The 57,671-nt window shown below is 66.1% G+C and carries 50 protein-coding genes (2 of these 50 running past the window's edge); 25 read left to right on the forward strand and 25 right to left on the reverse strand.

Going from position 1 to position 57,671, the window contains the following annotated elements; all coding sequences use genetic code 11:
* From UAA55_RS22775 to UAA55_RS22820, 10 genes are all read right to left on the reverse strand, one after another.
* Window positions 1–608, reverse strand: the 5' portion of a protein-coding gene (locus UAA55_RS22775; protein ID WP_322955597.1) for a TonB-dependent receptor. Its footprint begins 1,702 nt before the window's first position; the window shows 608 of its 2,310 coding nt (coding positions 1–608); the start codon lies at window positions 606–608; its stop codon lies off the left edge, out of view.
* Window positions 609–917: 309 nt separating this feature from the next.
* Window positions 918–3,236, reverse strand: coding sequence for a TonB-dependent receptor (locus UAA55_RS22780; RefSeq protein WP_322955598.1), 2,319 nt, complete (start codon window positions 3,234–3,236; stop codon window positions 918–920).
* A 296-nt stretch (window positions 3,237–3,532) separates the two neighbouring features.
* Entirely contained in the window at window positions 3,533–4,636 is a 1,104-nt protein-coding gene (locus UAA55_RS22785) for a hypothetical protein (protein WP_322955599.1), read from the reverse strand.
* Between the two features lie 56 nt (window positions 4,637–4,692).
* Window positions 4,693–5,967, reverse strand: a complete 1,275-nt coding sequence (locus UAA55_RS22790; protein WP_322955601.1) for a DNA cytosine methyltransferase — start codon at window positions 5,965–5,967, stop codon at window positions 4,693–4,695.
* A 447-nt stretch (window positions 5,968–6,414) separates the two neighbouring features.
* Window positions 6,415–6,819: a hypothetical protein gene (locus tag UAA55_RS22795; protein WP_322955602.1), complete on the reverse strand. Its 405-nt coding sequence runs from the start codon at window positions 6,817–6,819 to the stop codon at window positions 6,415–6,417.
* A 36-nt stretch (window positions 6,820–6,855) separates the two neighbouring features.
* Complete coding sequence (locus tag UAA55_RS22800) at window positions 6,856–7,287, reverse strand: hypothetical protein (RefSeq protein ID WP_322955604.1); 432 nt, start codon at window positions 7,285–7,287, stop codon at window positions 6,856–6,858.
* Complete coding sequence (locus UAA55_RS22805; protein WP_322955605.1) at window positions 7,288–7,725, reverse strand: hypothetical protein; 438 nt, start codon at window positions 7,723–7,725, stop codon at window positions 7,288–7,290.
* A 109-nt stretch (window positions 7,726–7,834) separates the two neighbouring features.
* A complete protein-coding gene (locus UAA55_RS22810) occupies window positions 7,835–8,266 on the reverse strand; it encodes a hypothetical protein (RefSeq protein WP_322955607.1) in 432 nt (143 codons plus the stop codon).
* The gene (locus UAA55_RS22815; protein WP_322955608.1) at window positions 8,263–8,826 is read right to left on the reverse strand and encodes a lysozyme family protein; all 564 of its coding nucleotides are present in this window, start codon (window positions 8,824–8,826) and stop codon (window positions 8,263–8,265) included. The genes UAA55_RS22810 and UAA55_RS22815 overlap by 4 nt, the downstream gene beginning before the upstream one ends.
* 291 nt (window positions 8,827–9,117) lie before the next feature.
* Window positions 9,118–10,020 carry a LysR family transcriptional regulator gene (locus UAA55_RS22820; protein WP_322955609.1) on the reverse strand — a complete coding sequence of 301 codons (903 nt, stop codon included), beginning with the start codon at window positions 10,018–10,020 and terminating at the stop codon, window positions 9,118–9,120.
* Between the two features lie 233 nt (window positions 10,021–10,253).
* Here UAA55_RS22820 and UAA55_RS22825 point away from each other — a divergent pair, with 233 nt between their 5' ends.
* On the forward strand, window positions 10,254–11,393 hold the full coding sequence (locus tag UAA55_RS22825; RefSeq protein WP_322955610.1) for an FAD-dependent oxidoreductase: 1,140 nt from the start codon (window positions 10,254–10,256) through the stop codon (window positions 11,391–11,393).
* A gap of 13 nt (window positions 11,394–11,406) precedes the next feature.
* Here the strand turns inward: UAA55_RS22825 and UAA55_RS22830 are convergent, their stop codons facing one another.
* Both UAA55_RS22830 and UAA55_RS22835 read right to left on the reverse strand, forming a co-directional pair.
* Complete coding sequence (locus tag UAA55_RS22830) at window positions 11,407–12,006, reverse strand: hypothetical protein (RefSeq protein ID WP_322955611.1); 600 nt, start codon at window positions 12,004–12,006, stop codon at window positions 11,407–11,409.
* Between the two features lie 85 nt (window positions 12,007–12,091).
* Window positions 12,092–13,291, reverse strand: a complete 1,200-nt coding sequence (locus UAA55_RS22835; RefSeq protein WP_322955612.1) for a citrate synthase family protein — start codon at window positions 13,289–13,291, stop codon at window positions 12,092–12,094.
* A 112-nt stretch (window positions 13,292–13,403) separates the two neighbouring features.
* Here UAA55_RS22835 and UAA55_RS22840 point away from each other — a divergent pair, with 112 nt between their 5' ends.
* From UAA55_RS22840 to UAA55_RS22850, 3 genes are all read left to right on the forward strand, one after another.
* Complete coding sequence (locus tag UAA55_RS22840) at window positions 13,404–14,774, forward strand: CoA transferase (RefSeq protein ID WP_322955613.1); 1,371 nt, start codon at window positions 13,404–13,406, stop codon at window positions 14,772–14,774.
* 113 nt (window positions 14,775–14,887) lie between these two features.
* Window positions 14,888–15,460, forward strand: a complete 573-nt coding sequence (locus UAA55_RS22845) for a hypothetical protein (RefSeq protein ID WP_322955614.1) — start codon at window positions 14,888–14,890, stop codon at window positions 15,458–15,460.
* 17 nt (window positions 15,461–15,477) lie between these two features.
* Window positions 15,478–17,055, forward strand: coding sequence for a PepSY-associated TM helix domain-containing protein (locus UAA55_RS22850; protein WP_322955615.1), 1,578 nt, complete (start codon window positions 15,478–15,480; stop codon window positions 17,053–17,055).
* Here UAA55_RS22850 and UAA55_RS22855 read toward each other — a convergent pair.
* A complete protein-coding gene (locus tag UAA55_RS22855) occupies window positions 17,052–17,519 on the reverse strand; it encodes an acyl-CoA thioesterase (RefSeq protein WP_322955616.1) in 468 nt (155 codons plus the stop codon). The genes UAA55_RS22850 and UAA55_RS22855 overlap by 4 nt on opposite strands.
* Before the next feature lie 161 nt (window positions 17,520–17,680).
* Here UAA55_RS22855 and UAA55_RS22860 point away from each other — a divergent pair, with 161 nt between their 5' ends.
* Together UAA55_RS22860 and UAA55_RS22865 are read left to right on the forward strand one after the other, a co-directional pair.
* Complete coding sequence (locus UAA55_RS22860; protein ID WP_322955618.1) at window positions 17,681–17,962, forward strand: type II toxin-antitoxin system TacA family antitoxin; 282 nt, start codon at window positions 17,681–17,683, stop codon at window positions 17,960–17,962.
* Window positions 17,959–18,450, forward strand: a complete 492-nt coding sequence (locus UAA55_RS22865) for a GNAT family N-acetyltransferase (protein ID WP_322955619.1) — start codon at window positions 17,959–17,961, stop codon at window positions 18,448–18,450. Before UAA55_RS22860 ends, UAA55_RS22865 begins: the two co-directional genes overlap by 4 nt.
* Window positions 18,451–18,476: 26 nt before the next feature.
* Here UAA55_RS22865 and UAA55_RS22870 read toward each other — a convergent pair whose 3' ends face one another.
* From UAA55_RS22870 to UAA55_RS22890, 5 genes are all read right to left on the reverse strand, one after another.
* Window positions 18,477–20,138, reverse strand: a complete 1,662-nt coding sequence (locus tag UAA55_RS22870) for a long-chain-fatty-acid--CoA ligase (RefSeq protein WP_322955621.1) — start codon at window positions 20,136–20,138, stop codon at window positions 18,477–18,479.
* Between the two features lie 148 nt (window positions 20,139–20,286).
* Window positions 20,287–20,859, reverse strand: coding sequence for a hypothetical protein (locus UAA55_RS22875; protein WP_322955623.1), 573 nt, complete (start codon window positions 20,857–20,859; stop codon window positions 20,287–20,289).
* A 349-nt stretch (window positions 20,860–21,208) separates the two neighbouring features.
* Entirely contained in the window at window positions 21,209–21,691 is a 483-nt protein-coding gene (locus tag UAA55_RS22880) for a hypothetical protein (protein WP_322955625.1), read from the reverse strand.
* Between the two features lie 433 nt (window positions 21,692–22,124).
* Window positions 22,125–25,760 (reverse strand): RHS repeat domain-containing protein, encoded by a 3,636-nt coding sequence (locus tag UAA55_RS22885; protein WP_322955627.1) that lies wholly within the window; start codon window positions 25,758–25,760, stop codon window positions 22,125–22,127.
* A 404-nt stretch (window positions 25,761–26,164) separates the two neighbouring features.
* On the reverse strand, window positions 26,165–26,422 hold the full coding sequence (locus UAA55_RS22890) for a hypothetical protein (RefSeq protein ID WP_322955628.1): 258 nt from the start codon (window positions 26,420–26,422) through the stop codon (window positions 26,165–26,167).
* Here UAA55_RS22890 and UAA55_RS22895 point away from each other — a divergent pair.
* Together UAA55_RS22895 and UAA55_RS22900 are read left to right on the forward strand one after the other, a co-directional pair.
* The gene (locus UAA55_RS22895) at window positions 26,414–27,700 is read left to right on the forward strand and encodes an outer membrane beta-barrel protein (protein ID WP_322955630.1); all 1,287 of its coding nucleotides are present in this window, start codon (window positions 26,414–26,416) and stop codon (window positions 27,698–27,700) included. The two genes, UAA55_RS22890 and UAA55_RS22895, sit on opposite strands and share 9 nt — an antisense overlap.
* A gap of 36 nt (window positions 27,701–27,736) precedes the next feature.
* Window positions 27,737–28,180, forward strand: coding sequence for a septal ring lytic transglycosylase RlpA family protein (locus UAA55_RS22900; RefSeq protein WP_322955632.1), 444 nt, complete (start codon window positions 27,737–27,739; stop codon window positions 28,178–28,180).
* A gap of 60 nt (window positions 28,181–28,240) precedes the next feature.
* Here the strand turns inward: UAA55_RS22900 and UAA55_RS22905 are convergent, their stop codons facing one another.
* Both UAA55_RS22905 and UAA55_RS22910 read right to left on the reverse strand, forming a co-directional pair.
* Window positions 28,241–29,890: an ankyrin repeat domain-containing protein gene (locus UAA55_RS22905; RefSeq protein ID WP_322955633.1), complete on the reverse strand. Its 1,650-nt coding sequence runs from the start codon at window positions 29,888–29,890 to the stop codon at window positions 28,241–28,243.
* A gap of 446 nt (window positions 29,891–30,336) precedes the next feature.
* Window positions 30,337–30,855, reverse strand: a complete 519-nt coding sequence (locus UAA55_RS22910; protein ID WP_322955635.1) for an AidA/PixA family protein — start codon at window positions 30,853–30,855, stop codon at window positions 30,337–30,339.
* 261 nt (window positions 30,856–31,116) lie between these two features.
* Here UAA55_RS22910 and UAA55_RS22915 point away from each other — a divergent pair, with 261 nt between their 5' ends.
* From UAA55_RS22915 to UAA55_RS22970, 13 genes are all read left to right on the forward strand, one after another.
* Complete coding sequence (locus UAA55_RS22915) at window positions 31,117–31,293, forward strand: hypothetical protein (RefSeq protein ID WP_322955636.1); 177 nt, start codon at window positions 31,117–31,119, stop codon at window positions 31,291–31,293.
* A gap of 7 nt (window positions 31,294–31,300) precedes the next feature.
* The gene (kdpF, locus tag UAA55_RS31385) at window positions 31,301–31,387 is read left to right on the forward strand and encodes a K(+)-transporting ATPase subunit F (RefSeq protein WP_081486685.1); all 87 of its coding nucleotides are present in this window, start codon (window positions 31,301–31,303) and stop codon (window positions 31,385–31,387) included.
* Window positions 31,388–31,433: 46 nt separating this feature from the next.
* Window positions 31,434–33,161: a potassium-transporting ATPase subunit KdpA gene (gene kdpA / locus UAA55_RS22920; protein WP_322955637.1), complete on the forward strand. Its 1,728-nt coding sequence runs from the start codon at window positions 31,434–31,436 to the stop codon at window positions 33,159–33,161.
* 52 nt (window positions 33,162–33,213) lie between these two features.
* On the forward strand, window positions 33,214–35,367 hold the full coding sequence (kdpB, locus tag UAA55_RS22925; protein WP_322955638.1) for a potassium-transporting ATPase subunit KdpB: 2,154 nt from the start codon (window positions 33,214–33,216) through the stop codon (window positions 35,365–35,367).
* A gap of 16 nt (window positions 35,368–35,383) precedes the next feature.
* A complete protein-coding gene (gene kdpC / locus UAA55_RS22930) occupies window positions 35,384–35,995 on the forward strand; it encodes a potassium-transporting ATPase subunit KdpC (RefSeq protein ID WP_322955640.1) in 612 nt (203 codons plus the stop codon).
* 110 nt (window positions 35,996–36,105) lie between these two features.
* Entirely contained in the window at window positions 36,106–38,808 is a 2,703-nt protein-coding gene (locus UAA55_RS22935) for a sensor histidine kinase KdpD (protein ID WP_322955641.1), read from the forward strand.
* 10 nt (window positions 38,809–38,818) lie between these two features.
* Window positions 38,819–39,520: a response regulator gene (locus tag UAA55_RS22940; protein WP_004273188.1), complete on the forward strand. Its 702-nt coding sequence runs from the start codon at window positions 38,819–38,821 to the stop codon at window positions 39,518–39,520.
* 203 nt (window positions 39,521–39,723) lie between these two features.
* Window positions 39,724–40,239, forward strand: coding sequence for a PTS sugar transporter subunit IIA (locus tag UAA55_RS22945; RefSeq protein ID WP_088872530.1), 516 nt, complete (start codon window positions 39,724–39,726; stop codon window positions 40,237–40,239).
* Between the two features lie 123 nt (window positions 40,240–40,362).
* On the forward strand, window positions 40,363–41,151 hold the full coding sequence (locus UAA55_RS22950; protein WP_186291296.1) for a CBS domain-containing protein: 789 nt from the start codon (window positions 40,363–40,365) through the stop codon (window positions 41,149–41,151).
* A gap of 160 nt (window positions 41,152–41,311) precedes the next feature.
* Window positions 41,312–41,869 (forward strand): EF-hand domain-containing protein, encoded by a 558-nt coding sequence (locus UAA55_RS22955; protein WP_322955644.1) that lies wholly within the window; start codon window positions 41,312–41,314, stop codon window positions 41,867–41,869.
* A gap of 245 nt (window positions 41,870–42,114) precedes the next feature.
* On the forward strand, window positions 42,115–44,544 hold the full coding sequence (locus tag UAA55_RS22960; RefSeq protein WP_322955646.1) for a glycoside hydrolase family 2 TIM barrel-domain containing protein: 2,430 nt from the start codon (window positions 42,115–42,117) through the stop codon (window positions 44,542–44,544).
* A 22-nt stretch (window positions 44,545–44,566) separates the two neighbouring features.
* On the forward strand, window positions 44,567–45,967 hold the full coding sequence (locus UAA55_RS22965; protein ID WP_322955647.1) for an alpha-L-fucosidase: 1,401 nt from the start codon (window positions 44,567–44,569) through the stop codon (window positions 45,965–45,967).
* Window positions 45,968–46,031: 64 nt separating this feature from the next.
* A complete protein-coding gene (locus UAA55_RS22970) occupies window positions 46,032–48,308 on the forward strand; it encodes a glycoside hydrolase family 31 protein (RefSeq protein WP_322955649.1) in 2,277 nt (758 codons plus the stop codon).
* On the opposite strand, the gene UAA55_RS22975 is transcribed toward UAA55_RS22970, so the two are convergent.
* The 3 genes from UAA55_RS22975 to UAA55_RS22985 form a co-directional block, all read right to left on the reverse strand.
* Window positions 48,280–48,750 (reverse strand): DUF2267 domain-containing protein, encoded by a 471-nt coding sequence (locus UAA55_RS22975; protein WP_322955651.1) that lies wholly within the window; start codon window positions 48,748–48,750, stop codon window positions 48,280–48,282. The two genes, UAA55_RS22970 and UAA55_RS22975, sit on opposite strands and share 29 nt — an antisense overlap.
* 90 nt (window positions 48,751–48,840) lie before the next feature.
* Complete coding sequence (gene gstA / locus UAA55_RS22980; RefSeq protein WP_322955653.1) at window positions 48,841–49,455, reverse strand: glutathione transferase GstA; 615 nt, start codon at window positions 49,453–49,455, stop codon at window positions 48,841–48,843.
* 126 nt (window positions 49,456–49,581) lie between these two features.
* Window positions 49,582–50,454 carry an NAD(P)H-binding protein gene (locus UAA55_RS22985; protein ID WP_322955654.1) on the reverse strand — a complete coding sequence of 291 codons (873 nt, stop codon included), beginning with the start codon at window positions 50,452–50,454 and terminating at the stop codon, window positions 49,582–49,584.
* A 135-nt stretch (window positions 50,455–50,589) separates the two neighbouring features.
* On the opposite strand from UAA55_RS22985, the gene UAA55_RS22990 reads away from it, so the two are divergent.
* Complete coding sequence (locus tag UAA55_RS22990) at window positions 50,590–51,492, forward strand: LysR family transcriptional regulator (protein ID WP_322955655.1); 903 nt, start codon at window positions 50,590–50,592, stop codon at window positions 51,490–51,492.
* A gap of 34 nt (window positions 51,493–51,526) precedes the next feature.
* On the opposite strand, the gene UAA55_RS22995 is transcribed toward UAA55_RS22990, so the two are convergent.
* Window positions 51,527–51,919: a COG4315 family predicted lipoprotein gene (locus UAA55_RS22995; protein ID WP_322955657.1), complete on the reverse strand. Its 393-nt coding sequence runs from the start codon at window positions 51,917–51,919 to the stop codon at window positions 51,527–51,529.
* A gap of 253 nt (window positions 51,920–52,172) precedes the next feature.
* On the opposite strand from UAA55_RS22995, the gene UAA55_RS23000 reads away from it, so the two are divergent.
* Entirely contained in the window at window positions 52,173–53,588 is a 1,416-nt protein-coding gene (locus UAA55_RS23000; RefSeq protein WP_322957746.1) for a DHA2 family efflux MFS transporter permease subunit, read from the forward strand.
* 31 nt (window positions 53,589–53,619) lie between these two features.
* On the opposite strand, the gene UAA55_RS23005 is transcribed toward UAA55_RS23000, so the two are convergent.
* A complete protein-coding gene (locus tag UAA55_RS23005; protein ID WP_322955659.1) occupies window positions 53,620–54,510 on the reverse strand; it encodes an SMP-30/gluconolactonase/LRE family protein in 891 nt (296 codons plus the stop codon).
* A 218-nt stretch (window positions 54,511–54,728) separates the two neighbouring features.
* Here UAA55_RS23005 and UAA55_RS23010 point away from each other — a divergent pair, with 218 nt between their 5' ends.
* The gene (locus UAA55_RS23010; protein ID WP_322955661.1) at window positions 54,729–55,955 is read left to right on the forward strand and encodes a TCR/Tet family MFS transporter; all 1,227 of its coding nucleotides are present in this window, start codon (window positions 54,729–54,731) and stop codon (window positions 55,953–55,955) included.
* Between the two features lie 821 nt (window positions 55,956–56,776).
* Window positions 56,777–57,671, forward strand: the 5' portion of a protein-coding gene (locus UAA55_RS23015) for a tail fiber domain-containing protein (RefSeq protein WP_322955663.1). 5 nt of this gene lie beyond the right edge of the window; the window shows 895 of its 900 coding nt (coding positions 1–895); it begins with the start codon at window positions 56,777–56,779; its stop codon lies off the right edge, out of view.

The raw sequence follows: 57,671 nt of genomic DNA on the forward strand, positions 1-57,671 counted from the left end.
TTCAAGGCACCCTCGCCCTTGCGCAGGTTGTAGTTGCCGAACTCCAGCGAGGCGTGGCCCGAGGTCTGGCCCAGCACCGGCACCTCCGGCACGATGTTCAGCACGCCGGCCGAGGCGTTGCGGCCGTACAGCGTGCCCTGCGGCCCGGGCAGCAGCTCCAGCCGCTGCAGGTCATAGAACACCAGGCTGGCGCCGGCGGGGCGGGGGACGTAGACGCCGTCCAGGTTGAAGGCCACCGCCGGCTCGGCATAGCTGCTGACGATGTAGCTGCCGATGCCGCGCACGTAGAGCTGCGGCGTGCCGCCGGCGGCCGGCGCCACCACCAGGGCGGGCAGGGCGCTGGTCAGGTCGGTGGTGTTGGTCAGGCTGTTGGCCGCCAGGCTGTCGCCGGTCACGGCCTGCACGGCGATGGGGGCGAACCGCAGCGTCTCCATCCGCTGTTCCGCCGTGACCACGATGTCTTTCAGCACCGCGTCGTCTTTCGGCACGGCCTCGGGCGACGCGTCCGACGGGGCGGCGCCGTCGGCGGCGCCCGCGATGGCGGTATGGGGGGCGGCGGCCAAGAAAAGGGTGGCCATGGCCGTCGCCGGCCGGAACAGTCGGTTCATCTGTGTCCCCAACGCATGGCGCTGTTGGCCGGTCCCGAGCGGGGCCGGGGCGCCGCTTGGGCGGACGCCATTCGTGCCTATGCAGACAGGCGCAGGAGACAGAAAAGAACCATTTCACGCAACGAAATAATAATACCAATTTATAAGAATTTGTCACTGATACCGCGAGAACACACCCTCGACGGCGCCGTCCCCGCCCCCCTGGCCTTGCCCGGTGGGCGGAAACGGCGCCGCTACTTCAATCAGTATTTGTGAAACACGCTTTTATTAAGGGACCGATCCATCAATACCGGCCCTTAATACCGGCCCTTAATACCGAACCGTCGCGCGCACGCCGTAGGTGCGCGGCGGGCGGATGTTGGCGTAGTTCAGGCCGTTGCCGAAGGCCTGGTTGGGCTGGAAGCTGGTGCTGACCACCGCCTGGTTTTCCACATTGTTGACATAGCCGGTGACGGACCACAGGTCGTCCGCCGAATTGTAGGTCAGGCGCAGGTTGGTCATGTGGTACCCGCCCTGCACCTGCTTGGCCAAATAATCGTAGGCGGTGTAGTAGGAGGCGGAGAGGTACATGTCCGCCGCCGCCGTCAGGCCGGCCCCGTCGGCGAAGCGGAACTCATGCTCATAGCCCAGGTTGGCGGTCCAGCGCGGGGCGTTGGTGCCGGGCTTGCCGCTGCAGTTCACCGAGTAGATGGCGGAGGGCGGGACGGGTGCCGGGCTGGCCCCCGTCGCCACGCTGTAGGGACAGCCGACGGAGGGCGGGGCGCCGAAGTTGGAGAAATAGCTGTAGGTGAAGCTGGTGTAGCGGCTGTCGATATACTGCACGTTGGCGGTCAGCAGGTCCTGCGCCGTGGCCTTCCACCGCCCCTCCACCTCGACCCCCCGGATGCGCGACCGGCCCACGTTCTGCGTCACGAACACGGGGGCGTAAGGGAAGCTGGACACCCCGGTCAGCGAGGGCGCCAGATAGCTGATCTGCTGGTCGCGGTATTCATAGTCGAAGGCCTCGACGTTCAACTGCACCTGGTTGTCCCAGAAGCGGTTCTTCACACCGACGCTGTAGGCCGTCAGGTGCTCGGGGTTGAAGGTGTCGGGCCCGGCGCTGGCGAAGAAGCCACCCGCCTTGAAGCCGGTGCCGATGTTGGCGTACAGCAGCGACTGCGGCGCCAGGTCGTAATCCACGCCCACCTTCCAGGTGGCGGCGTTCCAGATGCGGTCGTCGGCGCGGGTGGCCAGCGTGGGCTTGGCCGGGCTGAACGTGGCGGTGCCGAACTGGGTGTCCTGCGTCTTCTCCTCATGGGTGAAGCGGCCGCCGGCCGTCAGGCGCAGGCTGTCGGTCAGCGCGTAGGTCAGCTGGCCGAAGGCGGCCACCGTCTCATCCGTCAGCTTGCTGTCGATCACCGTTTCCTGGACCCAGTGGTCATAGTCCTGGTTGGCCGCCACATCCTCGGTGAAATAATAGACGCCCGCCAGCCAGGTCAGCGGCCCGCCGTCCTTGGACGCCAGCCGCGCCTCCACCGATTTCTGCTTGGCGTCGCTCTCCACCCGGAAGGCGGAGGGGATGTAGGACAGGTAATCCTCATGCACCTCGCGATAAGCGGGGATGACGGTCAGGGTGGCGAAGCTGAAATCGTGGGTGATCTCGGCGTGCGTGCCCCAGAACTGGTCGTCGATGAAGCCGTCGCCCTTGGCGTTGCTGATCAGCGGATTGTGGGCGGAGGCCGCCGGCAGCCCGGCGTAATAGGCGGCGACCTCGCGCGGGTCGGACGGGCCGATCCAGGGATTGTCGGCGTCGGCGTAGGGGTACTGCACCTGGCCGGAGCCCTTGCCGCCCCGGTGGTAATAGTCGCCGGACAGGCGCACCCGCCAATCTTCCGTCGGCTCCAGCAGCAGCTGCAGGCGCCCGGCCTGGCCCTGGTCGTCGTTGTAGCCGTCGGTCAGGTAGCCCTTGCGGTCGATCACCATGCCGGAGGCGCGCAGCGCCGCCTTGTCGCCCAGCGGCACGTTGACGTAGGCGTCGCCCTTGCGCAGGTCGTAATTGCCGATGTCCAGCGTGGCGGCGGCCGACAGCGCGTCCAGCTTCGGCGTCTCCGGCAGCACGTTCAGCGCCCCGCCCGAGGCGTTGCGGCCGTACAGCGTGCCCTGCGGGCCCTTCAGCACCTCCACCCGCTGGATGTCGTAGAAGAAGCCGTTGGCCCCGGCGGGGCGGGAGATGTAGATGCCGTCCAGGTTCACCGCCACCGACTGCTCGGCATATTGGTTGGAGGCGAAGGTGCCGACGCCGCGCACATAGACCTGCGGCACCCCGCCCGCCGCCGGGGCGATCACCACCGAGGGCACGCTGCGCGTCAGGTCCGACACGTCGGCCACGCCCGCGTCCTTCAGCGCGGCGCCGCCCAGGGCCGACACGGCGATGGGCGCGTTCTGCAGGCTCTGCTCCCGCCGCTCGGCGGTGACGACGATGTCCTCAAGCTGGCCCGTCTCCGCTCCGGCGGCGGCGCTGGCGCCGGCGCCCTTCGCGGCGGGTGCGGCGGTCTGCGCCACGGCGGTTGAGGAGAGGAGGGCAAGGCCCACGCCAGGCGTCAGCATAAGGGCGACGGCAGCCGTCGCCGGACGCACGATCCGGTGCATATGTGTTCACTCCCTGCGCGGCCTTGTTGACCGGCCCATAGCCCCCACGGGGGAAACCCCGTGCTCTTCCAAGGGACTAAAGGCCGGGGCGCCGGTTCCCGGGCGCCTGCTGTGCCGCTACAGGGAAAGGTAGAACGCAATTATGCATTCATCAAATCGATAGGCTGGATAGGGGTGTATCGGGGGAAGTGATAATTCGCTCTATCATCGTTGGCTGCCCAAGGCCTATTTATCTGTACCGATTGGAGCAGCTGTCAGTGGGAGAATTAACTTAAATCAATAATCGTGTCATCTCATTAACGCCGCCTCCGTTGAAAAGTACGGCTGTCGAGACTGTTAACTTCTCCGCGTGTCGATTGATGCAGCACAGATTCCAACCAACCTTCACCCGCATCTGCCGCCCGCTCTTTGAAAGTCTCAAAAATCGCATTGGTCATAGTCTCAACACTGTAACCAGTCTCGGATGCGGCAAGTTCGAAGGCTGCCTGATATAGACGTAATAACAATTCAGCCCCATTGGCGCTCCCAGTCAAAACACGGAAGGATGAATCGCCAACCATCACAATTAACGCGGGCTCCGCACGTAGCATGCCCCCCATTGATCGGTGCCCACGGAGCGTGTTGCCTACAAGAGAATGTGAATAAAGCTCAGCGCCCGGATATGCCATCCGAAGCGTCCGCATCTGTTCTGCAAGTCTGCGGCCGCCACTACTATTTAACGTTCCGGTCTTGCTCTTTATTTGATGAAGGCGTAGGGAATCACCATCAGCTAGCGGAGGTTGAAGTACGTCAGCGCCAGGAAAGGGATTTAATTGAAAATCAAGGAGTTCAGAATTGTCCGCGCGTGGTTCAGGGTTCTTTACGTTGCCCCTCATGCGGCCAATGATTTCCTCGTGTAGATGACCCATTAAAGTCTCAAGGATCATCAAAGATTTGTGAGTGACAGTTGCCCCGATTGCGCTTCTGAAATCACCTTCACACAGGAGAGATTGTGTCGCAGCAAAAAGATAAGGGTCAAGAACATCACCAGGATTTCGGCCGCATTCAATATCTCCGGCTATTCTCGGAAGGTCAGCGATAATAGCAATAACCTTTTCGGTCGCCCATTGAAGAACTGTCTCTGGATTGTCAAACGCTCTCAGAAGTTGGGCTCGTCGCGCCAAATTCACCGCTGACAGGGGGATACTGCTTTCAGGTGTTCCTGCGGCGGCGAGAATATCCGTAAACATTTCTTGAAGATCGGCGAAGGGTAGGTTGGCTACTGTCTCAACCGGTTGTTCCTTAAGTTCAGCAGGAACGTTAATCGCCATCCGCAAATCGGAAAAGACATGGGCGCAAAATACGGCAGCATCTGAAAAAGCACGGCTGATAGTAGATTGTTGTGCACGCTGCATCTCCATCCGCAAAGAATTTCCAATTCTTTGGGCAGGATGTCTAGGAGGAAGGAACTGTATCATTATGCCGCCCTCGTGACCTTGTTGCGGGCGGATGCCCGGAGTCTTTCGACTGCGTGGGTCATCATTGTATCTATGTCGGGATGATGAATCGAATCTCGGCGCTTAGATGAGCCGTGCTTCTTGATTGCGGCGCCAATTGCTTTTCCAAGAGGTACAGGAACCGCATTTCCAACTTGCATATATTGAGCATTCATCGAACCGACAAACTTCCAGTCGGCAGGGAATCCCTGAAGTGCTGCGGCTTCGCGAACCGAAATTGGCCGATCGTATGCAGGATGGCAAAGAGCGCTGCCTTTCCGGTTTGCTCGCCCCGTGATTGTCGGTGCTGGGCGATCCCAAGCGAGGCGCCGGAAAAAACCGGTTTTTCCACCACCAGCATCAAAAGATTTCCCTAATGCGAGCCGTTGAACGTCGCTTGGCAAGGAGCGCCAGTTACCTCCTTCAGGTACCATCGCGAAGAACTTCCGAACCGGTTCAGTGTATTCTGAATGCGGGCCCGGGTCTTCTCTGAAGCTGAATATCGCATCGCGCACAGTAGCATAAGGTAACGCAGGATTACCATGCGTTGGCGTAGGTAGTGCGGCGGGAGGATGGTCACGTGAACCGAGCATCACAAATCGCAAGCGATGCTGCGGAGCACCATAATCGGCCGCATCCACCACGCCGAACGAGATATGATAGCCGAGTGCAGTCGCATCTTTTACAATTTGACGAAGTGCACTACCCGACATTTCGTCTTCTTGCAGTGCGCAAGCCTCATCGTCATCTTGGTTCAGCGAGCCATTCGCGTAACGCTTAAGGCTCCAATGCTTGCCAGGCCGTTCGGCAATCGGACGATGACGCAATGCCGCTGTCGTTAAATTCGCCACATTTTCAAGAAGAAAATAACGGGGACGAACTTCAGCGATTAATCTGAAATATTCATAAATTAAATTACCCCGAGGATCACTTAATGCGGCACGCTTTCCGCCTGATGAAAATGGTTGACATGGCGGTCCTCCCGACATTAGGAAAACATCGCCATCAAATGATCTGTGGTCACGAAGAGCTTTTGCGGTCAGCGTAACAACGTCGCCATTAATTAAATCCAGATCCGGTCGATTTTCTTGAATAGTGCGGCAGAATATTGAGTCAATCTCGACCGCAAGCGTAGGTGCCAACCCCGCCGCTTCTAAACCAAGATCCAATCCCATCGCACCTGAAAAGAATGACCAGACTTCGGGACGATCGTTTCCTGAGGCGGTTAATTCAATTTTTGTTTCGTCGTCACGCATCGTCGCGCCCTTCCAAAAACTTTAGTCCACACAGAATTGAAATTGCCCATCGCCGTCAACCAGCAGCGTGACAAAAATATTTATCCACAGGTATGTCCGGCGTGGGGTGAAAAAATATCCTTTATAAACAAACAGATAATAGCCTCTCTCGGTGGAGTGGGCTGACTCAGCCTTACTTTATCCGTTGTTGGTTATGAGTGTAGGGGGGAGGGCACTTATGATGGGCGGGAATCGGTTGCAATGTGAGCCAGGAGGCTGAAATGCTATCCCTTCCGTCGAGATGCTCGTTTCAGGCCGAGGTGGACTTGCCCCCTCACTCCCCCGCGCACTGAACCATGCTCGAATGCCGGTATGCGCTTGTCACCGATGACCACCACCATGTGGACCATGTCGGGGTGACGCTTGAGCCATAGGCCATCGTCCATGGCCTGGCGGATCGCATGGGCGCTACTTGTTCCGCCCAAAGGGATGCCGTCCACAAACGCCGAAGTCGGTCTTGATCGTCTCCGGCTTGGGGGCGGTGGGGCCGGAGTAAAAGATCACCAACAGGGCTTCCTGGGTGACGGACGGATCCGGCGGCAGAGGTTCCATGATCAGGTAGGTCAGCCTCCCGGTGGGGCCGCAGCCATAGGGATCGGCTTTCTGGTTGAGGCCCTTGACCGCGTAGAGGGTGCCCGTGCCGAAGGCCCCGGCTGGTGTCACGTCGTAAGTGACTTTCCCCAGGGTGATCTTGTCCGTCGTCACCTCCAAGGCGCCGATTGGGGCGCGTTGCGGGGAATTGTCCATCCACTTGCCCAGAACCTGGCCGTCGGCGTAGGCCGAGTTCGCCCGCAGCAGGAGCAGGGCCGGCAAAAATAATGGCAAAAAAAGATGGCGGCACATCGATCCTTATTCCTTCCGGCCGAAGGGATGTTCGCCGCAAACCGCCCTCTCATTGAGGGTGTCCGGCTTGGGCGCTTCCGGTGCCGCATAGAAGGTCAGCACGATGGCGCTGTAGGTGGCGTTGGAGATGGTGGGCTTGGGCCTCACGATGATGTGGCTGAGCGTCTTGGTGGGGCCGCAGCCGTTGGGATCGGTTTTCCGGTTCAGGCCGTTGACCGCGTACAGGACGCCGTCGCCAAAGGGCCCGGCCTGCGTCACCTCATAGATGACCCTCCCCACGGTGATCTTGTCGCGGGTGATGTCAAGCGGGCCCATCGGATCGTTCTTGGGCGCGGAATCGGTCCACCTCCCCAGGAAGCGATCATCGGCCCACGCCGGTGCCATGCCCATCAGAAGCAGGGGCAACGACATCAGCGCCGTTGAGACGCCGCGCGTCATCTATTTCCTGTCCCGGGCGAATGGATGCGCACCACAGACCCACATGTCATCGCCCAGCGTTTCGGGTTTCGGCGCCTCGGGGCCCGAATAAAAGGTGACCCGAAGATACGTTGAAAGGGAACTGGTGTCCGGCGTGTTGGGCTGCAGGATCAGATAGGTCAACTTGTGGGACAGACCGCAGCCATAGGGGTCGGCTTTCTGGTTGAGACCCTTGACCGCGTAGAGGGTGCCGGTGCCGAAGGCACCGGCTGGCGTCACGTCGTAGGTGACTTTCCCCAGGGTGATCTTGTCCGTCGTCACCTCCAAGGCGCCGATTGGGGCGTGTTGGGGGGAATTGTCCGTCCACTTGCCCAGAACCTGGCCGTCGGCGCAGGCGGCGTTCGCCTCAAGTATGAGCAGGGTCACGATGGGCAAGGTGCGGGAAATGCCGAGGTCCAAGCGGGCCTCCTGTCAACGCGGCTCTGGAACTGTGAACCATTGCCCGAACGCCGGGGTGTGCTTGCCGCCCATGATCACCACCACGTGCCATCTCCCGATCGCGCAGGCGCTACTTGCTCCGCCCAAAGGGATGCTGACCGCAGACGCCAACATCACTGTCGAGTGTTTCCGGCTTGGGCGCGTTGGCGCCGGAATAGAAGATCACCAGAATGGTGGCCTGGGGGACGATGGGATCCGGGGGGAGGGGCTTGATGATGAAGTAGGTGGCCGGATCGCTCGCGCCGCAAGGGCGGGGATCGGGTTTCGGCGTAAGGTCCTTCACCGCATAAAGGATGCCATTGCCAAAAGATCCCTTGGGCACGACGTCGTAGGTGACTTTCCCCAACTTGATCTTGTCGGTGGTGATCTCAAGGGTCCCCATTGGCCGGCGCTGGGGGGAGTTGTCATGCCATTTCCCAAGGAATGGGTCATCGGCCAGCGCGGCCATCGGCCCGGCCGCCGTCAACAGGGCGACGATGGGTAACACGAAACCGAGCCTCAAATGCTCCTCCCCTTTTGGGCCAAGGCACACCGCTCGAACAAGGCCGCTGTGACCTGATTGCGCTCGGCTTGGATGCCGTGACGAAAGCAGCACTTTGCCGCTTTGGCCCAGTCGCCGCTATTGATCGCATGGTTCATGGTTGAATAGGCCATCAGTCCGGCGGCCCGGTGATGGCGGGTTTTGCTGCGCCCGGCGCCCAAATTGTAGACCATGTCGAACAACGCGAGCTTCGCATCGTCCGGAAAGTCATCGAACTTGGGATAGATCAGTTTCAGATGGAGATGATCCGAATCCAAGTGAGCATCCAAAAGGGTGTTGGCGGTTGCCTGGGTGATCCGTAGATCGCTCTCATAATGCGCCGCCGTGTGTTTTTTGTGGGGCGTGGCGGACTTCTGCTGCTGGTGTCCAAGGAACAAGGCGCGCCAAGCGGCTTCGACCTCAAGTTTGCTAGCCGGCTGGTTGTTGCCCTTATGAAGAAAAGGAAGTGCGCTGGCGCTTTCCGCCGTCGCCAACAAGGTGCCACAGCCTACCGTCACCAAGCCCTCACTATCCAAATACATCCAAAGTACCTGATCTTCCCATCTGAGAAGCAGGGTTCTGATGTTCTCTCGCAAGGCTGGGAGGAGCATGGTCGGTGCTCTGGACGTTTTCATTAAAGACTGGTGCGAGGGCGCTTGCTGGCGATGCCTTGCCCCCACGTCAGGGAAATGAAAAGTGGGCCCGCGGTTTCAAGCCCTGCCTGAATGGTAGAGCGTCGTTCCCCTTTTCCTCCCACAAAAGGGCTCATCCCGGCGCGCGTCGGCCGCGCGGTTGAAAACGCCGCCGCCAGTTCTAGCGGCGCTCCTCCGCCCTCACTCCCCCGCGCACTCCTTCAAATACCCCCGCAGCCAGATCAGCCCCGGGTCGCGGTCGAACTGGTAGTGCCACTGCATCATCTCGGTCAGCAGGGGGAACTCGATGGGGGCGGGGAGGACGCGCAGGGGCAGGTGCTGGGCGTAGAGGCGGGCAAGCCTGGTGTGCATGGTGCTGATCATGTCGGTCTCCACCACGATGGAGGCGACGGAGGAGAAGTCGGGGACCACGGCGCCGACCTTGCGGGCGTAGCCGTAGCGGTCCAGGAACCATTGCTCGAAGGCCGGCGTGCGCCTGTCGCCGATGATCACCACCACGTGGGCCATGTCCAGGTACTGCTCGAACGTCAGGCTGTCGCCCACGGCCCCGTTGTCGCGCCAGACGACGCAGCTGTGCGTCTCCTCGAACAGGACCTCCTTGGGCTGGTCGCTGGCCAGGTAGGCCTCGGGCGAGATCACCAGGTCCACGTCGCCGCGGTTCAGGCGGTCGTGGATGCCGTCGGCCACGGCGCTGATCTCCAGCCGCAACCCCGGCGCCTCGCGCCGCAGGCGGCGGATGGCGCGGGCCAGCACCACCTCGGTGACATAGTCGGACGCCCCCACGCGGAACACGCGCTGGGCCGTGGCGGGGTCGAAGGTGGGGCGCGCCTCGATGGTGGTCTGCACCCGGATCAGGATGTCGCGCACCGGCTCCACCAAGGCCAGCGCCAGGGGCGTGGGCACCATGGCGCGGCCCACCATCACCATGATTTCGTCATCGAAATAATCGCGCAGGCGGGCCAGCGCCCCGCTCATGGCCGATTGGCTGAGGTGCAGGCGGTGGGCGGCGCGCGAAACGTTGCGCTCCTCCAGCAGCACGTCCAGGGCCACCAGCAGGTTCAGGTCGAAACGGCGGAAGCGCATGGGCGCCCATCCTCCCTATTTTATTGTTCGAGGCGATACCTCGTCGTACTTTGGTACGACAAAACCGATAGATGGGCCAGCCTTTCGGCGGGTGCAAGGACCGGCCGGCGGCGATGTCAGATATCGCCGGCGCCGATGGACCCGCATCGGAAAATACGCCTCAACCGATGGCCGCGCCCGCCGTACCGTGGCCGCCATAACAAACGTCCTAACAAATCGAACGGGAGGATGGGATGGTGGAGCGTGTGCGCCGGGTGCTGATCGTGGGCGGCGGCATCGGCGGCCTGTCGCTGGCCTCGGCCCTGTGCGACCGGGGCCTGGACGTGGACCTGGTGGAACTGCAGAAGGAATGGACGGTCTACGGCGTCGGCATCATCCAGCAATGTAACGTCGTGCGCGCCATGGCGGACCTGGGCTTGGTCGACCGCTACCTGGACGCCGGCTTCCCGTTCGAGGCCGTGGGCATGTATGCCCCCGACGGCCGCCTGCTGGCCAAGATACCGGGCCAGCGCCTGGCGGGGCCGCAATACCCCGCCAACCTGGGCATCAGCCGCCTGGCCCTGCACAAGGTGCTGAGTTCCGCCGTCGTCGAGAAGGGCGCTGCCGTCCGCCTGGGCACGACGGTGGAGCGGCTGGACCAGGACGACGTCGGCGTGGACGTGACCTTCAGCGACGGCGCCACCGGCCGCTATGACGTGGTGGTGGGGGCGGACGGGCTCTATTCCAAGGTGCGCGGCCTGCTGTTCGGGCCAGGGGAGGGTGGGAAGTACCGGCCGCGCTTCACCGGCCAGTCGGTCTGGCGCCACAACTTCCCGAGGCCGGCGGAGATCGACCACCTGGCGGCCTACACCGGGCCGGACGGCAACGCCGGCCTCTGCCCCCTGGCCGCCGACCTGATGTATCTGTTCGTGACGTCGGAGGAGCCGGGCAACCCCCGCATGCCGGCCGACCAATTGCACACCCTGATGCGCGACCGGATGAAGGGCTTCGGCGGCCTGATCGGGTCTTTGCGCGACCAGATCACCGACCCCGCCCAGGTGGTCTACAAGCCCATGGAGGTGCTGATGATGCCGGCCCCCTGGTACCGGGGCCGGGTGGTCCTGCTGGGCGACGCCGTGCACGCCACCACGCCGCACCTGGGGCAGGGCGCCGGCATGGCCATCGAGGACGCCGTGGTGCTGGCCGAACTGCTGCCCCAGGACGCGCCGCTGGCGGACCTGCTGGCCCGCTACATGGAGCGGCGGTATGAGCGCTGCCGCTTCATCGTCGACAGCTCCATCATGGTGGGGGAATGGGAGATGGCGCGCCGCCACGACGTGGATCGCATCGGCCTGGTGAAGAAGATGCTGGAGGTGACGGCTCAGCCGGTGTGAAGGGGGGCGTCACTCATCCCAGCGCGATGGCGGAGCCGGTGAAGGGCAGGGCCAGGGTGTAGCCGGCCGGGGGCGGCGTCACCGGCGTGGCGGCGGCGGTGCCGAACTGGGTGACGCCGGCGCCGATGTAGTTGGCAAGGTCATGGCGGGCGCCGCTGAAGTCGAAGGGTGTGCTGGCGACCAGGCGGGCGGAGAAGACGTTGGTGCCCACCACGGGGGCCGGCGCGCCGTTGACCGACACGGTGACCGTGGTGCCCACCACCAGGCTGACGCGGCGGAAGGTGGCGATGCACTCCCCCGTCGCGAAGGTGGCCGGGTCGTCGAAGGTGGCGGCCGGCTGGCGCTGCAAGTACAGCGAGAAGGCGCCCACCGGGTCCAGGCCCAGCGCCAGGGCACCGTTGCTGGCGCCACCGGCCGTGAAGGGCTGGGCGGCGAAGGTGAAATGGGCCGCCGTCTCGCTGGGCGTGGCGTCCGGCGGCCCCGCGAACAGGGGGACCCCGGGGAAGGGCAGGTGCAGGAAATAGCCGTAGTCGGCCAGCGTGCCGTCGGCGGCCTTGTAGAAGCGGCCGGTGGCGTACCAGGCCAGTTCTCCGGTGAGCAGGGGCGCGGTCATGGCGGGGCGATCCTCCGATAGGGCATACCCGTATACCGTGTGCCGGCCGCCGCCGCAGCCCCGGCGCAGGGCGTATCGCTTTGGCTCAGGCGCCCGGGCGCGGCCCGGTGTAGAGCGCGCGCGGGCGGATGAGGTGGGCGTCGGCGCGCTGCTCCAGCGCGTGGGCGATCCAGCCCAGGGAGCGGCCCAGGGCGAACAGGCCGAAGGCGGCGCCCATGGGCAGGCCCAGATGGCGGCGCAGCGCCACCAGGGCGGTGTCGATCACCGGCGGCTGGCCCACCAGGCGCTGGGTCTGCGCCTGCACCACGGCCCAGGTGGGGCGCTGGGGCAGGATGCGGGCCAGCAGCGCCGTGGCGCGCGGGTCGCCGGCGGGGTACAGCGGGTGGCCGTGGCCCGGGATGTCCTCCCCCCGCGCCAGGCGCTGGCGCAGGCGGGCGGCGGTCTCGCCATCCGCGCCCACCTCGTCCCACAGGGCCTCCACCCGCGCGGTCAGGCCGCCGTGGCGCGGGCCGCCCAGGGCCGCCAGCCCGCCGATGACCGCCGCCCGCAGGCTGGCATCGGTGGAGGCGACGCAGCGGGCGGTGAAGCTGGAGGCGTTCAACTCATGGTCGGCGCACAGCACCAGGGCCATGCGCACCAGGTCGGCGCCGTCCTTGTCCAGCTTCCACGCCTTGGCGCACTGCGTGTGCAGGGGGGCGGCGCTGGGGGCCGTGCCCAGCAGGCAGGCCGTCAGCAGCCGCACCAGCGCCCCCGCCCCCTGCGCCAGGCGGCCGGGCGCCCGCTGCCAGGCGGCGGTGTCGGCGTCCTCGCTGGCCAGCGCCAGCAGGGGCAGCAGCGCCTCCTCCGCCCGGCGGCCGTGGAAGGCGGCCTGGGCCACGGCGAAGGCCTGCGCGGGCTGGGGCAGGGGGCCGCTGAACGCTTCCTCCGGCGCCACCCGCCACAGCAGGCCCGCCACCTCCTCCACGCTGGCGCGGGCGGCGAGGTCCACCGCGTCCCGGCCCCGGTAATAGAGGTGGCCGTCCTGGATCAGGGTGATGGCCGACTCCAGCACAGGCAGGCCCCAGTCCAGCGTGGCCTTGGCGATCTCCTTGGGTCGGCGGCCCCGGATGCGGGTCAGGGCCAGGCGGTCGACCTCCGCCGCCAGGTAGCGGCTCTCCCGGGGGCCGGTGCCCGTGGCGGTGTCCGGCTGGGCGCGCAGCAGCCCCCGGCTGACATAGGCGTACAGCGTCTGGCGGGAGACGCCCAACCGCGTGGCGGCCTGGGCGGCGGTCAGCAAGTCGGCCATGGGGGCTTCCGGGTTGATTACTTTCATCAATGTTGATTCAGTTAATCAACATTGACGATTAATGTCACCGGTTCATCGTCGGGCTGTCCCTGAAGCCTGAGGAGGCCCGACCATGACCACCCCCGACACCACCCCCGACCGGCGCTTCCTGGCCGGCATCTGGCGGGCCCTGGGCGGCGCGCCCGACGCGCTGGACCGGGTGCGCTTCACCGGCGCCGGCAGCCTGCCGTCCGTCTTCGCTGTCAGCGACCTGGCCGTGGCCTCGGTGGCCGCCGCCGGCCTGGCCCTGGCCGAGCTGGCGGGCGCGGACGGGGTGGTGGCCGACCGCCGCCTGTCCTCCGCCTGGTTCGGCTATGCCCTGCGGCCCCTGGGCTGGGACCTGCCGCCCGCCTGGGACGCGGTGGCGGGCGACTACCGCGCCGCCGACGGCTGGATCCGCCTGCACACCAACGCCCCACACCACCGCGCCGCCGCCTTGTCCGTGCTGGGCGTGCCGGCGGAGCGGGCGGCGGTGGCCCGGGCCGTGGCGGGCTGGACGGCCAGCGACCTTGAGGCGGCGGTGGTGGCGGCCGGCGGCTGCGCCGCGGAGATGCGCAGCGCCGAGGCCTGGGCCGAACACCCCCAGGGCCGGGCCGTGGCGGCCTCACCCTTGTTGACCCTGGAAACGGCGGGGCAGGGCGCGCGGAACTGGCGGCCCGATGCGGCCCGGCCCCTGGCCGGCATCCGCGTGCTGGACCTGACCCGTATCCTGGCCGGGCCCACAGCCACCCGCTTCCTGGCCGGCTGCGGCGCCCAGGTGCTGCGCATCGACCCGCCCGGCTGGGCGGAGCCCAACCTGGAGCCGGACATGACCCTGGGCAAGCGCTGCGCCCGCCTAAACCTGCGGCGGGCCGACGATGTGGCGACCCTGAAGCGCCTGCTGGCCCAGGCCGATGTGCTGGTCCACGGCTACCGCCCGGACGCCCTGGCCCGCCTGGGCCTGGATGCGGACGGCCGCCGCGCGCTCAATCCCGGCCTGGTGGACGTCTGCCTGGATGCCTATGGCTGGGACGGGCCCTGGGCCGGGCGGCGCGGCTTCGACAGCCTGGTGCAGATGAGCGCCGGCCTCGCCGAGGCGGGCATGCGCCTGCTGGGCCGCGACAAGCCCACGCCCCTGCCGGTGCAGGCGCTGGACCATGCCACCGGCTACATCCTGGCGGCCATGGCGCTACGCGGCCTGGCGCACCGGGCGCGCACCGGCCAGGGCACGGTGGGCCGCACCGCCTTGGCCAGCACCGCCCGCCTGCTGCTGGACGGTGGGGCCGGGCCTGAGGACGCCGGCCCTCTGGCCCCCGAGACCGATGCCGACTTCAACCCGGTCCTGGAACACACCGCCTGGGGCCCCGCCCACCGCCTGTTGCCGCCGGTGGTGGTGACCGGCGCGCCGTTGGCCTGGGACCGGCCGGCGGGGCCGCTGGGCGCCAGCCCCGCCACCTGGGACTGATGTTCAGCATTGCAATTGCGAATTACTCTTATTTATAGTGCCGGACGCTTGTGGGCACCGGCTGGGGGATGATGGCCGACGCCCGGAATACGCACGGAAATTTGGGCAGCGGCATGACGGCGACGATGGGCTTATTGGGGGGCTTGGCCCTGACGGTGCTGGGCATCGTCCTGCTGCGGCGGGTGTGGGCCTCGGCCACCGCGTCGCGCTGGCGCGCCCTGCGGGGCTGGGCCCTGATCGTCGCGGGCTTCGCCGGCTGGCTGGCCGTGGCCGACGCCGACAAGGCCATCGTCATCGGTTTCCTGGCCTTTTCCTTGGTGGGCTACGGCGTGGTGATCCTGGGCCGGGATCGGCGCCGCCGGCCGCACCGCGCGCCCAAGGCCCCCGTGGCCGCCCCGGCGGAGCCTGGCGGACGGGCCTGGGTGACCTTCCTGCGCGGCGCCGCGCGCACCCTGCTGGCGGGTCCGCTGGCCGCCGCCATCGGCCTGTCGGTGGCCGCCCTGGTGGCGGTGCGCGCCGGGGGGATCGAAGCCGACCGCTTGGTGGCCGCCGGCTTCGTCGGCCCCATCGGCTGGGGGATCGCCATGACCTGGGCCCTGGTGGACGCGCGCCTGGCCCGGGTGGGCGTGCTGCTGCCGCTGGCGGCCGGCGCCGCCGTGGCGGCCACCTGGCTGGCCCGGGTCTGAGGGAAGGGGGTCGAGACATGCTGAAGCGCATCGCCGCCCGCGTCCTGGCCCGCCGCAAGGCCGATCCCGCCGCCGATGGCGGGCCCCGCGCCCGCGGCGGCTTCGTCCAGTCCGCCCTGGCCGGGCATTCCGCCCTGGGGTTGGGGCTGGGCGCGCTGATCTACATCGTCTGTCTCAGCGGCGCCATCGCCGTCTTCGCCGATGACCTCAGCCGCTGGGAATGGGCCGGCACCCCTGAGACCGCCACCCTGGCGCCGGAGGTGGTGGACCAAGCCCTGGCCGCCGGCCTGGCGCGTGCGGCCGATCAAGCGGGTGGGGTGGAGAAGGTGACCGGCCTCTATGCCCTGCTGCCCCGGCCGGACTGGCCCCATCTGGCGGTGCGCGCCTACACGCCGGCCGGCGCGGTCACCTGGCGGGCCGGCGCCGACGGCGTGCTGGCCGATACGCCGTCCGACGCCTGGACCGACTTTATCGGCGAGGTCCACATGGAACTGAGCCTGCCGGGGGTGTGGGCGGGCCTGGCCGTGGGCACGGTCGGCATCGCGCTGCTGTCGCTGCTCTTCTCCGGCATCCTGGCCCACCCGCGCATCTTCCGCGACGCCTTCGCCCTGCGGCTGACCGGCGCGCGGCGCCTGGGCCTGGCTGATCTGCACAACCGGCTCAGCGTCTGGGGCCTGCCCTTCCATATCGCCATCACCGTCACCGGGGTGCTGTTCGCGCTGGCCGGCCTGATGATCCTGGCCGTGGCCCAGGTGGGCTACCAGGGGGATCTCGCCCGTGCCTATGCCCCCTTGAGCGGGCCGCAGGTCGCGGCCGACGCCGTCCCCCAGCCTCTGCCGCCCATCGCCCTGCTGCAGGGCCAGGTGGCCGACCCCACACCGGGGGCGGCGCGCGTCTCCCGCTTTTATTACGTGGAGCGGCCGGGCACCAAGGGCCAGCGCATCCTGCTGGACATGACCCGTCACGACGGTTTGACCCAGGGCGACCGCAACTATTTCAATGGTGAAGGCACGCTGCTGGCCCCGGCGGGATTCCTGGAGGGGCCCGTGGGCATGCGCGTCTACGGCGCCTCGCTGGCCTTGCATTGCGCCACCTATGGCGGCCTGCCGGTGCGCCTGGTCTATGGCGTGCTGGGCCTGGCGCTCAGCATCGTCACCGCCACGGGCTTTTCCATCTTCCTGGCCCGGCGTCGCGACCGGGGCCGGCCACTGCCCCGGCTGGAGCGGGCCTGGGCCGGCATCACCTGGGGCGTGCCCCTGGCGGCGACCGTCTCCGCCGCCTTCACCCTGGTGCCGGACTTGGCGCGGGAGGCGGTCTATCTTCGGAGCTTCTGGGGCTTGGTGGCGGTCCTGCCACTGTTGAGCTTGGCGGCACCTACGGGTGAGCGGGCGTCGCGGACTTTGCGCCTGTTCCTGGGGGCCGCCCTGGTGCTGCTGGCCGGTGCCCACGCCACCCGCCATGGCACGGGCCTGCCAGCGGCGGCCCTGGTGATCGACCTGGTCTTGGCCCTGGCCGGCCTGGGCTTCGCCTTCAGCACCGGCCTGGTCGGCCGCCGCGCCCGGACACTGGCCGCCCAGGCCAATCCCGCGCCTTAAGCCTTTTCTGCTGCTGCCGGCGCCACCACCATGGTGCGCAGCACGGCCGCCACGTCGTCGGGGATGGGGGTGGGGCGGCGGGTGGCGTTGTCGACATAGACATGGACGTAGTGCCCGGCGGCGGCCGGCGCATCCTCGTCATTGCGGAACAGCGCCAGTTCATAGCGCACGCTGCTGCGCCCCATGTGCGCCACCCGCACGCCCACCGTCACCCGGTCGGGGAAGGTGATGGGCGCGAAATAGCGGCACTGCGTCTCCACCACCAGGGCGATGGCGGTACCCCGATCCGGCGCCAGCACGCCCTTCTCGATCATGTGCTGGTTCACCGCCGTGTCGAAATAGCTGTAGTAGACCACGTTGTTGACGTGTCCATAGGCGTCATTGTCGGCCCAGCGGGTGGTGATGGGCTGGAAGTGGCGATAGTCGGCGCGGCTTTCCGGAATGTTCTTGGCCGGGGTGCTCATCAGGAGTCCTTCGGATATAAGGGACGGACGCCCGCTAGGAGTACCTGCTGGACCGGCGGCGCGGCTATCGATTTTGCCATCCACGCTTGAACATCGCCGACGGTTGTGTTGCTAATGTATACACAACATTGTATGCTCAATGCACATACGGTGAGGGTGCCATGGCACGCGTATCAGAAGCCATAACGATCAACATCCGGGCCCGGGCGGCGCAGCGGGATTTGATTGATCAGGCGGCGGGGCGGCTGGGCCGCAGCCGTTCCGACTTCATGCTGGAGGCGGCCTGCCGCCAGGCGGAAGAGGTTCTGTTGGACCAGACGTATTTCACCTTGGCACCGGACAGCTTCGCGGCGTTTCAGGCCTTGCTGGACAACCCACCCGCGCCAACGGATCGGCTGCGGCGGACCTTGCAGGCCAAGGCACCTTGGGATGGCGATCCTTGATCACGCGGCCTGCGCCCCTTGCCGTGCACCACCGGTTGGATGGCTTCGACAGCGGCGTTGCGTCATTGGATGACTGGCTGAAGCGCAGGGCGTTGAAGAACCAGGCCAATGGTTCCTCTCGGACTTACGTCATCTGCGAAGGCGAAGACGTCATTGGCTACTATTGCTTGGCGGCCGGCGGCATTGGCCATGCCGAAGCTCCGCCAGCCATGCGGCGCAATAGGCCAGACCCCATCCCGGTGCTGGTTCTGGGGCGTCTGGCCATACATCGCAATTATCATCAGCACGGGCTGGGGACGGCATTGTTGCGCGATGCCATCCAGCGGACCTTGCAGGCGGCGGACATTGCCGGAATTACGGCCTTATTGGTCCATGCCCTGTCAGAAGACGCGAAGCGGTTTTACCGCTCGCGCGGCTTCCTGGAATCCCCCATTCAACCGATGACCTTGTGTCTCATGCTGGCCACGGTTAAGGCGGCGCTGAAATAGACGGGGCAACTCCAACGCCGCTATCTTCACTCCGCCGCCGGCGCCGCAACCCTTTCAGGTCCCTGGGCGGCCTTGGCGCGCTCCTCCGCCACCAGGGGCTGCTTCCACAGCTTGCCCACGGCGGTCTTGGGCAGCACCTCGCGGAACTCCAGCGCCGCCGGCAGCTCATGCCGGCCCAGCTTGTCGGCCAGGAAGGCGCGCAGATCCTCAAGGCTGAAGGGGGCGGCGCCTGGGCGCAGAGTGACGAAGGCCTTGGCGCTTTCGCCGCGATAGCTGTCGGGGATGCCGATGACGATCACCTCCGCCACGGCGGGGTGCTCGTAGATCGCCTCCTCCACCACGCGGGGATAGACGTTGTAGCCGCCGGACAGGATCATGTCCTTGCGCCGGTCGACGATGAACATGAAGCCGTCATCGTCCAGGTAGCCGATGTCGCCGGTGCGGAACAGGCCGTCGACAAAGGCCTCGCGCGTCTCCTCCGGCTGCTTGTAATAGCCCTGGGTGACGTTGCGGCCCTTGATGCAGATCTCACCCTTCTCGTTCGGGCCCAGCGCCTTGTGCGGATCGGCCAGGTCGCGGATTTCGATGGTGATGCCCGGCATGGGGATGCCGGCGGAGCCCACCTTGCGCCGGTGCGGCGGGGTGATGGTGCCGGCGGGGCTGGTCTCGCTCATGCCCCAGCCTTCCAGCACCGGCTTGCCGGTGGCGGCCTCGAACTCGTGCGCCAGTTCCACGGGCAGGGGCGCGCCGCCGCTGCCCACGAACTTCAGGCTGCTGAAGTCGATGTCCTTGACGCGGGGGCTGGAGGCGATGGCCCGGTGCATGGTGGGCACGCCGGCGAACAGGGTGGGCCTGTGGTCGCGGATGCTGTCCAGCACGGCGTCGGTGTCCCAGCGCGGGTGCAGGATCATGCAATAGCCGTTGCGCATGGCCCGCACCATCAGCGTGTCCAGCGCATAGATGTGGAACAGCGGCAGCACCACCATCATGCGTTCCTGGCCCGGTGTCAGGCCCATGAAGCGGCTGAACACGTCATAGGCGCCGGCCGAGGCGCTCAGGTTCTGGTGGGTCAGCATGGCGGGCTTGGGCAGGCCGGTGGTCCCGCCGGAGAACTGCAGCGTGGCCAGGTCATCCAGCGTGCGTGTGGGCCAGCCGGCGGCCGGCGGTTCCGCCGGGGCCAGCAGGGCGGTATAGGGCAAGGCGCCGCTGGGCAGGGCCTCCGCCGGCACGCCCTGGCCGGCGAAGTCGGTGGGGCCGGCCACGACCAGACGCACGCCCTCGGCCAGGGGCAGCTTGTCCGCCAAGCCGGCGAAGCTGATGACCAGCCGGATGTCGGCCTTGGTCTGCTTGTGCGTCAGCTCCCGCTCCGCGTCCAGCGGGCTCAGGGGCACGACCACGCCGCCGGCCTTCAGCACGGCATAGAAGGCCAGCACGAAATGCGGCGTGTTGGGCAGGTGCAGGCCGACATGCACGCCCGGGCCCACGCCCAGCTTGGCCAGGTTGGCGGCCACGCGGGCGCATAGCGCGCCGAAGGTGGCGAAATCCACCGTCTGGCCCATGCAGATCAGGAAGGGATTGGTGGGCCAGGTGGCGACGGCGTGGTCCAAATCCTCCACCAGCGTGGGCAGAGGCGGTTCGCTGTTCCACTCGATGCCCGGCGGATAGGACTTTTCCCACAGCATCGTCATGGCGATGGTCTCCTCCCATTATGCGCCCGCCTTCATGCCGAGGCGGGGTTAGCGGGCGCTATGCTTTCACATGGGATGGGGCTTTGCCAAGGGTGAGCGGTGGCGTAGCGACGTTAGTTAACGGGGCGTCGCCTGTGCGCCCACCTGGTCAATCGATCTTATTGCCGGCAGGCGGGGACCAAGGTCTTATTTTGACTGTGTGCAGCAGGCCGGTTTTTGAGACCAGGCGGCAGGTGACGTCCGTATACACCCTCTGTTCCATGCCTGGCGCCCACGGCCAGGTCGCGTACAGCTTTTCAAAGAACAGGTCGGTGATGCCGACGCCCGGCCTTATATAGAATTTGTACCGGAGAATGTCGCCGCTCTCGCCCTGGTGTTCAGCCGTAACGGCGTAGAGCTGCATATTGGAACGGAGTTCTGCGGCAAACTTCACAGAGAATTTTGTTCCCTCCATTACATACTCTTGCCCGACATGTGCTTGGCGCGGGATGGCGTAGATGAAATCATCCCCTGCCATTTTCAGGTCCTTCTTTAGCGCCTCACGTAGGCAAAGTGTGTCTTTATTTGAACAATCAATAATATCATACAGAGAATTTCCCGTGAAATTAAATATGGGCTCTTTTGGATAAATTATTCCATAATCATTACGAGAAATATTGGCACTATATATTTTTGTTGAATTATATTTAGGGCAGAAATATTCGTGGTCGTCGACGTCCATCGGAAGGCACGTTTTTGGAAATATAATAAGAAGAATGAACAACGCCGCAGGCAATTTCCGTTGCCGAATCGTAGCCCCCCGCCCGTTGCGCAGTCGGATCGGGGCGCGGGCCGCAGGTGCGCACGAAGAACTCAGAGGCCCATAATTGCTCAAGGGAAACATCTGCATAATTTAGATACCAGCGCACTATCGGGAATCATCCTCGACTTCTTTTCCGAGGTAGGGACGCATATGGTTATGGCAATTGAGAGTGTTAGGAAAAATACTTCACTTTAAATTGCAGCCCGTCGGTGGCCCAGATGGTATTTAGTCTTAATTTCAGCATTAGCATCCCGATGCGCAAATTTTATCATTTATAAATATAGAGCTGATATTTGCAGTTGTCGTCGATGCACGCCATCATGCCATAGTATATTGTTTGTCTATAGGACGGGTTTTCCTTGTCTCCAATTATAGGAAACTTGAATCCTAAATGGCATCTACCATTATTTCCCATGGAATATGATATATATCTATATTTGTGTCCTTTGGTATCAGTCTCGTCTCTTTCTCCAGTTTTTCTCGGATTTGGTTTTTCCGTACAGGATTTGTCCTCAAAAATTAAAAGCGGCCCCTCGGTAAAGTAAGTTTCATCAGTAAGCTTCCATTTTCTGCCATCTTCATTTTCTTCCATTTCTATTCTTCCTCCAAAATTCGCTATACACCATAGTGGTAATCTAATATCGCACTCAATGCGGGGGGCGGTTGTATTTATATAATTATATTTCGAAGAGATGGATTGCTGAAATTGAATATGCATTTCTATGTCATGAATTGTGACGGGTGGTATCATTTGCAACCTCCTTCGCCTCCATTACCAGAGCAGTATATTTGTCTATTTTGCGGATCAGATGAACTGGCATTTCCAATTTCATCGAGGCTTCGTTGGTTGGCTGGGCCTTTCAAATCCCGCATAAGAGAATTTTCTGTCCCCGGAACGCTTTCGGGAAGTGTATGACCTTCAGCGTCAACCCCGCCGACATATTGGTCTCCTGCTCCTAAGCCATGCGCTATCTCATGGCCAATGGTTCGACCGCCAACGGCATTGGGCGCTAAGGAGACCCTTCGTCCACCAATTGTGATATTGTGAGACCTCCTGGTACCGTCCAGACTAGTGTCATCAAGATGAGGATCGGTTACAAGGACGATAGCATCCTCATCTGTTCCAGGCTGAAGCTCCACGGTCAGAGAGTGACCATTGGACAACCTGCCACTCATTTGCCCTCCTAAAGCAGAGATCTGATCATCTGTAAACTGCTTGGTCCCAGGGATTCCAGGTTGGGAGGTTCTATTGTTAAAGGTTTGGACGATGTATAAATCACCGTTGGGCATGTGATACACGGTCGCCTCTCCCGTCGGATCCGTCCTGTTGACCGGATCCCCCCTACATAAGCATACAGGTTCAGGTCGTCCTTGTAGCCGATGGGGTCGGTTTGCAGGAAGCGCCCGAGGGTGGGGGAGTAGGCGCGGGCCTTGTAGTGGTAGAGGCCGGTTTCCGGATCATAGACTTGCCCGGTGTAGCGGAACAGGCTGGTGGTGCTGGTCAGGCCGATCTCGCCGTAGGGGCCGTAATTGTAGACGTCGCCGCCGTTGACGGTGCCGCCGCCGTCGGCCAGGGCGATGACGCTGCCCTGCCAGTCGCGGTAGAACCATTTCTTGGCGCCGGTGTCGGTGTATTCGACCAGCGGCTCGTCCACGCCGGGGCCGAAGACATAGCGGCGGACCAGGCTGCCGCTGCTGCCGCTATATTCGGCCACCAGGTTGCCACCGTCATAGAGATAGAGGGTCTTGCTGCCATTGGCCGTCTTGGCGATGCGTCGGCCTTGGGGATCATAAATGTAGCCGCTGCTGGTGCCGAGACCGCTGGCCGAGGTCAGCCGGTTCAGCGCGTCATAGCCGTATGTCCAGCCGCCGCCGCTGACCAGGTTGCCGTTGGTGTCGTAGCCGATGGCGCCGCCGCCGGCGCTGGTCGCCTGGTTCAGGCCGTTGACGTCGTAATTGGTCGCCCCCGACACGGGGATCATGCTGTAGGCGGTGTTGGACAGCGTGGTGCCGGTTATCTGCCTGGCCGGGCTGTACGTGAAGGCCCACTTCACGTTCGCCTCGGCGTTGGCCACGTCGTGTTCCAGCGTCGCCAGTGAGCCGTCGCTGTTGTAGCTGTAGCTGGTCTTGGTGCCGTTGCCGGGGCTGAGGGATAGGCGGCGGCCCAGAATGTCGTAGGTGTAGGTGGCGAGTGTCGCGCCGGCATTGTCCTGGATCTTCCAGACCTCGCCCGTCACCTGGTAGGTGTACGAGACGGAGACGCCGTCCGGCCAGGTCAGCGATGTCCGCCGGTTGGCGGTCTGGTGGTTCCCGTCGATGTCGTAGGCGAAGGATAGCTTGCGGTCGTTCTGCGTCTCGGCGGTCTTACGACCCAGGCCATCGTAGTCGATGATGATCTTGTTGCCGTTGGGGTCATTGGGCCGCTGTCCGTCGGTGACCCGGGTCACCCGGCCTTGGTTATCGTATGTCGTGTAGACGGAGGGCGTGCCGCTGGGATAGAGGGCCTGCGTCACCCGGTTCAGCTGGTCATACGCGTAGGTGAAGGAGGTGCCGCTCCGCTTGGTCAGCTTGGTGCGGTTGCCGTTCTCGTCATATTGGTATTGCTCGACATCCGTGGACGATACCTGGCCCGCCGTCTGGAAGGCGCTGTCCACCGTGCTCGCGTTGTAGTTCGCGGGCCTGGCCGGGCTGGGGAAGGCCCATTTGATCTCGCGGTCATAACCGTCGTAGGTCAGCTGCGTATGGTTGCCGTTGGCGTCCAGGATATCGGTCTGCTTGCCGTCGGCGCTGTATTTGTAGTTGGCGGACACTTGCTCCTGAGCGCTGCCCACCCCCTTACGGATCTGCGTGACCTGCCCGGCGGCATCGTAAGTGTAGCTGGTGATGCGATCCGGCGGGGCGCCACTGGCGGCGTTGCCGGAGCGCTGGGTGCAGGCATCGGTACTGTTGTCGTTCAGGGCGGACGAGCTGGGGTCCATCCGTTCAGCCATGCAGTGCAGCCGCTTGCTGCTGTCGTAGCTGTACTGCAGATGGCGATAGGGGGTGTTCCCGGCCGACCAGGTTTCGGAGGTCTTGCGGCCCAAAGTGTCATACTTGACGTTCTGGTGATCCACCACCGACATGGATGCCAGCGCATCCTTGGTCTGACTGGACGCGCTGCCCCGTTCAACGTCGGTGGGCAGGCCGTCCGCGTTATAGGTCGTGCGAACCGCGGCGTATCCCGTGGGGCCGTTGGGGGCGTCGGGATGGGGGCCGATCTGCCCCACCAGTTCCCGATCCGCGTCCCAGAAATAATACACCCTGTCCGCCGTGCCCGGCACGGGACCATCCTCCCATGTGACGTTGCCAACGGAGTCGTAGGCCCGGGTCTTGGTGGAAATCAGCGCGCCATCACCGGATCGCACGGTCTCGGACACCGGCAGCAGGTTGTCGTTGTAGTCGATCAGGGTCTGGAGTTCATCGCCCGCATTGCCCGGGTTGAGACAATCGTCGTCCGCCATGGTGCGGCAGGTCGAGATCTTGACCAGCTTCCAGATGGCCGGGCCGGTCGTGGGCGTGCCGTTGGCCGATGTCTTGTAGATGGCGGATCGCTGCTCATAGGTATAGCGGATCTTGGCGCGCACCCCATTGGCGTCTGGCGGCAGCCGCTTGGTGCTGATCATGCCGGTCACGGGATGGTAGGTGTAGTCGGTCTGGGCCTTCCTGGCATCTATCGTGGAAGATGGCAGGTGGCAGTGCCGGTAGTCGGTGCTGGCATCGCAAGACGGGAAATTCGCGCTGACCGCCAACGTCGGCAGGCCACTGGATGGCTTGGCCACCACACTGGCGGAAAGGATGTTGCCGGTGCCGGCTGGGTCGGGGGTCCATTGCTGTTGCAGCTGTTCGGGCAGCTGCTTGCCGGTCAGGAAGGTGTCCACCAGCGTGCTGGACCAATGCGTCATGTATTGGCTGGCGAACGTGTAGGTCGTCCGGCGGTTCAACTGATCGATAAGGGTGTAACCGCTGGTGTTGTCATATTGCACGGTGCTGCCATCGGATGAACCAGCGCTGCTGTGGGTGACGACGGCCAGGCCATCGCCGGTGTAGCTGTAGTTGGTCCAAAAATATCCGTCGTCGAAATGGGTGACGAGGTTGCGCTGAACGTAGGTGCCCGACGTGGGATATGAGTAAAGCGTGACAATGGACTTGGTGATCTTCTGCTGCAGGCCGCCGGGCCGGCCGATCGTGTAGTCAGTCTGGGTAGAGGATACCTGGTTGGTGGAAATGGAGGTGCTGCGGCTCAGCGGATCGGTGTGCACGCCATTGCTGAACCGGAATGTCGGCCAGCTCGACGTCACGTCGCATGTTCCGTTGGGGTCGCGGTAGTCCTGCGCCAGGTTGAGCAGGGTCACCACCGCCTGGCTGTTGCACGACACCAGCTCATACCCATCGCTGGAAAAGATGAACGTGTTGAGGTTGTTGTTGCTGTAATAATAGGTGAGGGTGCGGTCATCGCGATAGGTGATCCTGGACAGCATGCCCACCTGCATCTGGCCACTGCCATTGACGGGATCTTGGCGCGTGAATTCCCACTTCGTGCCGTTCTTGTCGTAGATGACGTATTCGTTGGCAATATTGGTGACCAGCGTCTCCCCGGTGAAGGCTGTGGTCGTGGCGCCGGAACTGAGCGGGAACGTCACCATGTTGTTGCCGATGCGGGCGACGTAGAATTCGTCCGTGCAGTCTTCGCCCTGTCCTTGGCAATAATCGTGCTGGATATAACCCTGCAACGGCGTACCGTTGTCCGCGTTGTAGTTGATGCTTATCTGTGCATAGGACAAGGACGGGTTGTTCTTGTCGCCGATACCGAAGGGGGGCGAGGATTCGGTGTATTCACCGGACTTAAGGTCAACGCCATTGGCATCCGTGAAGCGGACGGCCGGCGGCTCGGTGCCGGTGTCGAGCTGGGCCTGGGCGGTCCCCCAATGCAGGCCGCCCCATAAGGCCGCGGCCGTGGCGAGAAGGGCTCCGCGTCGACGGCGTGGGGAAGGCGCTGGAAACAGGGGATGCGTGATTTCGCGGCCGGTCGTTTCAGCCGTCGTGAACGCAAGGCCACCGGCGGGCCGCATGGCCCGTGCTTCCATACCCATCAATATCCCTCCCATCCCCGCCACCGTGGCGGGCCGCCCTTTGAAGGCCGGGTTTTGACCGTGCGGCAATGTTACCGCTACCGTCGCCTGGAAAACTATAATGGCATTCCTTGCGGTAGTGCAAGTTCAGGTACCTCCATTTTCTTCGGCTTATTCCCATGGTTGCGCTGATGCGCTTTTTCGAGTTGCGATGCGGGTGCGCAATCCGCCCCTCCGGAATAAAGGCTTTTTGATTTTCGGTCCCCGGCTTTCACATCGAACTTTAAGGCGGCCATGCCGTCTTTTGAGCCCAGCGCCGGCGGCCCCGCCGAGCCTGAGCACAGAAGATCAAGAGACGCCTTGCCATGTCGCATTCCATCCAATCCACCATTCCCCGCCGCCGCATCGCCCGGCACATCGCCTCGGCCACGGCCGCCTGCGCCCTGATGTTGGGTGCCGCCGCCGCCCGCGCCGATGAGGATGCCGCCGCCGCGCCCGCCGGCATCACCTTCAGCGGCCTGGTGGAGGCCGGCATCACCGCGGCGGACCATGGCGCCGACCGCGGCCCCAACTACGGCCACCTGTTCACCGACCGCACCGACCAGCTGGTGCTGAACCAGGCGGTGGGCACCATCGCCAAGGACGCCGGTTCGGGGGATGAGTTCGGCTGGGGCTTCAAGCTGCAGGGCATGTATGGCACCGACGCCCGCTATACCCATTTCCTGGGTGAGCTGGACCGCACCATCGGCGAGCGCACGCAACTGGACATCGTGGAGGCCAACGTGACCTTCCATGTGCCTGAGGTGGCGGGCGGCGGCCTGGACCTGAAGGTGGGGCAGTACGCTTCGCCCCTGGGCGCCGAGACCATCGTGGCGTCCAGCAATCCGCTGTACAGCCACAGCTACATCTTCAACTTCGGCCTGCCGTTCAAGCACACCGGCGCGCTGGCCACCCTGCACCTGTCGGGCGGCATCGACCTGTACGGCGGCGTCGACAGTGGCGTGAACACCAGCCTGGGGCGCGACGGCGACAACAACGACGCCTGGTCCGGCATCTTCGGCTTCGGCTACGCCAATGCCGACGGCACCGTCACCCTGGTGGCGCTGACCCACGTCGGGCCGGAGAACGCCAGCACCAAGGCCCCTCTGGGCTTGGCCCGGGCCAATGACGAGGCGCGCTGGATCAACGACGCGGTGCTGACGGTGAAGGCCAGCGACGCCCTGACCCTGATCACCGAACTGAACTATATTCGCGACGACTTGGTGAAGGCGGAGGCCTTCGGCGCCGCCCAGTACGCCACCTGGAAATACGACGACGCCGTGTCGCTGACGCTGCGGACCGAGGTGTTCCGTGACGTGCGGGGCTTCTACGTCGCGGCCTTCCAGGGCAACCAGGACTATGTCTTGACGGAGGCCGGGCAGCCGACGCGCGCGCCGGTGCTGTCGGCGGGGCAGGGGGCGACCTATATGGCGCTGACCGCGGGTGTGACGTGGAAGCCGGCGGCGGCGCTAGGTTGGGACGCCCTTCCCGACGGCCTCGCCCTGCGGCCGGAGGTGCGCTACGACCGCTCGCTGGGCGATGCCCGGCCGTTCGACGGCGACCAGGGACAGACCACCTTCGGCCTGGACGTGCTGATTCCCTTCGGCGGCTAAGCCCCGACCCATTTCAACAACGACGGCGAGAGTCCCATGAGGACGCAGCTATGGGGTTGCCTGGCCTTGGGCGCCGTGCTGGCGCTTGCGCCGGCCTTGGCCCTGGGGAACACCGCGACAGGCGATGACCACACCCAGGTCGGCAAGGCCAGCTGGTATGGGCGGGAGCATGCGGGCCACCGCACCGCCAGCGGCGAATCCTACGACCCCGAGGGACTGACCGCCGCCCACCGCACCCTGCCCCTGGGCACGGTGATCGAGGTGTCGGCCCACGGCCAGGTGGTGCAGGTGCGGGTGAATGACCGGGGCCCCTTCGTGAAGGGCCGGGTGCTGGACCTGTCGGCGGCGGCCGCGCGGGCCCTGGGCCTGGACCGCACCGGCACCGGGATGGTCAGCATCCACCCCATCGGCGCCGTCTGCCCCGCCAACCGCGCGTGCGATGCGGTGCCGCAACTGGTGGCGGAGGCGGGATCGCCCTGACGCCCCAGGGGGGCCCAACCTGAAAAAGGGCCGGCGCGGCGACCGCCGGCCCTTCCCATTTCAGGCGATGGAACCCAGCAGGGTTTCCGTCACCTCATCCGAAAACCATTTGCGCCGGCCGTCGATCAGGACGCCGCCCTTGCCGTCGGCGGGCGCCTTCGCCACCGGCATGCCGTGGTCCAGCAGGGCTTGGGCGCAGCCCACCCAGTCGCCGTCCTCCTCCGGCAGGTTCAGGGATGCCCAGGACAGGGTGCCGCTGACGTCGTCACCGTAGCCGTGTTTTTCCGTCCAGCGGGCGCCGTGGTCCAGCAGGAAGCAGGTGAGGGCGGCGTCGCCCCGGAACACGGCGTGGTTCAGGGCGGTGGCGTTCCAGTCCCCGGCCGGCACGGTCAGGGGCCAGCCCAATCGGACCATGACGGCGATGGCGTTGTCGCAGCCCCCCTGCGCTGCCAACTCCGGCAGCAGGCACCGCTGCCGGTCCGACAGGCTGGCGGGCAGGTCGGGCCGCTGGGCCTGGAGGGCGCGCGCCGCCGCCTCATCCCCGGCGGCACAGGCGGCGACGAACTGGTCCTCCAGCGACAGCGCAGCACCTCCGCCCGCCTGGCGCAGCACCTCCGCCACATCCGCCATGCCGAAGCGCAGGGCGACCGTGTAGGCGCTGGTACCGTCCGGCAGGCGGGCGGCCGGGTCGGCGCCCGCCGCCAGCAGGGCCGCGATGTGCGCGGCGGAGCGGCGCCGGTAGATGGCCCACAGCAGCGGCGAGCCCCAGTCGGAGATGGGGCGATTGCGCGCCGGTTCATTGGCGTCGCCGCCATGGGCCAGCAGCAGCCGGAGCACCGGCAGATTGTCCAGGTCCAACGCCCGGTACAGGACGTTGGTGCCCGGAACAACGGCACCGGCCCTTAGCAGCCGTTCCACGCAGGCCGTGCTTTCCAGGGCATGATACAGAGACTCCCCGTCATTGGGGTCGGCCCCGGCATCCAGCAGCAGGGCGGTGAGGACCGGGTCATGGTTCTGCCCGGCGGCGCCGTAAAGGGCCGACAGCCGCTCCGTTTCCGACGGCTGGGCCACGCTGGCGGGCGGCCAGCGGTTGCCCACCGCCTGGTTGGGATCAGCGCCCGCCGCCAGCAGGGCCTGGGCGCAGGCGTGCAGGCGCCCGGCCACCTCCGGCACCCGCGCCAGGCTGGAGTGGGCGACCGCCACCAGGGGCGGCAGCCGCAGCGGGCCGCCGGCGCGGTTGACCCACGCGGGGTCCTGGGCGATGGCTTGGCGCACGCGGTCCACGTCGCCGATGGCGCAGGCCAGGATGGGGTCGCCCGTCGCCACATCCGGGTTCTCCGCCAGCAGGCGCAAAGCGGCGGCTGGCCGCGGACGGCGCATGCTGCCGCTGATGTCGCCGGGATACACCAGGCGCAGCCATTCCAGCCGCGCCTCCGCCCTGTCGGCGGAGGTGGCCCGCCGGCTGGTCACGAAGGCGTCCAGCTCGGCCCAGGAGGGGAAGCCATATTCGCGCGCCAGGCAGGATTGGGCGTCGTGCAGGCGCAGGGTCAGCGCCGCCAGGGCCGCGTCGTCCTTGCCTCGGGCCGCCGGCAGGCTGGCCCGGAAGCGGGCGAGGGCGTCGGCGTCACCGCGCCGATAGGCCACCAGCAGTTCCTTGGCCTGGCGTTTCAACTGGTCGATATGGGGATGGTCGGGAAGGGATCGGGTCATAAGCGAACCTCCGTGCATGAGGCGCCGACGACCCGCAAATCCGGCTGCACAAAGGTCAGGTGTGACCGCGCAGGATATGGCCAGTGGGCTCAGCCCTTCCCGCGGGTCCGGAGGCGGCTTGGCGACCGCGCCAGTGCACGATAGGGTGGCGCGGCGGGTTGGTCAATCGCGCCGCCTGCGCTCCGTTGCCGTCTTTATCCTCACACCGGTCTTGGCCGCAGGGGGGAGATGTCCAGTTCGACATCGTGGCCGCCGATCAACGTGATGGCCTGGCCCTTCAGCCGCGTCGGAATCAATTCAGGTGTCAAAACGGAGCGTTGTCATTAAGGCTTATGGGCGCGCCGCGTCACCTGCGTCCTGCCGCTGGCAAATTTGGGAATGCACTTATACTCTTTATGAAATAAAAATTGGGACCGGAGTATGGCTTCCGGTCCCAAAATTTAGTTTTAAATATTGACCGTAATTTTTGGGTCCCAGTTATAGTAACCAATCACGGAATTGCTTCCATCTGGGTTAATCTGCACCAGGTAGAAACTGACACCGTAAAACTCGGTCCCAGTTGCCTCAACGTCCGCCTGCACGTAGGAAACATCTTCATTTTTCATCGTATAGTGAACCGGGTCACCGGGATTCGGCACCGGAACCGTCTGAACATGTGTGGAATAGACGAAGTCCGCCAGGATGGTCGGGTCATTATTATTTATCTTTGTGATATTATAAATCACGGCATATACGCGCGTATCAGCATAAAGAGAGATCGTCCACCAGCGAACGATATCATCCTCCTGCGCTCTGATGGATAGATCGCCACTCGCCTGACCAGAAATGGCGTAATTAGGCTGGGTAATCATGTACGCATAATTATGCGTGATCGGGAGAGGGTTGATACTGCTATTTCCAGAATTCAGGGTAAGTGCCTTCACTGCTTGGGTGTCGATAACGACATCGATATCAATCGTGCTCATCTGCGTTCTCCTTGTAGCTAATTTTATGAACGTTGAAAACAAGGGGTTGTTTATCAACGCATCAGTACAAGCAGAAAGCGTGCCAGCGGTTATTGTTATAAAATTCAAATACTTAACATCGAGACCATGCCTATGGAACCGGGTGTCGGACATGCCGGACATGTCGGATGCAGCCTACTTCGGTTCTGACGAACCGTCCGGCCTACGCTGTTCCATTAAAATCCTTTTATTTCCGCCCCCCGGCTTTGCCATCGAATTTTGATGGCCATCGGCGGTTTCCTCAGCGTCGACCCATTCCGCCCGGAAGCGCCCTTCACGAAAGGCTTCCGGGCTTCGTTCGTGAGGAACAACCGCATGCTCGACGTCATCCTTGTCGCCCTCCTGGTGGGGCTTTTCGGCCTGGGCGTGGCCTACGCCTACGCCTGCGAGAGGCTGTGAGGCGCCCATGTTCGACCTGATCCTGGGCGCCGCCGTCTCGGTCGGCCTGACCCTTTACCTCGTCTATGTCCTGATCCGGCCAGAACGGTTCTGAAGACGGGCGCTTCTAAGCGCCCGTCGCGCATGCGGAGATTTTTCCCGTGACCTTCAACGGCATTCTTCAGATCGCGGTGTTCGCCGCGATCATCCTGGTCCTGACGCGCCCCCTCGGCGGCTTCATGACCCGTGTCTTTTCCGGTGAGCGCACGTTCATCGGCCGCGTCTTCGGCCCCGTCGAGCGCGTCCTCTACCGCGTCTGCGGCGTCGATGAGACGACGGAGCAGCATTGGCTGACCTATGCCGTCGCCATGATGCTGTTCAACCTGGTGGGCGCCCTGGCGCTGTACGCGCTGATGCGCTTGCAGGCCCTGTTGCCCTTCAATCCACAGGGTCAGGCGGCGGTGGCGCCGGACCTGTCCTTCAACACCGCCATCAGCTTCGTCACCAACACCAACTGGCAGGCTTACGGCGGCGAGACCACCATGGGCTATCTGGTGCAGATGGCGGGCCTGACGGTGCAGAACTTCATGTCCGCCGCCACGGGCATCGTGCTGGCGCTGGCGCTGGTGCGCGGCTTCAGCCGCCGCGGCGCCCGCACCATCGGCAACTTCTGGGTCGACCTGACCCGCGCCACCCTCTACGTGCTGCTGCCCGCCTGCGTGGTGCTGACCCTGTTCTACGTCTGGCAGGGCGTGCCGCAGAACCTGGCCGCCTATACCGAGGCGACCACGCTGGAAGGCGCCAAGCAGATCATCGCGCAGGGCCCCGTCGCCTCGCAGCTGGCCATCAAGATGCTGGGCACCAACGGCGGCGGCTTCTTCAACGCCAACTCCGCCCACCCGTTCGAGAACCCCAACGCCCTGGTCAACCTGGCGCAGATGCTGAGCATCTTCGCCATCGGCGCCGGCCTGACCAACGTCTTCGGCCGCATGGTGGGCAACGAGCGCCAGGGTTGGGCTATCCTGGCGGCCATGGGCGCCATGTTCATCGTCGGCGTCGGCGTCTGCTACTGGGCCGAATCCCAGGCCAACCCGCTGTTCGCCGGCCTGCCGGTGGATCAGGCGGTCAGCGCCCTGTCGCCGGGCGGCAACATGGAGGGCAAGGAGGTGCGCTTCGGCATCGCCAACACCGCCCTGTTCGCCACCATCACCACCGATGCCTCCTGCGGCGCCATCAACGGCTGGCACGACAGCTTCATGCCCCTGGGCGGCATGGTGCCCCTGGTCAACATGCTGCTGGGCGAGGTCATCGTCGGCGGCGTGGGCGCCGGCCTCTACGGCATCCTGCTGATGGCGATCATCGCCATGTTCGTGGCCGGCCTGATGGTGGGCCGCACGCCCGAGTATATCGGCAAGAAGCTGGAGGCGAAGGAGGTGAAGATGACGGTGCTGGCCATCCTGGCCATGCCGCTGGTCATCCTGGTGTTCAGCGCCATTTCCTCCGCCATTCCGGTGGGTGTCGCCGGCGTCGCCAACAACGGCCCGCACGGCTTCTCGGAAATCTTCTACGCCTACTCCTCCGGTGCGGCGAACAACGGCAGCGCCTTCGGCGGCCTGTCGGCCAACACGCTCTGGTACAACGTGACCCTGGGCGTGACCATGTTCGTGGGCCGCTTCTTCATCATCATCCCGGCCCTGGCCATCGCCGGCGCCCTGGCCGCGAAGAAGTCCGTGCCCGCCTCCGCCGGCACCTTCCCCACCACCGGCCCGCTGTTCGTCAGCCTGCTGGTGGGCGTGATCCTGATCGTGGGCGGCCTGACCTACTTCCCCGCCGTGGCGCTGGGGCCGGTGGTCGAGCACCTGCAGATGATGGCCGGCACCACCTACTGACCCCCGGGTAGAAGCCTTGCACTGGCGTCATCCGTTCTTCGGAGATTTTGAGATGTCATCCCCTTCCGTGTTCCACCCGGGGCAGCAGCCGGCCCCCCAGCCGGCGCCGGCGTCGACCCGCCGGTCGACGAAGTCCACGCTGCTGGATCCCGCCATCCTGGGCCCGGCGGTCAAGGCCAGCTTCACCAAGCTGAACCCCGCCACCCTGGTGCGTAACCCCGTCATGTTCCTGGTGGCGGCGGTGGCCCTGCTGACCACCGTGCTGCTGGCCCGCGACCTGGCCACCGGCGCCCAGGGCACCGGCTTCTCCTTCCAGATCGTGCTGTGGCTGTGGTTCACGGTGCTGTTCGCCAACTTCGCCGAAGCCGTGGCCGAGGGCCGGGGCAAAGCCCAGGCCGACAGCCTGCGCAAGACCCGCACCGAGACGGTGGCCAAGCGCCTGACCGGCCCCATGGTCGCCAGGGGGGCGGCCGTCACCAGCTTTCAGACGGTGGGGGCCGCCGACCTGAAGGTGGGTGACCACGTGGTGGTCGACGCCGGCGACATCATCCCCAGCGATGGTGAGATCGTCGACGGCATCGCCACCGTGGACGAGTCCGCCATCACCGGTGAATCGGCACCCGTGATCCGCGAAAGCGGCGGCGACCGCTCGGCCGTCACCGGCGGCACCCGCGTGCTGTCGGACCGCATCATCGTCCGCATCACGGCGGCGCAAGGCTCCACCTTCCTTGACCGCATGATCGCGCTGGTCGAGGGGGCGGAGCGGCAGAAGACCCCCAACGAGATCGCGCTCAACATCCTGCTGGTGGGCATGAGCCTGATCTTCATCCTGGCGGTCGTCACCATCCCGGGCTTCGCGGCCTACGCCGGCGGCACGGTGTCGGTGGTGGTGCTGGTGGCGCTGTTCGTCACCCTGATCCCCACCACCATCGGCGCCCTGCTGTCCGCCATCGGCATCGCCGGCATGGACCGCCTGGTGCGCTTCAACGTCCTGGCCATGTCCGGCCGCGCGGTGGAGGCGGCGGGCGACGTCGATACCCTGCTGCTGGACAAGACCGGCACCATCACCCTGGGCAACCGCCACGCCGCCGAGTTCATCCCTGTCTCGGGCGTGACCGACAAGGAACTGGCGGAGGCCGCGCAGCTGTCGTCGCTGAGCGACGAGACGCCAGAGGGCCGCTCCATCGTCGTGCTGGCCAAGGAGAAGTATGGCCTGCGCGGCAAGGACATGGGCCACCTGAACGCCCGCTTCGTCCCCTTCGCGGCGCAGACCCGCATGAGCGGTGTCGATCTGATTGGGGTGAATGGGGACGGCGGCATCCAGATCCGCAAGGGCGCGGTTGACGCCGTGCTGCGCCACGTGACGGCCCTGCGGGGCAGCCAGCCGGTGCGCCATCCGGAGCTGGAGGCCATCACCGAGCGCATCGCCAAGGCCGGCGGCACGCCGCTGGCCGTAGTGCGCAACGACCGGGTGCTGGGCGTCATCCACCTGAAGGACATCGTCAAGGGCGGCATCCGCGACCGCTTCGCCGAACTGCGCCGCATGGGCATCCGCACGGTGATGATCACGGGCGACAACCCGCTGACCGCCGCCGCCATCGCGGCCGAGGCGGGCGTGGACGACTTCCTGGCCCAGGCCACGCCGGAGGACAAGCTGGCCCTGATCCGCAAGGAACAGGCCGAGGGCCGCCTGGTCGCCATGTGCGGCGACGGCACCAACGACGCCCCGGCCCTGGCCCAGGCGGACGTGGGCGTGGCCATGAACACCGGCACCCAGGCCGCCCGCGAGGCCGGCAACATGGTGGACCTGGACAGCGACCCGACGAAGCTGATCGAGATCGTCGGCATCGGCAAGCAGCTGCTGATGACCCGCGGCGCGTTGACGACCTTCTCCATCGCCAATGACGTGGCCAAGTACTTCGCCATCATCCCGGCGATGTTCGCGGGCCTGTACCCGGCGCTGAACGCCCTGAACATCATGCACCTGGCCACACCGCAGTCGGCCATCCTGTCGGCCATCATCTTCAACGCCCTGGTCATCATCGCGCTGATCCCGCTGGCCCTGAAGGGCGTGCGGTACCGCGCCCTGCCGGCTGCCAGCCTGCTGTCGCGCAACATGCTGGTCTATGGCCTGGGCGGCATCATCATCCCCTTCATCGGCATCAAGGCCATCGACATGGTCGTGACCGCCGTCGGCCTGGCCTAAAGGAGGCCCGAGAGCCATGCTCAAGCAAATCCGTCCGGCCATCTCGCTGGCCGTCTTCTTCACCGTCGTCTGCGGCCTGATCTATCCCCTGGGCATGACCGGAATCGCCCGCGTCCTGTTCCCGCACCAGGCCAACGGCAGCCTGATCACCGCCAAGGACGGCACGGTCGTCGGGTCCACCCTGATCGGGCAGAACTTCACGTCGGAGAAGTACTTCTGGGGCCGCCCGTCGGTGACCACCGACACCGACCCCAACGACAGCACCAAGACCGTCGCCGCCCCCTACAACGCCGCCAACTCCATGGGTTCCAACCTGGGTCCTACCTCCAAGGCGCTGGTCGATCGCATCGCCGGTGACGCGGAGAAGTATGGCGCCACCAAGGACCACCCTGTGCCGGTGGACCTGGTGACCGCGTCGGCCAGCGGCCTGGACCCCGACATCTCGCCCGCCGGCGCCTATTACCAGGTGGCGCGCGTGGCGAAGGCGAGGGGCATGACCGAGGCCGCCGTGCGCGGCCTGGTGGACGCCCATGTCGAGGGCCGCCTGCTGGGCCTGATCGGGGAGCCGCACGTGAACGTCCTGGCGCTGAACCGCGCCCTGGACGCGGCGCACCCATCAGGTAACTGATTGTCTTAAAGGGAAAAGCTCGCCGCTTCGGATCCGTTGGCGCTATTGTCGGCCAACGTTCCGGGGCGGCGGCTTTTGCCGTTTGCGCTTGGGCCTTCGAAAGACCACCCGTGACCAACGCCGACTACACCAACCGCCCGTCGCCGGACGCCCTGCTGAGCCAGGCCATGCAGGAGCGCCGAGGCAAGCTGCGCATCTACCTGGGTGCCGCCCCGGGCGTGGGCAAGACCTACCAGATGCTGGAAACGGCGCGGCAGCTGAAGGCGGAGGGCGTGGACGTGGTGGTGGGCGTGGTGGAGACCCACGGCCGACGCGAGACCGAGGCCATGGTGGCCGGGCTGGAGGTCGTGCCCCGCCGGGTGCTGGAGTACAAGGGCCGCACCCTGGAGGAGATGGACATCGACGCCCTGCTGCGCCGCCGTCCCCGCCTGGCCCTGGTGGATGAACTGGCCCACACCAACGCGGCGGGTAGCCGCCACGCCAAGCGCTATTCCGATGTGGAGGAGTTGCTGACCGCCGGCATCGACGTGCTGACCACGCTGAACATCCAGCATGTGGAAAGCCTGAACGACGTGGTGGCGCAGATCACCCGCATCCGTGTGCGCGAGACGGTGCCCGACAGCGTGCTGGAGATGGCGGACGAGATCGAGGTCATCGACCTGCCGCCGCAGGACCTGATCAAGCGCCTGAACGAGGGCAAGGTCTATATCCGCGAGCAGGCGCAGCGGGCGCTGAAGCATTATTTCTCCCCCGGCAACCTGACGGCCCTGCGCGAACTGGCGCTGCGGCGCACGGCGCAGCGGGTGGACGACCAGATGCTGTCCTATATGCAGCGCCATGCCATCCAGGGCCCTTGGGCGGCGGGTGACCGCGTGCTGGTCTGCGTGTCCGAGGACAGGACCGCCGGCGGCCTGGTGCGCTACGCCAAGCGCCTGGCCGACCGGCTGAAGACCCGCTTCACCGCCCTTTACGTGGAGACCGCGCGCACCCAGCGCCTGACGGAGGCGGCGCGCGACCGCATCGCCGACACCCTGCGCCTGGCGGAGCAGCTGGGGGGCGAGGCCATCACCGTACCCGGCCGCACCATCGCCGCCGACGTGCTGGGCTACGCCCGCGCCAACAACTTCACCCACATCATCATCGGCAAGTCCGAACGGCCGCGCTGGTTCGAGATCGTGCACGGCTCGGTGGTGCATGAGCTGGTGCGCAAGGCCGGCACCATCTCCGTCCACGTCATCGCCGGCGACGCGGTGGAGGCGGACGAGATCCCGCCCAAGATGGTGCGCACCCGGCCGGAGTCCAGCGGCCTGGCGTGGCAGCCCTATGGCGTGGCGACGCTGATGGTGGGCCTGGCCACCGTGGTGGGCAGCCTGCTGGGCAACACCATGGACGTGCGCAACCTCTCGCTCGTCTACATCGCCGCCGTCCTGGCCAGCGCCATCCTGCACGGTTACGGCCCCTCGCTGTTCGCCTCCTGCCTCAGCGTGCTGGCCTACAACTTCTTCTTCCTGCCGCCGCTGTACACCTTCACCATCCGCGATCCCTCCAACGTGGTGGCGCTGGTGTTCTTCACCATCGTCGCCGTCTTCACCAGCCGCCTGACGGCGCGGGTGCGGGAACAGGCGACCATCGCCGCCAACCGCGCCCGCATCACCGCGCAGATGTTCTCCTTCGCGCGCAAGCTGGCCGGCATCGGCGAGATGGAGGATTTGCTGTGGGCCACCACCCACCAGGTGGCGCTGCTGCTGAAGGTGCGCGTCGTGCTGCTGATGCCCGACGACCACGGCGCGCTGGAGGTGCGGGCGGGCTACCCGCCGGAGGACCAGGTGGGGGAGATGGATCTGGCCGCCGCGCGCTGGGCCTATGACAACGCCAAGCCGGCGGGGCGCGGCGCCCCCACGCTACCGGGTACCCAGCGCCTGTTCCTGCCCGTGCGCACGGAACGCGGCGTGGTGGCGGTGGTGGGGGTGGACACCGACGATCCCGGCCCCATCCTGACGCCGGACCAGCGCCGCCTGCTGGACGCCATCATGGACCAGGCGGCCGTGGCCATCGAGCGCGTGAAGCTGGTGCAGGACATCGACAAGGCCCGGCTGGAGGGAGAGACGGAACGCTTACGCTCCGCCATGCTGACCTCGCTGTCGCACGATTTGCGCACGCCGCTGGCCGCCATCATCGGCACCGCCACCACCCTGAAGAGCGAGGGGGAAGGGCTGGAGCCCGCCACCCGCGCGCAGCTGACCGGCGACTTGCTGGTGGAAGCGGAGCGCATGGGACGCTTCGTGCGCAACCTGCTGGACATGACGCGGCTGGAGGCCGGGCTGGACATCCGCCGCGAGCCGACGGACCTGGTGGACGTGGTGCACACCGCCACCCAGCGGGCCAAGCCCATCCTGGCCGGCCGGCCGCTGGACCTGGACCTGGCGGCCGACCTGCCGCTGGTGCGCACCGACTACCTGCTGCTGGAACAGGTGCTGTTCAACCTGCTGGACAACGCCGCCAAGTATTCCGGGCCCGAGGGCAGGGTGGGCGTGAGCGCGGCGCGCCGGCACAACCATGTCGTCATCCGCGTGATGGATGAGGGCGTGGGCATCCCGCCCGACAGCCTGGAGCGCATCTTCGACAAGTTCTACCGGGTGGAGGCGCGGGACCACCGCCAGGCCGGCACCGGCCTGGGCCTGGCCATCTGCCGCGGCTTCATGACGGCCCTGGGCGGCACCATCAAGGCCGCCAACCGCACGGACAAGACCGGCGCCGTGTTCGAATTGACGCTGCCCACCGATGACGCGCTTGATGCCTGGATGTTGGAATAGGGTCGAGATCATGAGCAAACCCCATCGCATCCTGGTGATCGAGGACGAGGTGGCCATCCGCCGCCTGCTGCGCGCCGTGCTGGCCCCCCAAGGCTGGACCTTGGTGGAGGCGGCGACGGCGCAGGAGGGGCTGGTGCAGGCGCGCCTGCCGGGCGTGGACCTCATCCTGCTGGATCTGGGACTGCCCGACGGCGACGGCCTGGATCTGGTGGGCAAGCTGAAGGCCGAGCGCCCCACGCCCATCATCATCCTGTCCAGCCGCGACCAGGAGGAGGACAAGGTGGCGGCACTGGACCTGGGCGCCGACGACTATGTCACCAAGCCTTTCGGCACGGCGGAGCTGATGGCCCGCATCCGCGCGGCCCTGCGCCATGCCGTGCAGCAGCAGGGCGGCCGGTCGGTGGTGACCGCCGGCGGGCTGGCCATCGACCTCATCAACCGGCAGGTCACACGGGGCGAGGAAAAGCTGCACCTGTCGCCCACGGAGTTCGACCTGCTGCGCTTCCTGGCGGCGCACGCCGGCAAGATCCTGACCCACCGGCAAATCCTCAAGGAAGTCTGGGGGCCCGCCAAGGAAGACGAGGTGCAGTACTTGCGGGTCTATATCCGCATGCTGCGCCAGAAGATTGAAAGCGACCCCAACGCGCCGGGAATCATTCAGACGGAACCCGGCATCGGCTACCGCCTGGTCATTAGCGACGAATCCCTTTGATTCGATAGGGATCTTAAGGAAACGAATCATGGACGGGCATCCATACCCTGCGGGCAGGCGCGTTATGCTGTCGCAGTTGGGGCTTCCCAAAGCCCCCGAGATCGCTTATTTGACGGCCATCGGTCACCAGTACGGTTGTTTTCATGCTCCGCTCCAGCGTGGCGTCCCGATGGGCCTTCGCCGCTCCCAAGGTCGCTGACGTCATGGCGTCGATCGCATCCGATCCGTCATCGGCTCCCACTAGCGGCCCCACCGGCGCCGGTTCCTCCTTGGCGCCGTCCTCCGTCGGGCTGGGCGTCACGGCGGCCTCCAAGGACGCCGTCCTGAAGGAAATCGCCCTGCGCATCGCCGCCGCCGGCGCGCTGGATGTCGGTGCCGTCCTGGACGATCTGCGCGCCCGTGAGGCGCTGGGCTCCACCGGCGTGGGCGCCGGCATCGCCATCCCCCACGCCCGCTTCAGCAGCATCAGCCGCCCCATCGGCGCCTTCGTCCGCTTGGCCAAGCCGGTGGAGTTCGAGGCCATCGACGGTGCGCCCGTGGATCTGGTCTTCGGCCTGCTCACCCCCGTCCATTGCGGCAACGCCCATCTGCAAGCCCTGGCCCGCATCAGCCGCGCCCTGCGCACCCCCGGTCTGGCCGCCACCCTGCGCGCCGCGCCGGATGCTCTGTCCCTGCACGCCCTGGTCGCCCCCATCCTGGATGCCGGGGCCGCCTGCTGAGGTCACCGTTTTTTCGGTCACCGTTTTTTTTCGGGACACATGCGGCCGCTGAATTGAGCCGCATCAAGGACGCGCTCCGGCCTTGAGCCCATGATGGCCCCATCCCAACCGGAGGATGCCGTCATGACCGCGCCCGCCCCGACCTTAGAGATTTTCAAGCCCACCGCCGTTCGCCAGATCATGACGCCGGGCGTCCTGACCGTTCGCCCGGACACGCCCCTGGTCGACGCCTTGCGCCTGATGGTGCGCAATCGCATCAGCGGCCTGCCCGTAGTGGAGGATGACGTCGCCGCCGATGGTGGCGGCTGCCGCGTCGTCGGCGTCCTGACCGAGGGCGACCTGATGCGCCGGGCCGAAACGGGGACCGAGGTCCACGACCGCTGGTGGCAGCGCATGTTCACCACCCCGGGCGACCAGGCGGACCAGTACAGCAAGATGCACGGCCGCCGGGTGGCGGAGGTGATGACCCGCGACGTCCTGACCGTGGAAGTGGACGACGACATCGCCACCGCCGTCGCCCTGATGGATGGCCGCAAGGTGAAGCGGCTGCCGGTGCTGGCCCACGGCCACCTGGCCGGTGTCATCAGCCGCGCCGACGTGGTGCGGGCCCTGCTGCACACCTTCGACCTGGCCACCCCTCCGGGGGAGGAGCCGCCGCTGCTGGACGCCGAAATCCGCTACCGTCTGCTGATGGAATTGGCCGACAAGCGCTGGTGGGCCGACAGCCGAGTGGACGTGGTGGTGGAAAACGGCGTCGTCACCCTGACCGGCGCCGTCTATGACGCCCGGGTGGCCCAGGCCTTCCGCGTGGTGGCGGAGAACGGTCCCGGCGTGCGGGAGGTGCGCGACCATCTGGTGGTGGCCGAAGGCCTGCCCGGCTGGGCCGGCGTCGACAACGCCTTCGTGGCTTGAGGCATCTTTCGCCGGGCGGTTCGGCAGATTTTGACCGGCGGCACCCGCCCTTTCCGGTGTCGCCGGCGGACGACGTTCCTGGAATCAAGGGTTTGGATCTGGCTTAAAAGTTGCATGTTTGTTGTCCGTCACCCATCGATAGATTTGTGGGAGGGGAGCGATGAACATGATGCCTGTCATCAATCGCGGGGTCGCCACCGGTGTCAACCACCTTGGGTCGCCCGGCGATGACACCGCCGCCAGGCAGTCGGCGCTGACCCAGATTTTCGAGGTCGGCGATACCGACAAGGATGGCGTCCTCAGTGCCAAGGAAATTGAGGCCGCCGTCGCGTCCGGACAGGGCGGCAAGGCCGATGCCGACGCGCTGTTTGGAAAGCTGAGCGCGGATGGCACGAAAACGGTCGATAAGCAGCGCTTCATGTCCAGCTTCCCGGGTGGCAGCCTGACCGGCCCCACCCTGCACCTCCTGGCACAGACCAAGGACATGACAGACCATGGCTATGTCGAGACCCGGCACCTGGTGTCCTTGGTCAATCCGCGAACGGGGGAGGAGGACGGCGGCGAATATCCCTGGATCCCGCCAGAGAAGACTGACCCCGGCGGGCCCGTCGCCCGCGCCAGCCTGGACATGATGTACGGCGCCTTCGGGCAGGTCGTGAACGACGCCGGCAAGGACATGCTGAAGCAGATGCGGGATAACCAGGCCTTCCTGCCGTGACCCGTGCGGTAGGGGCGTCGTATGGGGGCGTCATGCGGGGCGTCGTGCCGGTTCGCCCCCATCATTCCGTGCCCTGTTGACATTAACCTGATTACTCAGACAAATGGGCGTGGATGTTAGCGCTATCACAGGCGCGGTCCACCCGGCCTGCCGCATGGCGGGCTGGGCGGCCGTGGCTGACCGGTGGCGCCAGAATAAACAAGGGCCCGTTGTGATACGGGAGGCGGGCCCAGGGAGTCAGAGTGATGCCACGAAGCTGCGGCCGCGTCCTGGCGCTGACGGCGCTGCTCGCCGTCCTGTCCACCGGCGCGGTGGCGGAACAACTGTCCCTGGTATCCGGCTGGCGCGTCCACCGCGGCGAGGCGGCGGGCGCCGAGGCCGTGGCCTTCGATGACAAGGACTGGCGGCTGGTCACCGTTCCCCACGACGCTTCCATTGATGATCGTGCCGATGGCACGCCGCCTTTCGACGCGCAGGCGGTCGCCGGGCAGGACTCCGGTTACCTGCCGGGGGGCCAGGCCTGGTACCGCCGGCACCTGGTGCTGGACGCGGCGCGGGCGACCCGCGTCATCCGCCTGAATTTCGAAGCCGTCTACATGGATGCCGACATCTGGCTGAATGGCCAGCCGGTGGCGCGGCATCGCTATGGCTACACCGCCTTCAGCCTCGATCTGACGGGCAAGGTGCGCCCCGGCGACAATGTCATTGCCGTGCGGGTCAACCATCCCGATCCGTCGTCGCGCTGGTATGCCGGCACCGGCCTGATCCGCCCGGTCAGCCTGGACATCCTGGACCCCGTCCACCTTGACCCGGTGGGCACGGCCATCACCACGCCGGTGGCGACGGCGGAGCGGGGGCAGGTGGCGGTGCGGTCGGCGGTGGTGAACCGGTCGGCGCACGCGGCGACGGTCGAACTGCAGTCCCAGGTGGTGGCGGCCGACGGCGCCGTGGTGGCCCAGGCGCGGCAGGTACGGCCGGTGCCGGCCAACGGCCACGCGGATCTGGACCAGCCGCTCCTGGTGGACCGGCCGGCGCTATGGTCCCCCGACGCGCCCAATCTCTACACCCTGGTGCAGCAGGTGCGCGTGGGCGGCGCGCTGAAGGATGAGCGGCGTACCCGCTTCGGCATCCGCACCATCACCGTCGATGCGCGCCAGGGTCTGCGCATCAACGGTCAAAAGGTGGTGCTGAAGGGCGGCAACATCCACCACGACAATTACATGGTCGGGGCCGCCGGCCTGCCCGACGCGGACGCGCGTAAGGTCGCGCTGATGAAGGCCGCCGGCTACAACGCCATCCGCAGCGCCCACAACCCCGCCAGCCAGGCGACGCTGGACGCCGCCGACGCGCTGGGCTTGCTGGTCATCGACGAGGCGTTCGACGCCTGGGACAAGCCCAAGCGCGCCCAGGACTACGCCCGCTTCTTCGCGCAGGATTGGGCGGCCGACCTCGACAGCCTGGTGGTCAGCGGCCGCAACCATCCCAGCGTGCTGTTCTGGAGCATCGGCAACGAGATACCGGAGCAAGGCACGCCGGAGGGGGCGGAGACGGGCCGGCGGCTGGCGGAGCGTGTGCGCCGCCTGGACCCTAGCCGACCCGTGACCCAGGCGGTCAGCATCGACGGGCCGGACAACGCCCGCCAGTTCGCCGTACTGGACGTGGCGGGCTACAACTACCGCGCCCACCTGTTCGGCCCGGACCATGTCCAGTTCCCCGACCGGGTCATGCTGACCACCGAGTCCACGCCCAAGGATGCGTTCCAATATTGGCGGCCGGTGGAAACCATGCCCTGGGTGATCGGCGATTTCGTCTGGACGGCGGTCGACTACATCGGCGAGGCCGGTATCGGCTGGATGGGCTACAGCCAGGATTGGCAGAAACTGGCGCCTTATCCCTGGACCCTGGCCTATTGCGGCGAGATTGACGCCACGGGCCGTAAGCGGCCGGCGGCCTATTACCGCGAGGTGCTGTGGAAGACGGGCAACGACCCCATTTCCGCCTTCGTACGCCAGCCGCCGGGGACGGAGGATTTGCCCGACCGGCATTACTTCCCCATCCAGCAGCCGCACCTGGACTGGTCGCTGGATGATGTCCACCCCAGCTGGACCTGGCCGGGGCAGGAGGGCAAGCCGCTGGAGGTGGTGGTCTACTCCGAATTCCCGGAGGTGGAGCTGTTCCTGAACGACCGCAGCCTGGGCCGTCATCCGGTGGGCGTGGACAGCGAATACAAGACCACCTTCCAGGTTCCCTACGCGCCCGGCCGCCTGGTCGCCGTGGGCTATCGCGACGGCCAGCCGGCGGGGCGGTGGGAACTGCGCACCGCTGGCGCGCCCGTCCAGGCGCGGCTGTCGCTGGACCGGCCGACGGTGCGGGCCAATGGCGAGGATTTGGCCTATCTGACGGTGGAGTTGGCCGATGCCGATGGGACGCCCGTCTATGCGCGGGACGCCGATCGCCAGGTGACCGTGCATGTTGCGGGGGCTGGCGCGCTGGCCGGCATGGGCAACGGCGACCCGCGGGATGCCGGCAGCTTCCAGTCCGGCCAGCGTCGTACCTTCCACGGGCGGGTGGTCGCCGCCGTGCGGGCCGGCACCCAGGCCGGTGCCATCACCGTGGATGTCGCCCTTCCCGGCCTGCCGCCGCAACGCGTCACGTTGAACGCCGTCGCCCCCTGAGGCGGCGGGAACAGGGGTGCTCATGCGCATTCGACGCTTCCTGGCATTGTCCTTGTTCTGTGGCGGCATCCTGGCCGGCGCGGAGGCCGCCGCCGATGTGACCTTGCCGCCGCCGCCCTTCGGCCTGTCCGACGTGCGCGTCGGGCCCGTGGCCGACCAGCGCGTGACATGGTGGCGGCAGGCCCGCCTGGGCATGTTCATCCACTTCGGCGTCTATTCGGTCCTGGGTCATGGCGAATGGGCCATGTTCAGTGAGCACATCCCCAGGAACGACTATGCGAAGCTCGCGGATGACTTTCATCCCGATCCCGCGGCTCCCGCCGAGTGGGCGAAGGTCGCGCGGCAGTCGGGCATGAAGTACATGGTACTGACGGCTCGCCACCACGATGGCTTCTCTTTATTCGCCTCGCGAGCGAATGATTTCAACGTCGCCAGCCACAACAACGGGCAGGACGTCGTCAAAAGCTACACGGATGCGGCCCGCCGTGAAGGGTTGCGTGTCGGACTATATTATTCGCCGTTGGATTGGCGCTTCCCGGGGTACTTCATGCCGGATCTCTATCTGGATTCGGCGGAGGCCATGCGCGACCAGTATCACCGCGAGGTTGAGCAACTGGCGACGGACTACGGCAAGATAGATCTGCTTTGGTATGATGGCGGCGGCGAGCAGTGGCTGGGCTTTGGCGGGCTGGAGTTCGACGGGGCCAAATGGGCCTCACGCGACCGGGGCAAGCCCTATACGGGTCGATTTTCCTGGCGGGACGCGGAGGTCGATCAGCGTTTGCACCAACTGCAGCCGGACATTCTGGTCAACGACCGCACATCGGTTCCCGGCGATTGGCGGACCCGTGAAAACCCCGCCAACCTGGGGGGCTTCGACGATGTTCAGCCCTGGGAGCTGTGCATAACCCTGGCCGGCAGCTGGGGATACCAGCCAGGGGCGAAGCCGCGGCCGCTGGATGACCTGGTTCGCTTGCTGGTCCAGACCGCGACCCGCGACGGCAACCTTCTGGTGAATGTCGGCCCGGCGCCGGATGGGCACATCCCCCCGGACCAGATCGCGCGCCTGGGGGAACTGGGCGCGTGGCTGCAAAAATATGGCCGGGCCATATACGGGACGCGGGGCGGGCCCTTCCTGCCGACGGCGACCATGGGGTCCACCCGCGTGGCCAGCACCGTGTTCCTGCATCTGCTGGGCGGGGAGGGCGACCGCCTTCCCGCGATCGTCACGGTTCCACAGTTCCCCGGCGGGCCCACGCTGTTGCGGGCGCGGCTGGTCGGGACGGGTGACAGCTTGACGGTGCACAAGGGGAAGGGCGGCACGGACATCGGCATTCCCCCGGGGGCGTTGCGGAATGGCGTCGCCATTGTCGAGCTGTCCTATGACGGCCCGGTCATGGGGCTGGCGCCCCGGCCCCTGTGACCCCCGCGTCGCCGATGAACAAACAACGACAGGGATGACCATGCGCTCACCATTGAAGGATTTCATGTCCAGGCGTTTCCTGCCGGCGGTCGGCATGGCCCTGGCGCTCACGTCGGCGGCCCGGGCCGATACCGTGGTGCAGAAGCTGGACGATACCGGCGCGCTGGCCTTGCGCACCGAGCGCGGTGTCCTCACCCTTGAGCCCTGGCAGGACGGCATCATCCACGTCCGGTTCGGGACGCCGGGCTATCGCGGCAACTACAATCCGGCCGTCATCGCCCAACCCGGCACTGTCGCCTTCCAGGTGGAGGAGACGCCCGACGCCTATGTGCTGACCACCGCGCGGCTGCATGTCCGCGTCGCCAAGCGGACGGCGGCCGTGACCTTCCTGGACGCCAAGGACCATGTGATCCTGGAGGAAGGGGACCGTGACGCCGGGGTGGGGGCCACCCAATGGTTCAAGACCGCGACGCCGGTTTATGGACTAGGGCAGCACCAGAACGGGCTGCTGGACTATAGCGGCCACACTATCCACCTGCAGCAGGCCAACACCGACGTGGGCATCCCCATGCTGGTGTCGCCCACGGGCTTCGGCCTGCTGTGGAACAACGCCTCCGTCACCGATGTCGACATCGCCACCGGCAAGGCGCCGCTGGGCATCCGCTCCGAGGCGGGGCCGGGCATCGACTATCATTTCATCCTGGGCCCCAAGCTGGACGATGTGGTCGCGGGTTATCGCGCGCTCACCGGGGATGTGCCCCTGATGGCCCGCTGGACCTGGGGCATGTGGCAGTCCAAGGAGCACTACAGCACCCAGGATGAACTGGTCGCCATTCCGCGCCGGTATCGGGACATGGGCGTGCCCATCGATGCCGTGGTGCAGGATTGGCAGTATTGGGCGGCCGGCCAGTGGGGCAGCCATCGGTTCGAGGCGTCGCGCTATCCCGACCCCAAGTCCATGGTCGGGGCGATCCATGACATGCACGTCCACACCATCATCTCGGTGTGGCCGCGCTTCGATTTGGGCACCGCCAATCTCGCGGAACTGGACCAGGCGGGCGCGGCCTTCCCGGACGCTTTCAACAATGTCTATCCGACCGGCGTCGGCCGCTGGTACGACGCCTGGAATCCCAAGGGCCGGGAGATCTACTGGTCGCAGGTCATGCGGAACCTGGGCGTCCTCGGCTTCGACGGCTGGTGGCTGGACGGGGATGAGGCCGAGCTGGGCGGCCAGACCGGCGAGATGCGGGAGCAGCTGACCGCCGCCGGCCCCGGCATCGTCGTCAACAACAGCTTCCCCCTGCTGCACACCGGCGGCGTCCATGACGGCATGCGGCGGGACCAGCCGGACAAGCGGGTGTTCATCCTGTCCCGCTCCGCCTACGCCGGACAGCAGCGCAACGGTGTCATCACCTGGTCGGGGGACACTCACGCCAGTTGGGAGACGCTGGCCAAGCAGATCCCGGCCGCGCTCAATTTCTCGCTGAGCGGCGAGCCCTACTGGTCGGCGGACATCGGCGGGTTCTTCAGCCCCGACCCGGCGAAGGACAAGGCCTATGCCGAGCTGTTCGTGCGCTGGCACCAGTTCGGCGTCTTCAACCCCATGTTCCGCATCCACGGCGCGGGGCAGGGCAAGGAGATCTGGAACTTCGACCCGGCGATTCAGAAAATCCTCATCGACGACGTCACGCTGCGCTATCGCCTGCTGCCCTACATCTATTCCCTGTCCTGGGATGTGCTGAGCCATCGCGGGACGATGATGCGGGCGCTGGCCTTCGACTTCCCCGACGATGCCGACGCCCTGCGCGTCACCGACCAGTACATGTTCGGCAAGGCGTTCCTCGTGTCACCCGTGCTGCAGGCGGGGGCCGTGACGCGCAGCGTCTACCTGCCGGGCGGCGGCCGGTGGTTCGACTTCTGGACGGGGGCGTCGCAGCCGGGCGGGCAGCGGGTGGAGGCGAAGGCGGACCTGGCGACGCTGCCGCTGTTCGTGCGCGCGGGCAGCATCGTGCCGCTGGGCCCCGTCAAAGCCTATGCCGACGCCCCCAGTGACGAACCGCTGGAACTGCGCGTCTACCCCGGCCGCGACGCCGCGTATGAGTTGTATGACGATGAGGGCGACGGCTATGCCTACCAGGCGGGCAAGCGCGCGGTCATTCCCATGGCTTGGTCGGACAAGCAGCGCCGGCTGACCATCCAGGCGCGGGATGGCACTTTCCCAGGCATGCCCCCGTCCATCAGCTTCCGCGTCGTCTGCGGTGCCACGCCGGGGGCGGAGGACGCCAAGACTATCGTTTACACGGGCACTGCCGTCACCGTTCCGATGCCGCGCTGTCGGTGATGGCGCTGGGGATGGCGGAAGGCTGCACGCTCCAGAACGCTGCTGCCCCCGCCGGCAATGAGGCCAGCACACGGTCGAAGTCATCCAGGTAGACGTGGCGGCGCAGGGCCTCCGCCACGTCGCGGATCGCGGTATCGGGCGCGAAGTTGTGATCGCGGCGCAGGGCCTGCACCTCGCGCGTCATGGTGGCGCGGTCGGTGAAGGGTACTGGTGGCTCATCGATCGGCCAGTCGGTAACGAAGATGGCGCGCAGCAGCGGCGGCAGCACGCCGGCGAAGCGGATGGCGTCGGCGGGGCCAAGCCGGCGGCGGAAGGTCTGCAACACCCCCTGCACCATGGTGTAGGTCTGGTTGCGGGTGGCTAGGCCGGCGAGGTCGCGGGCATCGGCCAGGAAGCGCTCGAAATCCTGGGACGCGTGCTGCAGTTCCATGGGGATCGGCATGGGGGCCGCCTCTTTCCCGCGCCGGTATCATTGACATTGTAAGGAAGGGCCGCCCGGCGGAGACGGCCCTTCTCTTCATGGGGGGGCCGCTCAGGCGGCCAGCAAGCCCTCGGCCTTCAGCGCCGCCTGCACCTTGGGGCGCTGGCCTACGCGGGTGAGGAAGGCGGCGACCTTGGGATGGGCGGCGAGGTCGATGCCGACCTGGGCCGCCCAGGTCAGCACCACATAGGCATAGGCGTCGGCCACGGTGAAGGTCTCGCCGGTCAGATAGCTGCGGCCGTCGGCCAGCGTCCGCTCCAGGTGGGCGAAGCGGCGGTCCAGGTTCTGCTTGGCCATCGCCTTGACCTCATCCGGCGTGGCGGGGTTGAACAGCGGGCTGAAGCCCTTGTGCAACTCCGTGGCGATGAAGTTCAGCCACTCCTGCACCTTGTAACGCATTACGCTGCCGGCGGCGGGGATCAGGCCGCTGGCGGGGGCCTGGTCGGCCAGGTACTGCACGATCACGGCACCCTCGGTCAGCAGGCTGCCGTCGTCCAGGATCAGCGCCGGGACGGAGCCCTTGGGGTTGGTTTCCAGGAAGTTGGCACCCGTCTCGGTCACCTTGGTCTTCAGGTCCACCGCCTCGATGCCGATGTCGAGGCCGGCCTCCAGCGCCACGATGTGCGGGGAGAGCGAGCAGGCGCCGGCCTTGTAGTAGAGCTTCATGGAATTTCCTCTGCCATTTCTGGGCCCTGGGTCCAGGGCCGCCCTTGGACGTGTGACACGGGGGTCCATTCCTAAGGGCGGCGTTGCCGGATGCCAAGCGGCGAAATGGCCGCGCTCACCGCCCCTTTACTGTCCCGGATCGCCCGCCACCAGCGCGGCGATGACCTGGGCCAGGGAAGTTTCACCCTTCAGCGCGTGGGCGCCGGCGTCGCGGAACTCGATCCATCCCTCGTTGAAGCCGTCCAGCATGCGCATGCGGGGACCGGGGTGCCGCATGCCTTGGGCGCGGAACTGCGCCTCCCAGGTCGCGCGCGGCACGGCCAGGGCGGTCACCGGACGGTCCAGCGCCTGGGTGAAGGCCTGGGCCAGGGCGTTGGGGGAAACCCGGGTGGGCCCCTCCAGATCCACCACGCGCAGGCCGGCCCACGTCTCCTGCAGCAGGCGGGCGGCGGTGCGGCCCACATCCCGGGTGGCGACCATGGGGAAGGGATGGTCCAGCGGCTGCAGGTGGCTGTGCAACACGCCGGTTTCGCGCGCGGCGGCCACGTCCCAGGCGGCGTTTTCCATGAACCAGCCGGGGCGCAGGAAGGTGATGGGCAGGCCCAAGGCCGCCAGGCGCCGCTCACTCAACGTGTGCTGGGTCAGCAGGTTGTCGTGCGGGGCGTCGGCGCCGATGGTGGACAGGCTGACCACCCGCTGCGGCTGGGCCGCCGCCAGCGCCGTCGCCACCGCCTCGATGATGGCCTGGGTGGCGGGGTAGCCTGGCTCTGGGTCGAAGTTGGGCGGCAGCAGGACGAAGACGGCGGTGGCGCCCTGGAAAGCCCGGGTCAGGGCGGCGGCATCCTCCATAGCCGCCTGCGCGACCTCGCAGCCCTTGGCCGCCCAGGCTGCGCCCTTGGCGGCGTCGCGCACGACGGCGCGGACCGGCTGGCGCGCCGCCAGCAGCGCCTCGGCCACCGCGCCGCCGACCTTACCCGTGATGCCGGTGATGACGTACATGATCCTTCTCCTCAATCAAAAGTCGGCCGTGTGCGGCCGTCCCCCATTTTTAGGCGGGGGATGATTTTGAATCAGGCGCATCGTTGTCAGCGGAAGAATGATCTATAGTCACTGTGGTTTGAAAGGAGGGACGCGATGGGCTTCGACGCGCGTCTATTGACCGGAATCGGCGTGCTGGCCGCCGTGGTGGAGGCGGGAAACTTCGTGCGCGCGGGTGAGGTGCTGGGCCTGACGCCATCGGGCGTCAGCCGTGCCGTCGCCCGGCTGGAGGCGCGGGTGGGGGTGCGCCTGTTCGACCGCAGCCCCCGGGCCGTGACCCTGACGGAGGAGGGGCGGCGCTTCCACGCCCAGGTGACACCCCTGCTGGCGGGGTTGGAGGAGGCGGCGCTGGACGCGGCCGGGGCGGCGGCCACGGTGGACGGGCGCCTGCGCGTCTCTGTCGATCCCTGGTTCGCCCGCATGGTGCTGGCGCCCCGCCTGCCGGATTTCACGGCACGCTATCCGGGGCTGGTCCTGGACATGACGGTCAGCAATCACCGGGAGGAGATGATGGCCGGCGTGGACGTGGCGGTGCGTTTCGGCCCGCCGGACGTGGCCTCCCTGATCGCGCGCAAGCTGCTGGAGACGCGGGTGCTGACCTGCGCCGCGCCGGACTATGTGGCGCGCCGGGGAACGCCGGCGGCGCCCCAGGACCTGGAAGGGCATGAGGGTGTGCTGTTCCGCAACCCGCAGACGGGCCTGCCCTTCGGGTGGGAATTCCATCGCGGTGCGGAGCGGGTGACGGTGACGGTGGCCGGCCGGGTGGTGATGGACGACCCGTCCGTGGCCGTCGCGGCCTGCGTCGCGGGGCAGGGGGTGTTTCAGAGCTTCGAGCTGGGCCTGGGCCCCTGGCTGGCGTCCGGCCAGCTGGTGCAGGTGCTGCCCGACTGGGCGGAGGAGCGCTATCCCCTCTACGCTTACCATCCCAGCCGCCACCTGCCGCCGGCCAAGGTGCGGGCCTTCCTGGATTTCGTGCAGGAGGTGGCGGCGGGCGCCTGACGCCCCGCCGCCCCGCATATCCTTTCCGTGCTCCTTACGGTGTCGCCACGTGCCAGGCGCCGTTCGCCAGGCCGTCGCCGGTGATGTCACCCGGCTTCCCGTCCTTCACGAAGGTGTAGAGCGGCTTGCCCTTGTAGGCCCACTGCTTGGACCCGTCGTCGCGGGTGATGACGGTCCAGTCGCCCTTGGCCCCGGCGTCGGCGGCGGCCGGCAGGGCCGGCCAGTTCTTGGCGCACGCGGCGATGCAGTTGGACTGTCCGCTCATGTCGTGGTCGAAGGTGTAGAGGGTCATGCCCTTGGCATCCACCAGGGTCTTGCCCTTGGCGGTTTCCGCTATGGTGGCACCCGCTGGACCTTGCGCGAAGGCGGGCGCCGCAAGGGCGATGCCGGCGGTCAGCAGGGTGGCGGCGATGATCTGTTTCAGCATCCTGGATTCCTCCCGTGGTCGAGCCATTGGTCGTTATGGGACCGCTCGGTTGACGCGCCCGGCCGAGGCCTTATTCCGTCGGCCGCCGAATTTTTACGCGTGCCGAACAGATGTGCATGCATGACGGTCTGCCATGCCCGGGCGGCACTTGTCAGGGGCCCGGCTTTGCCCAGATTCTCGAACGGCAGGTAGCGATTCTCTAGCGTCTTCCTTGGCCACCTGCGGCCCCCGGATGAAAGGCACTGTGACGACGATGCTCGTCGCCCTCATCATATCGTGCGCCCTGTTCATGGAGAACCTGGACGCTACCGTTCTCGCCACGGCCCTGCCGGCGATGGGGGAGAGCCTGGGCGTCAGTCCCATCCATCTCAGCCTGGCCATCACCGCCTACATCCTCAGCCTGGCGGTCTTCATCCCCATCAGCGGCTGGGTGGCCGACCGCTTCGGTTCCAGCCGCGTCTTCCGCGCCGCCATCGTGCTGTTCACCCTGGGCTCCATCGCCTGCGGGCTCAGCCAGTCACTGCCGCAATTGGCCCTGGCCCGCCTGCTGCAGGGCGTGGGCGGCGCCATGATGGTGCCGGTGGGCCGCCTGGTGCTGCTGCGCACGGTGCCCAAGGACCAGCTGGTCCGGGCCATGAACTACCTGACGACGCCGGCCATGGTGGGGCCGCTGATCGGCCCGCCCATCGGCGGCCTGCTGACCACCTACCTGTCCTGGCGCTGGATCTTCTTCATCAATATCCCCATTGGCCTGCTGGGTCTCTACCTCTCCTGGCGGTACATCGCCGATCATCGGGAGGAGTCGGTGGCCAAGCTGGACGGCTGGGGCTTCGTGAATTCCGGCGTGGCCCTGGCGGCCCTGATGGCCGGGTTCGAGTCCATCGGCCGCGACGGCGTCGACTGGCGCGTGGCGCCGTCGCTGCTGGCCTTCGGCGTGCTGGTGGGCATTGTCGCCGTGCGCCATTCGCGCCGCCATCCCCACCCGCTGGTGGACCTGGACCTGCTCAAGACCGCCACCTTCCGCATCAGCGTCGTGGGTGGCTCCCTGTTCCGCATCTGCATGGGCGCCATCCCCTTCCTGCTGCCGCTGATGCTGCAGGTGGGCTTCGGCATGACGGCCTTTGTCTCCGGCCTGCTGACCTTCGCCACCGCCGCCGGCGCGTTGGTCATGAAGATGACGGCCGGCCCCATCCTGCGCCGCTATGGCTTCCGCCAGGCGCTGGTGATCAACAGCGTGCTGTCCGCCCTGCTGACCGGCGCCATCGGCCTGTTCCGGCCGGACACGCCGGTGCCGCTGATCCTGCTGGTGTTGCTGGTGGGTGGCTTCTTCCGGTCCCTGCAGTTCACCGGGCTGAACACCCTGGCCTTCGCCGACGTGCCGGCGGCCCGCATGAGTGCTGCCACCAGCCTGTCGTCCATGGTGCAGCAGGTGTCGCTGGGCATGGGCGTCGCCACCGGCGCCCTGCTGCTGCACACCACGTTGGCGCTGCACGGCGGTGCCCAGCTGGTGCCGCACGACTTCATGGTGGCCTTCCTGGCCGTGATGGTTATCGGCCTGGCCTCGTTCCTCTTTTTCATCCGGCTGGATCCGGATGCCGGCGCCGAGGTGAGCGGCCACCATAGCCACCCGCTACGGCCGGCAACGGAGCATGCCGCCGGGGATGATTGAGACTTTGGAGGGCTCACGCCCCCTGTTCCGATCACCCCCGGTACCTATGCTCCGGCAGGCCAGGGACATCGACGCGGAAGCTGAAGATCCCGCCGGATTGGGGGTGTCGGGCCAATTCGGCCTCGTCCAGCTTCTGGCGGGCGGTGGTGACGTAGGCGGTCTTCAGGTCGGGGCCGCCGAAGGCGATCATGGTGCAGAGACGGGCGGGGATGGCCACCTCTTCCAGGATTTCGCCTTGGGGCGACAGGCGGGCCACCCGGCCGCCGTCGTACAGCGCCGTCCAGTAGCAGCCTTCCGCATCCACCGAGGCGCCGTCCGGCCGGCCCAGGCCGTGCGGGAACTGGTGGAAGACGCGCTGGTTGGCGATGCGGCCCGATGCCAGATCGAAGTCGTAGGCGTAGATGACGTGGTTGGGCGTGTCCGACAGGTAGAAGGTGCGGTCGTCGGGCGAAAAGGCGATGCCGTTGCTGGTGAGGAAGCCCGTGGCGACATCCGTCACCTGGCCGTCCGCGTCCAGGCGGTAAAGCGTGCCGTTCCGATGCTGCTTGGTGCCGTCCAGGGTACCGGACCAGAACCGCCCCAGCCGGTCGCAACGGCCGTCGTTGAAGCGGTTGTCGGGCCGCGCCTCTTCCACCTGGGCCCCCAGGGGCACGGGGTCGGCGCTGAAATCCGCCAGCAGCGCGAATCCGTCCTTCATGCCCAGGGCGAAGCCGCGGGCGCCATGGCGGACGAGGCAAGCGGCCGGCTGGGCGAAGCCGCGCTGCACGTCCTGGCCGGTGGCGGGATCGAAGCGGTGCAGCGTCTTGGCGGGGATGTCCACCCAATACAGCACGCCTTCGCCGGCATCCCCCCCGTTCGGATCCCAACGCGGGCATTCTCCCAACTGGGCCTGGGCGTTCAGAACGCAGCTGACTTCACGCATCGTCCGTCCTTGTAAACCGAAACTTTCAATCAGCGGGCACCATACCGGCAGCGGGCTGGCCAAGGCCAGCGCGTCAACGCGAGGGGGCGGATTGGACAGAATGACCGGCGGCGTTTTCAGGACTCCCCGCCGCCGGGCAAAAGGATTAAGGGTAAGCCCAGCAAAGAATGACAACCCCATCCCGGCGCCGCACGCCGGGTTTCAGTCCGGGCCTGACCATGACCGCTTCCCCTTCGCCGCGCCGCGCCGCGCTGGCCTTCGTTTTCGTGACGGCGCTGCTGGACGTTCTGGCCCTGGGCATCGTCATTCCGGTCCTGCCCGACCTGGTGAAGGGCTTCGTCGGCGGCGACAACGCCCGGGCGGCGCATATGGTGGGCCTGTTCGGCACCCTGTTCGCCGCCATGCAGTTCCTGTTCTCCCCCGTCATCGGCGCGCTGTCCGACCGGTTCGGCCGGCGGCCCATCCTGCTGGTCTCCTGCTTCGGCCTGGGGGCCGATTATCTGCTGATGGCCATGGCGCCCAGCCTGGGCTGGCTGGTGGTGGGGCGCATCCTTTCCGGCATCACCGCCGCCAGCTTCACCACCGCCTCGGCCTACATCGCCGATGTGACCCCGGCGGAAAAGCGCGCGGGCGCCTTCGGCATGCTGGGGGCGGCTTTCGGCCTGGGCTTCATCGTCGGCCCGGCGGCGGGCGGCCTGTTGGGTGGGATCGAGCCGCGGCTGCCGTTCTGGGTGGCCGGGGGCCTCAGCCTTCTGAACGCCTGCTACGGCCTGTTCGTCCTGCCGGAATCGCTGCCGACCGACCGGCGCGGCGCCTTCTCCTGGCGGCGGGCCAATCCGCTGGGCGCCTTCGCCCTGTTGCGCGGCGCGCCCGGCCTGCTGGGCCTGGGCGGGATTGTCTGGCTCTACTACCTGGCGCATGAGGTGCTGAACAACACCTTCGTCATCTACGTCAACGACCGTTACGGCTGGGGGCCGGAGACGGTGGGCCTGACCCTGGCGGTGGTGGGCGTGTGCAGCACGGTGGTGCAGGGCGGTCTTGTCGGGCGCGTGGTCAAGCGCCTGGGCGCCCGGCGCACCATGATGGTGGGCCTGGTGGCCGGCGCCGCCGGCTTCACGATCTTCGGCGCCTCGCCCGTGGGCGGGGGCCTCCTCTGCGGCATTCCCCTGGTGGCGCTGTGGGGCATGGTCGGCCCCTCTGCCCAGAGCATGATGTCGGCCCAGGTGTCGGCGACGGAGCAGGGGCTGCTGCAGGGCACCCTGGTCAGCATCCGCGGCGTCACCGGCATGATCGGGCCCATGCTGTTCACCAGCGTGCTGGCCGACAGCGTCGGCCCCTTCGCCATGCTGCCCCAGGGATCGCCCTTCATGCTGGCGGCCGTGCTGCTGGTGGCGGCATTGGGGCTGGCCTTCGTCGTCACCCGGCCGCAGCGGGCGATGGCTTAATACTGGCCGGGGTGCTCTCGGCAATTGAATAAAAGCGACCGATCTTCTTCATAATTAAAGTGTGACCTTTCGCAAACCCTCATTTCAAAGAAATATTCGGCCCACACAAAAGAGGGATGTCACGCGGATGACGGGCGCCCGCCGGGCCGTCCCGCGGCATCTCCGAAAAAGGGTGGCGGCGCGAGTCATCCACGCCATACCGGCCGCCCCCGCGCCAACGACTTCAATCAGTCCGTACGCGGCTTCGACTTCAGCCGGGCGCTGGAGTTGATGGAGGGGTAACCGCCGCCAACGGGACAAAACCCGCGCGGGTAGGCGGAGCCGCACCATCGCGCGACTTGGTTGACCATGACGCGTGTTGAGCGCGCGGTCAGACACCCCCGCCTATTATTTACAAAGCGGTAAGCGTCTGTTAGCGCTAATCCATAAGAGGTACGCAACTGTAAGGGGACGCCATGCTGATGCGCATAGGGTTGGATGGCGCCGCCATAGCGAGGGCTGGGGCACGTCGATCCATGAGGCTCGGAATCGGCGGCTTGGTCTTGGCTTCAGTCATGTCCACAAGCGCTCTGGCTGCTTGTCCGACCTGGCACGTGTTGCAGAATGGCCAGACCGCGTCGGCGAGCGACGTGATGGACAACTACAACCATATCCTTGGTTGTCCAAATTTCACGGGCAGCGTGGGGATCGGAACCAGTAGTCCGCTAGCCCCCCTAGAAATCAATTACGCGCCAGGTACGGCTGAAATTCCGCTTATACGGCTGAACGGGCCTTGGGGAGGCGGTAGCATTGTATGGTCGGATGCCAGTGATAGTAATGTCATGGCCAAGATTTACGGTCTCGATTCAGGAAGCTGGGGAGGAAATTTGGTCTTCGCCACGAAGACCAGCACAGGTAGCAGCGCTGGCGCGCCGGTGGAAAGGATGCGCCTTGACAATGCGGGCAACCTGGGCGTGGGAACCATGGCTCCGTCGGCTCGGCTGCACGTGGGGGCGGGTGCCATTCTCGTCGATAATGGCAGCGGGGACGGGACAGTGCGCGCAGGTGCAATCACCTCCGAATTCACGCCCGGTGGAAACTACATCAACGGTGCCGACCCACAGGACGGACTTCGGAACATGAGCCTGGTCGCCGCAGGCTCTGGCCGCCCGGTGATCCTTACGCTTCGCAACACATATGCGTCCCAATTCTGGGACATCGTCATGGACGCTGCGGATTCGTCCAAGTTGAAATTCGCGCAGATAAACCACCAGCCGACACTTACGTTGACTGACAGTGCGGTGGGTATCGGCACCACCGCGCCAGTCGCCAAGCTGGACGTGGCGGGCAACATCAATGCCGCCGGCAGCGTCACCCAGAATTCCGACATGCGACTGAAGACGGACGTCGCGGCCCTGCCGGACGGGGCGCTGGACCAGGTGCTGCGCTTGCGCCCCGTGACCTTCCGCTGGAAGGCGCCCAAGGACGCGGAGATGGAAGGGCGCCAGACGGGGCTGATCGCCCAGGAGACGGAAGCCGTGCTGCCGGACGCGGTGATGACCGCCAAGGATAAGGCGGGAACCAAGTCCATCAAATACAATGAGGTCATGGTCACGATGCTGAAGGCGCTGCAGGAACAGCAGAGCCTGATCCAGCGCCAGGAAAAAAGCCTTCGGGACCAACAGGAGATAATACGAGCCCTGCAAGGCCGGGTGGAGCAGTTGGAAGCGCGGCGCC

Source organism: Nitrospirillum guanabarense, assembly GCF_034653355.1.
Taxonomy (GTDB): domain Bacteria; phylum Pseudomonadota; class Alphaproteobacteria; order Azospirillales; family Azospirillaceae; genus Nitrospirillum.

Coding starts and splice junctions, on each gene's coding strand:
- UAA55_RS22780 (WP_322955598.1), bottom strand. CDS start 3,236: ATGCACCGGATCGTGCGTCCGGCGACGGCTGCCGTCGCCCTTATGCTG.
- UAA55_RS22825 (WP_322955610.1), top strand. CDS start 10,254: ATGGTGGAGCGTGTGCGCCGGGTGCTGATCGTGGGCGGCGGCATCGGC.
- gstA (WP_322955653.1), bottom strand. CDS start 49,455: ATGAAGCTCTACTACAAGGCCGGCGCCTGCTCGCTCTCCCCGCACATC.
- UAA55_RS22945 (WP_088872530.1), top strand. CDS start 39,724: ATGGCGTCGATCGCATCCGATCCGTCATCGGCTCCCACTAGCGGCCCC.
- UAA55_RS23010 (WP_322955661.1), top strand. CDS start 54,729: ATGACCGCTTCCCCTTCGCCGCGCCGCGCCGCGCTGGCCTTCGTTTTC.
- UAA55_RS22965 (WP_322955647.1), top strand. CDS start 44,567: ATGCGCATTCGACGCTTCCTGGCATTGTCCTTGTTCTGTGGCGGCATC.
- UAA55_RS22815 (WP_322955608.1), bottom strand. CDS start 8,826: ATGTATTTGGATAGTGAGGGCTTGGTGACGGTAGGCTGTGGCACCTTG.
- UAA55_RS22985 (WP_322955654.1), bottom strand. CDS start 50,454: ATGTACGTCATCACCGGCATCACGGGTAAGGTCGGCGGCGCGGTGGCC.
- kdpC (WP_322955640.1), top strand. CDS start 35,384: ATGCTCAAGCAAATCCGTCCGGCCATCTCGCTGGCCGTCTTCTTCACC.
- UAA55_RS22960 (WP_322955646.1), top strand. CDS start 42,115: ATGCCACGAAGCTGCGGCCGCGTCCTGGCGCTGACGGCGCTGCTCGCC.
- UAA55_RS22900 (WP_322955632.1), top strand. CDS start 27,737: ATGAGGACGCAGCTATGGGGTTGCCTGGCCTTGGGCGCCGTGCTGGCG.
- UAA55_RS22860 (WP_322955618.1), top strand. CDS start 17,681: ATGGCACGCGTATCAGAAGCCATAACGATCAACATCCGGGCCCGGGCG.
- UAA55_RS22995 (WP_322955657.1), bottom strand. CDS start 51,919: ATGCTGAAACAGATCATCGCCGCCACCCTGCTGACCGCCGGCATCGCC.
- UAA55_RS22855 (WP_322955616.1), bottom strand. CDS start 17,519: ATGAGCACCCCGGCCAAGAACATTCCGGAAAGCCGCGCCGACTATCGC.
- UAA55_RS22820 (WP_322955609.1), bottom strand. CDS start 10,020: ATGCGCTTCCGCCGTTTCGACCTGAACCTGCTGGTGGCCCTGGACGTG.
- UAA55_RS22830 (WP_322955611.1), bottom strand. CDS start 12,006: ATGACCGCGCCCCTGCTCACCGGAGAACTGGCCTGGTACGCCACCGGC.
- UAA55_RS22800 (WP_322955604.1), bottom strand. CDS start 7,287: ATGACGCGCGGCGTCTCAACGGCGCTGATGTCGTTGCCCCTGCTTCTG.
- UAA55_RS22850 (WP_322955615.1), top strand. CDS start 15,478: ATGCTGAAGCGCATCGCCGCCCGCGTCCTGGCCCGCCGCAAGGCCGAT.
- kdpB (WP_322955638.1), top strand. CDS start 33,214: ATGTCATCCCCTTCCGTGTTCCACCCGGGGCAGCAGCCGGCCCCCCAG.
- UAA55_RS22785 (WP_322955599.1), bottom strand. CDS start 4,636: ATGGAGATGCAGCGTGCACAACAATCTACTATCAGCCGTGCTTTTTCA.
- UAA55_RS22950 (WP_186291296.1), top strand. CDS start 40,363: ATGACCGCGCCCGCCCCGACCTTAGAGATTTTCAAGCCCACCGCCGTT.
- UAA55_RS23000 (WP_322957746.1), top strand. CDS start 52,173: ATGCTCGTCGCCCTCATCATATCGTGCGCCCTGTTCATGGAGAACCTG.
- UAA55_RS22790 (WP_322955601.1), bottom strand. CDS start 5,967: ATGCGTGACGACGAAACAAAAATTGAATTAACCGCCTCAGGAAACGAT.
- UAA55_RS22915 (WP_322955636.1), top strand. CDS start 31,117: ATGGCCATCGGCGGTTTCCTCAGCGTCGACCCATTCCGCCCGGAAGCG.
- UAA55_RS22835 (WP_322955612.1), bottom strand. CDS start 13,291: ATGGCCGACTTGCTGACCGCCGCCCAGGCCGCCACGCGGTTGGGCGTC.
- UAA55_RS22890 (WP_322955628.1), bottom strand. CDS start 26,422: ATGCGACATGGCAAGGCGTCTCTTGATCTTCTGTGCTCAGGCTCGGCG.
- UAA55_RS22955 (WP_322955644.1), top strand. CDS start 41,312: ATGAACATGATGCCTGTCATCAATCGCGGGGTCGCCACCGGTGTCAAC.
- UAA55_RS22840 (WP_322955613.1), top strand. CDS start 13,404: ATGACCACCCCCGACACCACCCCCGACCGGCGCTTCCTGGCCGGCATC.
- UAA55_RS22905 (WP_322955633.1), bottom strand. CDS start 29,890: ATGACCCGATCCCTTCCCGACCATCCCCATATCGACCAGTTGAAACGC.
- UAA55_RS22895 (WP_322955630.1), top strand. CDS start 26,414: ATGTCGCATTCCATCCAATCCACCATTCCCCGCCGCCGCATCGCCCGG.
- UAA55_RS22975 (WP_322955651.1), bottom strand. CDS start 48,750: ATGCCGATCCCCATGGAACTGCAGCACGCGTCCCAGGATTTCGAGCGC.
- UAA55_RS22875 (WP_322955623.1), bottom strand. CDS start 20,859: ATGGACGTCGACGACCACGAATATTTCTGCCCTAAATATAATTCAACA.
- UAA55_RS22845 (WP_322955614.1), top strand. CDS start 14,888: ATGACGGCGACGATGGGCTTATTGGGGGGCTTGGCCCTGACGGTGCTG.
- UAA55_RS22880 (WP_322955625.1), bottom strand. CDS start 21,691: ATGATACCACCCGTCACAATTCATGACATAGAAATGCATATTCAATTT.
- UAA55_RS22990 (WP_322955655.1), top strand. CDS start 50,590: ATGGGCTTCGACGCGCGTCTATTGACCGGAATCGGCGTGCTGGCCGCC.
- UAA55_RS23005 (WP_322955659.1), bottom strand. CDS start 54,510: ATGCGTGAAGTCAGCTGCGTTCTGAACGCCCAGGCCCAGTTGGGAGAA.
- UAA55_RS22970 (WP_322955649.1), top strand. CDS start 46,032: ATGTCCAGGCGTTTCCTGCCGGCGGTCGGCATGGCCCTGGCGCTCACG.
- kdpF (WP_081486685.1), top strand. CDS start 31,301: ATGTTCGACCTGATCCTGGGCGCCGCCGTCTCGGTCGGCCTGACCCTT.
- UAA55_RS22910 (WP_322955635.1), bottom strand. CDS start 30,855: ATGAGCACGATTGATATCGATGTCGTTATCGACACCCAAGCAGTGAAG.
- UAA55_RS22940 (WP_004273188.1), top strand. CDS start 38,819: ATGAGCAAACCCCATCGCATCCTGGTGATCGAGGACGAGGTGGCCATC.
- UAA55_RS22870 (WP_322955621.1), bottom strand. CDS start 20,138: ATGACGATGCTGTGGGAAAAGTCCTATCCGCCGGGCATCGAGTGGAAC.